This is a genomic window from Streptomyces sp. NPDC050619 (assembly GCF_040654815.1).
In the GTDB taxonomy this organism is placed as follows: Bacteria; Actinomycetota; Actinomycetes; order Streptomycetales; family Streptomycetaceae; genus Streptomyces.
Map to the genome: position 1 here is coordinate 1 of NZ_JBFAIR010000034.1, position 56394 is coordinate 56394.

Sequence of the window (56394 nt, forward strand, 5' to 3'; positions counted from 1 at the left end):
ACGATCGCGATCGTCGCGCTGCCGGACATGGCGCGGGCGCTGGACGCCTCGCTGAGCGATCTCCAGTGGGTGATGGACGGGTACGCGCTGGCGCTAGGTTCCCCACCGAACGCCAGGGCCTCCACAAAGGGAATTGGCGGATGATTACCTCGCCGTGGATTTCGGCCGATATTGTTCGGTCTCATTGGGACCTTGCGGGAATAGAACTCACCCTTCCTCCCCACGCGGCGGGCTGTGCTGTCGAGTTCCGTACCTTCGCGATTCGAATCCATACCCCCACGGCACCACCCATCAATTCTGGAAACCAAGCCCTACGGAGGTATTCGGTCATGAGCGGGATTTCCCGCCGGGTGTTCATACGCCACGGTGCGGTCGCCGGTAGTGCGGCCCTCGCGCTGCCCGCGCTCGGCGGTTGGGCGGGTGAGGCGTTCGCCGCCGAGCCGACCGCCGCCGAGGCGGTCGCGGCTGCCGAACTGGTCAAAGTGAGCCCGGACGACGCGCGGTACGCCAGCCTTGTCGCCGGGGCCAACGGCCGCTGGGTCGGCACCCCGGACTACGTCCTCGTCGCGAGCACCACGGACCAGGTCGTCCAAGCCGTGCGCGAGACCCTCGCCAAGGGCCTGCGCTTCGCCGTCCGCAGCGGCGGGCACTGCTACGAGGACTTCACCAGCCACGCCGGCGTCCGCGTGCTCATCGACATCTCGGCGATGAACGCCATCGGTTACGACAGCGCACGCCGTGCCTTCGCCGTGCAGCCGGGCGCCAAGCTGGGCAGCGTCTACGAGACGCTCTACAACAACTGGGGTGTCACCCTCCCCGGCGGAACCTGCCCGTCGGTGGCCGTCGGCGGTCACATACCGGGCGGCGGATACGGCCCGCTGGCCCGTTCCCACGGCGTCACCGTCGATCACCTGTACGCCATCGAGATCGTCACCGTCGACAGCGCCGGCACCGTCAAGAAGACCATCGCCACCCGCGAGTCCAACGACCCCAACCGCGAACTGTGGTGGGCCCACACCGGCGCGGGCGGCGGCAACTACGGCATCGTCACCGGCTACTGGTTCCGCTCCGCGGACGCGACCGGATCCACCCCGGCCGAGCTCCTGCCCAAGGCGCCCAAGGAGCTGATCATCTCGGAGGTCGTCTTCTCCTGGACCGGCATGACGGAGGCCGCCTTCAGCCGCCTGCTGCGCAACTTCACGCAGTGGCACGAGACCAACTCCGCCGCCACCTCCCCGTACGCCAAGCTGTTCAGCGCACTCAAGCCGCGCCACCGCTCGGCCGGTGAGTTCCTGATGACCACACAGATCGACGCGGGGCTCAGCAACGCCGACAAGCTGCTCGACGACTACCTCGCCGCGATCGTCGCCGGCACCGGCCTCACATACCGGGTCGACACCCGCAAGCGGGTCGCCTGGCTGTACAACGTGCTCAACTGGCCGGGCCTCGGCGGTTCCGGCTTCGAGGGCAAGGGCCGCTTCAAGGCCAAGTCCGCCTACCTGCGCAAGACGCTCCCCGACGCCCAGATCAAGGCCTTCTGGAAGCACCTGACCCGCACCGACTACGACAACCCGGCCGCCCTCGTCGAGATCGCCGGCTACGGCGGCGCCGCCAACGTGCCGTCCGCCACGGCCACGGCGACCGCGCAGCGCGACTCCGTCATCAAGATGCTCTTCGTCAACCTCTGGGCCACCGAGGCCGAGGACGCGAAGAACCTCCGATGGAACCGCGAGTTCTACCGCGACGTGTTCGCCGCGACCGGCGGCGTACCGCGCCCCGGCGGGGTCAACGACGGCGCGTTCATCAACTACGCCGACTCCGATCTCGCGGATCCGGCCCTGAACACCTCGGGCATCGCCTGGAGCACCCTGTACTTCAAGGACGGCTACCCCAGGCTGCGGGCGGCCAAGACCAAGTGGGACCCCAAGAACCTGTTCACCCACGCCCTGGGCATTCGCCCGGCCTGACCGGCACGAAGAGCGCCGCCCCCTCCCCTGTGCCCGGGGGAGGGGGCGGCGCTCTTCAGCGTCGGCGATCAGATACCGAGACCGGAGCCGCCGCTCGCGTCGATGTTCTGGCCGGTGACCCAGCGGCTGTCGTTCGAGGCCAGGAAGGCGACGACGTCGGCGACGTCGTCGGGCTGGCCGACGCGGTCGAAGACGGAGAACTTGGCCGCGTGGGCCTTGGCCGCCGGGTCCGCCATCCACGGGTGGATGTCCGTCTCGATGGTGCCCGGGGAGACCGCGTTGACGGTGATCCCGCGGGAGCCGAGGGTCTGCGCCAGGGTCAGCGTCAGGACCTCGACGGCACCCTTGGAGGCGGCGTAGGAGGTCATACCGGGGAAGGCGACCTTGGTGACGCCGGAGGAGATGTTGATGATCCGGCCGCCGTCGCGCAGGCGGTCCAGGCCCTTCTGAATGATGAAGAAGGGCGCCTTGGCGTTGATGGCGAAGACCTTGTCGTAGTCGGCCTCGGTGACCTCGTGGATCAGGCCGGGACCGGCGATGCCGGCGTTGTTGACCAGGATGTCCAGGCCATCGGCGTGCTGGTCGAACGCCGCCCACAGCGCGTCGGCGTCGCCGGGCAGACCCAGCTCGGTGCCGAAGGAGAAGGCGCTGCCGCCGGCGGCCTCGATCGCGGCGACGGTCTCCTTGGCCGCCGTCTCGTTGGAGGCGTAGTGCACGCCGACCCGGGCGCCCTCCTTGGCCAGCCGCAGAGCGATGGCGCGCCCGATGCCCCGGCTGCCGCCGGTCACCAGTGCAGTCTTGTTCGTGAGGGCAGTCATGAAGGAACTCCCAATTCTCTTTTTCGACCGAGGCGACCGCTGAAGATAGGGCCGCAAATGTGATGGTGCTCCTGCGTTCCCACTGCACGCCCACTGGCCGTTAACTGCCCGGTTTCGCAGCTGAATTCGGCATTTACGCTCGGAGCCATGACGACGAAACCCATCCTTGTCCTCGGCGGTACCGGAAAGACGGGACGCCGCGTCGCACGCGGGCTCACCGAGCTCGGCATTCCGGCCCGCGCGGCCTCCCGGTCCGCGACGGGCGGACAGCGCTTCGACTGGAACGACGACACGACCTGGGCCCCGGCTCTCGACGGTGTGTCCGGCGTGTACGTCGTCCAGTTCGACGGCGGCCCCGCGGGACTCACCCGCGCCTTCGCCGAGCGGGCGGTCGACGCCGGTGCCGAACGCCTCGTGCTGCTCTCGGCGCGCGGCGTCGACACCCCCGGCTACTACGGCGAGGACACCGCCGCCAGCGAGGGCTTCCTGGACAGCGAGGCGGCCGTCCGGGACTCCGGCGTCGCGTGGACCGTCCTGCGCCCCGGCTGGTTCGCCCAGAACTTCGACGAGGGCTTCTTCAACGACTCCGTCCTCGCCGGTGAGGTGCGGCTGCCGGCCGGCGACGGCGCGGCCAGCTGGATCGACGTCGAGGACATCGCGGACGTCGCCGTCGCCGCGCTCACCGGGGACGGCCACGCGGGGCGCACCTACGAACTGTCCGGGCCCGCCCCGGTCACCATGGCCGAGGCCCTCGGCCTGATCGAGCAGGCCACCGGCCGCAAGGCCCGCTACACGCCCCTGACCGCAGCCGAGTTCGTCGCGGAACTCGTCGCCGACGGCGTGCCGAAGGCGGAGGCGGAGCTGTGGACAGCCGCCCTGCACCCGGTCGAGCGGGGCTTCGAGCAGAAGGTCTCCGACGGCGTGCGCGAGGCCCTCGGCCGCGAGGCGCGGTCCTTCGCCGAGTTCGTCACATCCGCCGCGGCCCAGGGGGCCTGGACGAAAGGACCGGCATGAGCATCGTCGAGGACGGGCCGCTGAGCCCCCCGGAAGCCGCGACCATGCGGGCACGGGCGGCGGAACTGGCCGCGCTGCGCGAGCAGGTGCTGGCAGGACCCAGCGCCCAGGCCACACAGGCCCAGAAGAACAAGGGCAAACTGACCGTCCGCGAGCGGCTCGAACTCCTCTTCGACAAGGGCTCGTTCACGGAGACGGAGACGTTCCGCCGCCATCGCGCCACCGGCTTCGGCCTGGAGGCGAAGAAGCCCCACAGTGACGGAGTCGTCACCGGCTGGGGCACGGTCGACGGCCGTACGGTCTTCGCGTACGCCCACGACTTCCGCATGTTCGGCGGCGCGCTCGGCGAGGCGCACGCCCAGAAGATCCACAAGCTGATGGACCTCGCCGAGAGCGCCGGGGCGCCGATCGTCGGCCTGTGCGACGGCGCGGGGGCCCGCATACAGGAAGGCGTCACCGCCCTCGCCGGCTACGGCGGGATCTTCCAGCGCAACGTCCGCAACTCGGGCGTCATACCGCAGATCAGCGTCATCATGGGCCCGTGCGCGGGCGGCGCCGCGTACTCGCCGGCCCTGACGGACTTCGTCTTCATGGTGCGCGGCACCTCCCAGATGTTCATCACCGGCCCCGACGTGGTCCAGGCGGTCACCGGCGAGCAGATCACCCAGGACGCCCTGGGCGGTGCCGATGTGCACGCCGCGACCTCGGGCGTGGCGCACTTCGCGTACGACGACGAGGAACAGTGCCTGGAGGACGTACGCCACCTGCTGTCCTACCTGCCGGCCAACAACCGCGAACTGCCGCCCGCCGAGCCGGCGGACGATCACGTGGACCGGCGCACTGAGGCGCTGCTCGACCTGGTGCCGGCCGACCCGAACCGCGCGTACGACATGCACAAGGTCATCGAGGAGATCGTCGACCACGGTGACTTCTTCGAGGTGCACGGGCGGTGGGCACCCAACATCGTCTGCGCGCTGGCCCGCCTCGGCGGACGCGTGGTCGGCATCGTGGCCAACCAGCCCCAGACGCTGGCCGGTGTGCTCGACATCGAGGCCTCCGAGAAGGCCGCACGCTTCGTGCAGATGTGCGACGCGTTCAACATCCCGCTGGTCAGCCTGGTCGACGTGCCCGGCTTCCTGCCCGGGGTCGACCAGGAGCACGGCGGAGTCATCCGGCACGGCGCCAAACTGCTGTACGCCTACTGCAACGCGACCGTGCCGCGGATCTCCCTGGTGCTGCGCAAGGCGTACGGCGGCGCCTACATCGTCATGGACTCACGCTCCATCGGCACGGACATCGCGCTCGCCTGGCCCACCAACGAGATCGCGGTGATGGGCGCCGAGGGCGCCGCGGGCGTCGTCTTCCGCCGCGAGATCGCCGCGTCCGACGACCCCGAGGCGACGCGCCGGGCGCGCATCGAGGAGTACCGCACAGAACTGATGCACCCGTACTACGCCGCCGAGCGTGGCCTGGTCGACGACGTCATCGACCCCGCCGACACGCGTGCGGCACTCATCAACGCCCTCACTGTTCTGCGCGAAAAGCACGCCCCGCTGCCCACCCGCAAACACGGCAACCAGCCTCAGTGACTTCAGCTCAGTGACTTCAGCTCCGTGACTTCAAGGAGGGCCCCATGACAGTACGAGAGCTCAGCACCTCGGCGGACACGACCGAAGTCCTGGCCGCCCAGGCATGGCGCATCACCAGTGGCTCGCCGGGCGTGGAAGAACTCGCGGCTGTCGCGGCGGTGTTGTCGGCGGTCATGTCCGCACGGGCCGCCGAGGCCCGGCGCACGGCAGAGGAGGAAGCGGAGCGCTGCCGTACGGCCGCGCCCTGGATGCCCTCGGCGGCCCGCCGCAGGGCGGCCACCTCATGGACCGCGAGCCCGCCGCCGAGCTGGAAGAACGCGGCGTAACAGCCCGACACCCGTCCTTCGCTGATGTGGAGAGCTCAACCATGTCCCGTCCCAGCCGTGAATGGCACCTTGTCGCCCGTCCCGAGGGCGAGGCGAAGCCGTCCGATTTCTCCTGCGTGACCGTCACCGTGCCCGATCCGGGCCCCGGCCAGGTCGTCGTGCGCAATGAGTTTCTCTCCGTCGACCCCGTCATGCGGTGGCGGATGAACGCCGGCGAGCCCTACATCCCGAACGTCCCGCAATTCAGGCTGGGCGAGGTCATGACGGGTTCCGCGATCGGCACCGTGGTCGCCTCGGGGGAAGCGAACGTCCCGGCCGGGGCGACCGTCGTCCACTCCCTGGGCTGGCGCGAGTACGCCCTGCTGGAGGGCAGTGCCGTCCGGGTCGTCGACACCGAACGCGTACCGGCCCAGGCCTACTTGGGCGTCCTGGGCACCACCGGCCTGACCGCGTGGGCCGCCCTGACGGACGTGGCCCCGGTCCGGGACGGCGACGTCGTGTTCGTCTCCGGAGCGGCCGGGGCGGTCGGTTCCGTGGCCGGACAGCTCGCCCGGAAGCTGGGTGCCGCCAAGGTGATCGGCTCCGCGGGCGGACCGGAGAAGGCCAAGGCCCTGACCGAGCGGTACGGCTTCGACGCCGCCATCGACTACCGCGCGGGCGGCATCGCCGACACACTCGTCCAGGCCGCCCCGGAAGGGATCGACGTCTATATCGACAACGTCGGCGGCGATCACCTCGACGCGGCCCTGTCCGCGATGAGCCGGCACGGCCGGATCGCCCTCATCGGCGCGGTGTCCGGCTACAACACCGCCGAACTGCCGCCGGGCCCCGCGAATCTCCCCCTGGCCATCGGCAAGCGCGTCACTCTGCGCGGTATGAACGTGGGCGACCACGCCCACCTGGCGGCGGACTTCGCCCAGCGGGCCGTCGCCTGGCTGCGGGACGGATCGCTCGTCGCCGACGAAACCGTCGTCGACGGCATCGACCAGGCCGCCGAGGCCTTCCTGGCCATGATGCGCGGCGCCAACACCGGCAAGATGCTCATCCGCCTCACCCACGACTGACGACTCCGGCCACACCCCACAGACGCCGACCGGCAGGGACTCATCCCCCGTCGTCCTTGCCGGTCGGCCCTCTCTTCCAGCACGACGCGTTCGCGTATGACACGCATCTCGTCGCGCACAAACGCCGTGAGCCGGCGGACGACAGACGACCGCGAACACGCTGGGCCTGGGCACCTTGCCGGTCATCCGGGCAGTCCGGTCATCCGGCCAGTCCGTCAGGACATCGCCACCCGCACGAACCGTCCCGCCACCCGTAGATCCCCTTCGATCCGGGCGGCCGTCTCCCGCAGCTCCGGCAGCACGTCCCGGACGCATTCCTCCGCCGTGCGGCGGGCCGCGTGCAGGGCCACGTTCGCGGCGGCGACCACCTGGCCCGTACGGTCGCGGACCGGGACCGCGATCGAGCGCAGGCCCCGCTCCAACTCCTCGTCGACCAGGGCGTACCCCCGCGCCCGCACCTCCTCCAGGGACGGCGAACCCGTAGCCGGTGCCGCGTCGGCCAGCAGCACGCGGCCCAGTGACGTCGCCGCCGCCGGCAATCGCGTACCGACCGTGATGTCCACGCTCATCACACGGCCCGCCGCCGCCCGCGCCGTGTACTGGATCTCCGCACGGGAGGGCGACAGGACCGCCAGCGACGCCGACTCCTGGACCCGCGCGGCCAGATCGGCCAGGTGCGGGCCGGCGATCCGGGGGAGGGAGGCGCGGGAGAGGGGCGGGAAGCCCAGGGACAGTACGCGCGGGGTGAGGACGAACGTACGGTGCGGGCCCGCGGACACCAGCCCCAGGTGCTCGTACGTGATCAGCGCCCTGCGTGCGGTCGCCCGTGCCAGGCCCGTCGCCTGCGCCACCTCCGTCAGGGTCAGCGAGGCCCTGCCCTCGCCGAACGCCGTCAGTACGGTCAGGCCGCGGGCGAGGGACTCGACGAACCCTCGTCCCAACTCCTGCTTGGACGCCCCTGTCCACGCCGCCAGCCCCGACGGGGCCCCCGCCCCCGCCTCGGCCGGCGCCTCGCGCAGCTCGCGCTCCATGTCCGCCACCGCCGCGCGCAGCCTCGGCAGCAGCGCGTCGCGCAGGCCCGCCGCGGTGTGCCGGCTCGTGTGGCTCACCACGCTCGCCACGCAGGCGACCCGACCGGTACGGGGATCCCGTACGGGTACGGAGACGGCGACCAGCCCCGGTTCGATCAACTGGTCGTCCAGCGCCCAGCCGTCCTCCCGCGCCCGCGCCGCCCGCCGCTCGAACTCCTCGTCCGCGCCGGTGTGTTCGCGCGGCGGTACGGCCAAAAAGCCGCGGTCCTGAGGGTCCGCCGCCCGGCGCGTGCGCCAGTCCTGCCAGTCCTGCGGTGTCCACTCCGTGGCGAACAGCGGGCCCGGGGCGGTGCGTTCGGCCGGCAGCAGGTCGCCGATGCGGAAGCTCAGGGACATCGCGCGGCGGCGGGTGGCCTGGTGGATGAAGCGGATGCCGTCGCGGTCGCCGACCGCCAGCGACACCGACTCGTCCAGCTCGTCGGCGAGGGCGTCCGCGCGGGCGTCGAGCAACGCCGGCAGCCGCAGGGCGGCGAGATAGGCGTTGCCCAGTTCCATCAGGCGGGGGGCGAGGACCACGTCCCGGCCGTCGAGACGGACGTATCCCATGTGCGCGAGGGTGGAGGTGATCCGGTCGACCGTGGCGCGGGCGAGGCCGGTGGCCCGTTCCAGCCCGCTCGGGCTCAGCGTCCCGTCGGCCTCGGTCAGCCGCCGCAGCACGGCGATGCCCCGCACCAACGGGGCGACCGCCTCGGCCGGCACGGCGGGGGAGTCGGCCGACTCCGGGGCGTCGGCGTCCAGGGTCGTCTCAGCGGGCATCGGTTCTCCGGTACGGCAGTCAGGGCAGGCCTACGGTAATCCGTGCCCGGCGCCTCTCACCCCCGCGTAACCCGCACCCGATACTCCCCCGACAGATCCGCCCCCGCCACCGTCACGCGGATGCGGTGGCGCCGGTCCCGGAAGTCCTCGCCGGGGGCGAACGGTGCGTCGGAGAGTTCGGCGTGGACGTTCGGGCTGCGGGTGCAGCCGCCGCTGTCCTGGCGGGAGTCGTACACCGTCACCGGACCCCGGCCGGTGTCCACGCCCGCGTCCACCTTGTAGATCAGCACGCCCGGCCGGCACACGGTCTCGTCGTTGCCCTCGCGGGTGCGCAGTTCGACGGCGTATCCGGTCCGCCGGCCGACCGGGACGAAGACCAGCTTCGGGCCGCCGGACCGGGCCAGCGGAGTCAGCGTGTACTCCGTCGTCCCGGGCGTCGTCACGCAGTTCACCTGCTGGGTGTCCAGCCAGCCGAGCTTCCACTTGTGCCAGCCGAGGAGGTCGTTGTCGGCCCCCCAGTCCTCGCTCATGATGTCCCAGTGGCCGACCGCGCCCCCGCCCTCCTGCGTGTAGAGGTCGGGCAGGCCGAAGACATGGCCGTTCTCGTGCGGGAGGACCCGGTAGCCGGTGCGGGCGTACGAGCCGGAGCCGTCGTCCTGGCGGGAGTAGACGAAGGAGGCGTTGGCGACCGGGACACCGTCGGCGACCGGGGCCTCCAGGTTGCCGGCGAACGTCACCGACAGGACCGTCTCCAGCGCGGACGGCCCCGCGTTCGGCGTCATCAGCACGTTGAGGAAGTCGTACGACCCGAAGTCCACCAGGGGATCGGCGGTGGCCACGATGTCCTGGACCAGTTTCCGGTAGCCGGGGTCGAAGGGGGCGCCGCGCTCTATGCCGTACTCCTCGAACGGCTCGGGCATGCGCAGCCAGTCGGGGACCGGGGTCTCGGGGCGGTAGTCGAGACGGCCGTAGGAACTGGTGCGGAACCAGTCCCGGGTCTGCGGGAAGAACTCGCGGAAGCGGTCGGCCGCGCTGCCCTCGCCTGGCGCGTCGGAGAAGTCGACCATCAGGGTGAGGGCGCGGACGGTGCCGGTGGAGCGGGAGTAGCCGCCGGGGGTCGGGAGGCCCTCGGACATCTGGACGGTGGGGCCGCCGCTGATCATGCAGGGGCTGTGGGTGGCGGAGCGGGCGGGGGCGATCGGGCCCGCCCCGGCCGTCGTGTGACCCGCCGCGAGGTGTCCGGTGCCGGCCGAGGTGCTGCCCGCGAGGGTCAGCGCGGTCACGGACGCGAGGGCGGCCACGCGGCGCGGGCGTATCCGACGGCTCGGCAGCATGCAAGGCCCCTTCGGTCCACGGCAGCCGCCCGTCCGAAGGCTGCGCCCTTTCGATCACCCTGTGACGAGCGATGCGCGTACGCGCGCTGGAGGAGACCGAACGTGGGTTTCTCGCTCACCCAGACCACGTGACCCAGCTCACAGGAAATCTCCCAAGGGCCGGGAAATAACCGGGGACCTCTTCCCCGTTTAACCAGGCGTCCGAGCGAAACGGGGAGCCCTTCCCCGGATCGCCCACCACAGACCTCAGGAGTGCACCGTGTCGACCGTGACGTCTCCGAACCCCGTGCAGCGCAAGGTGACCCGGCCGCGTGCCGACGCCCTGCGCAACCGGGAGCGGATCGTCACCGCCGCCCGGGAGATGTTGACCGAGTTCGGCCCCGATGTGCCGCTCGACGAGATCGCCCGCCGGGCCGGCGTGGGCAACGCCACGGTGTACCGCAACTTCCCGGACCGTGAGGCGCTGGTCCGTGAGGTCGTCTGCTCGACCATGGACCGTACTGCGGAGGCGGCCGAGCGGGCGCTCGCCGAGACCGGTGACGCCTTCGAGGCGCTGGCGCGCTTCGTGCACTTCGTCGCCGACGAGCGGATCAGCGCGCTGTGCCCGATGTTCGACAGCGCCTTCGACCGGCACCACCAAGACCTGGTGGCTGCGCGCGAGCGGATGGAGGGCATCATCGGTGCGCTCATGGACCGCGCCAAGGCGGCCGGACAGCTCCGCGGCGACGTGGGTATCGGCGACGTGATGGTCGTCGCGGCCCAGCTCAGCCGGCCCCCGGCCGGCACCGGATGCGTCAGCGCCGACCGCTTCATCCACCGACACCTTCAGCTGTTCCTGGACGGACTGCGGGCGCCAGCCCGCTCGCCCCTGCCGGGTGCGGCCGCGACCATGGAGGACCTGCGGCAGCCCTGACCGATTAGTCCTGACCGATTAGTTCAGCACTACACGCCAGTCATCACAGGGACTCAGTCGCCCCACAGGCTCGGTCACCACATCGACTTCGGCCGTCACCGTCGACGAGCCGTTCCCTTTAGGCAGCCCTTTTCCACCACGTTGGGCAGCCTTTTCCACCACGACGTCCCTCATTTCCCTTTTTTCCGTCACGAAGTCCCGGAGCGGGTACTCCCATGTCTGAATCAGCACATGCCAATCGCTGGAAAGCGCTGACGTTCATCGCGCTCGCCCAGCTGATGGTCGTCCTCGACGCGACCATCGTGAACATCGCCCTTCCGTCCGCACAGCAGGACCTGGGCATATCCGACGGCAACCGGCAATGGGTCATCACGGCCTACGCCCTCGCCTTCGGCGGTCTGCTGCTCTTCGGCGGCCGTATCGCGGACCTGTGGGGCCGCAAGCGCACCTTCGTCGCCGGCCTGATCGGCTTCGCCGCCGCGTCCGCCCTCGGCGGCGCGGCCACGAACGAGGCGATGATGCTCGGCGCCCGCGCCCTCCAGGGTGCGTTCGGCGCACTGCTCGCGCCCGCCGCGCTCTCCCTGCTCGCCGTGATGTTCACGGAACCCAAGGAGCGCGCCAAGGCGTTCGGCATCTACGGTGCGATCGCCGGTGGCGGCGGCGCCGTGGGCTTCATCCTCGGCGGCCTGCTCACCGAGTACCTCGACTGGCGCTGGACGTTCTTCGTGAACATCCCGTTCGCGGTCGTCGCGGCCGCGGGCGCGTACTTCGTCATCCGTGAGCCGTCCGGCAGCCGCAACCGTTCGCCGCTCGACATCCCGGGCGTCGTCCTGTCCGTCCTCGGTCTGGTCACGCTCGTCTACGCCTTCACCCGGGCCGAGTCCGACGGCTGGGGCGACACCACGACCGTCGGCCTGTTCGTCGCGTCGGTCGTGCTGCTCGCCGCGTTCGCCCTCGTCGAGTCCAGGGTCAAGGCACCGCTGCTGCCGCTGCGCGTCATCACCGAGCGCAACCGCGGAGGCGTCTACCTCTCCCTCGGCCTCGCGATCATCGCGATGTTCGGCCTGTTCCTCTTCCTGACCTACTACCTCCAGCTCGTGCTGGGCTACTCGCCGGTCAAGACCGGCCTCGCCTTCCTGCCGATGATCGGCGGCATGATGGTGGGCTCCACGCAGATCGGCACCCGCCTGATGACCCGGGTTCCGCCGCGCCTGCTGATGGCTCCGGGCTTCCTGGTCGCCGCGGTCGGCATGCTCTTCCTCACCCAGCTGGAGCTCGGCACCTCGTACGCCAGTGTCATCCTGCCGGGAATGGTGCTGCTCGGCCTCGGCATGGGTACGGCGTTCATGCCGGCCATGTCCCTGTCCACGCACGGTGTGGAGCCGCGTGACTCCGGTGTCGCCTCCGCGATGGTCAACACCTCGCAGCAGGTGGGCGGCGCGATCGGTACGGCCCTGCTGAACACGATCGCCGCCTCGGCGACGACCGCGTACATCAAGGACCACATCGGCGGCGCCGGTTCCCAGGCCCAGCAGCAGCTGGTCCAGCTGGAGGGCCAGGTGCACGGGTACACCAACGCCATCTGGTTCGCCGTCGGCATCCTGGTCCTCGCCGCGGTGATCGCCGCGACGTTCATCAACACCGGCAAGCCGGGCTCCACCACGGTGACCGGCTCCGGCGAAGGCGCCGAGGACGAACTGCCGATCCCGGTGATCGCGCACTGACGGCGGCCTCACGGTCGTACCCCTTCGGGCCATCTGTACGTACGGGGAAGGGGACGCCCCGTACGTACGCTCCACCGGACCTGCCCTGGCTGCGCTCAGCGGAGCCAGGGCAGGTCCGCACCCGCTTCGTTCGGCTGGAGTCCCTCGGCGACGATCTGCATGATCTCGCCGAGGGACTTCTTCTGTTCCGGGGTGAGCCGGTCGAACATGGCGTTCCGTACGGCTGACACGTGTCCCGGCGCGGCCTGTCTCAGCACGTCCAGGCCCGGGTCGGTCAGCACCGCGAGCTGGCCCCGTTTGTCGGAGGGGCAGGCCTCGCGCCGCACCCAGCCGTTCTTCTCCAGGCGGGCGACGGCGTGGGAGAGGCGGGAGCGGGTGATCTTCGCGTGCATCGCCAGTTCGGTCATCCGCAGCCGCCGCTGCGGGGCCTCGGCGAGCTTGACGAGCAGGCCGTAGTAGATGTGCGGCATGCCCGCGTCACGCTGGAGCTGGCGGTCCAGGTGGTCGTCGAGGAGCGTGACAGCGTGGATGTAGTAGCGCCAGATCCGCTGTTCCTCTTCGGTGAGCCAGCGGGGCTCTTCAGCGGGTGCGAAGGTAGATGCCGTGTTCATGTTTTCCACTGTACGAGAACTCTCTTTGAATATTAAACAAGTCGGCGTAAGCTGTGGAGAGTAATAGCTTGATGTTTCAAGTTCATTGAGTGCCTGTCCTTCCGTAGGGAGTTGCCGTCATGTCCGCCGCCACCGAGGAGCGGATGCCCGCTCTCTACCTCAGTCATGGCGCCCCGCCCCTGGCGGACGACCCCATCTGGCCCGGGGAACTCGCCGCCTGGTCGGCCGACCTGCCGCGCCCCAAGGCGATCCTCATGGTCTCCGCCCACTGGGAGGAGGCCCCGCTCGCCCTCGGTGCCACCGAGCAGGTCCCCCTCGTCTACGACTTCTGGGGCTTCCCGGAGCACTACTACCAGGTGCGGTACGCGGCCCCCGGTGCCCCGCGACTCGCCGAGTCCGTACGCAAGCTGCTGCGGGCGGCCGGCACGCCGGTGCAGGACATCCCGGACCGAGGTCTGGACCACGGAGCGTACGTCCCGCTGGTGGAGATGTTCCCCCAGGCCGACATCCCCGTTCTCCAGGTTTCCATGCCGACCCTCGATCCGGTGCGGCTCATGGAGATCGGCCGCAAGCTCGCGCCGCTGCGCGACGAGGGTGTGCTGATCGTCGGCTCCGGCTTCTTCACCCACAACCTGGCCGCGCTGCGGCACGCGGGCCCGAGCGTGCCGACCTGGTCCTCGGAGTTCGACGACTGGGGCCGCCGGGCGCTGGAGGCCCGCGACTGGGACGCCCTGCTGGACTTCCTCCACAAGGCCCCGGCCGGCCGGTACGCCCACCCGCGCACCGAGCACTTCGCCCCGCTGTTCGTGACCATGGGCGCGGCGGACGCCGGCGGCGAGCTGGACGCGCAGAAGTCCGTGATCGACGGGTTCTGGATGAAGATGGCGAAGCGGTCGGTGCAGTTCGGCTGACGATGGCTGTGACGCTCCGGGTCGGCTACAGCTCCTTCTCGTACCAGGCCACGTCCCAGTAGCGGCCGAACTTCCGGCCGACCTCGCGGTACGTGCCGACGTACCGGAACCCGAAGCGCTCGTGCAGCCGCGTGGACGCCTCGTTGGGCTGGGCTATGCCCGCGTAGGCGCGATGCAGGTCCTCGCCGGCCAAAGCCTCGAAGAGGGCCTTGTAGAGGATTGTGCCGATGCCGCGGCGGCCCGCGTCCGGAGCGACGTAGACGGTGACCTCCACGGAGGTCCCGTAGGCGGGCTTCGCGCGGTAAGGGCTGGATGTGGCGTAGCCCAGAATTTCCTGTGAGCTCGCGTCCACGGCAACTTTTAGGCGGTGCGGGCCGTCTTCAGGGTGGGAGAGCAACCAAGGGCGGCGCTCTTCCGGAGTGAACACCGCGGTATCGAAGGTGATGGGCGTCTCGCGTACGTAGTGGTTGTAGAGGTCGGTGAGGGCTTCGAGGTCACTCTCGACTCCGGGCCTGACCTGCACCTCTGTACCTTCCGACGACATCCTGCCTCCTCTGTGGCGGCACAGGGTACTGCATGATCAGAAAAATCGAGGGTCGGGTTGGGAATTCTGTCCGAATTCCAGTCGTTGTTCCCATCAGATGCCGGGCACCCGAGGAGAGTGCCGAGCGTTCAAAGGACCACCCGCTGACCCTCATCATCACAAGGGAGCACGCATGGCAACCCGTGCCGTCGCCCGTCGTCAGTCCGCCAACGGCCGGACCGACGCGGCAAGCAGTGTTCGCGCCCATGGCGGCGAGATCGCCGACCGCGACCTGGTCGGCATGTACCTCGACGAGATCGCGCGCACACCGCTGCTCGACGCCGCCAAGGAAGTCGAGCTGTCCCAGATCATCGAGGCGGGTGTGTTCGCGCAGCAGATCCTCGACGGGGACGAGCAGTCCAAGGCGGACGCCACCCGTGAGGAACTTGAGGCCCTGGTCGCCGCGAGCGAGCGGGCCAAGGACGTCTTCATCCGCTCCAACCTCCGTCTGGTCGTCGCCGTGGCCCGCCGCTACCCCCGCAGCGGCCTGCCCCTGCTCGACCTGATCCAGGAGGGCAACGCCGGCCTGGTGCGCGCGGTCGAGAAGTTCGACTACCGCAAGGGCTTCAAGTTCTCGACGTACGCCACCTGGTGGATCCGTCAGGCGATCACCCGCTCGATAGCGGACCAGTCCCGGACGATCCGTCTGCCCGTCCACCTCGTGGAGGAGCTGGGCCGGATACGCCGAGTGCAGCGCGAGTTCAACCGCGAGCACGGACGCGACCCGGAGCCCGCGGAGATCGCCACCGAGCTCGCCTCGACGCCGGAGCGCGTGATCGACGTGCTCGACTGGGCCCGCGACCCGGTCTCGCTGAACATGGCGGTGGACGACCAGGGCGAGACCCAGTTCGGCGACCTCCTGGAGGACACGTCGGCGGTGTCGCCCGAGCAGTCGGTGCTGACACTGCTGCGCAGCGAGGAGCTCGACGACCTCATAGGCCGCCTCGACCAGCGCACGGCCTCCATCATCAAGATGCGGTACGGCATCGATGACGGCCGGGAGCGCACGCTGACCGAGGTCGGCAAGGAGCACGGCCTGACGCGCGAGCGCATCCGCCAGATCGAGAAGCACGCACTGATGGAGCTCAAGAAGCTGGCCCGCTCCACGGGCTTCGACGCGGCGGCGTGACGCCCCTTGGTGTCACGTCCCTCGCGAGGCGCGCGCGACCCGGCGTACGCCGGGTGGCGTACGACTACGGGGGGTCGCGTACGCCGGGTGGCGGAAGACAGCGCAAACATGGCCATGTAACGCCGCTTCAACCCACGGAGCCCCGGGAACAAGACTTCAGGGCCCAAGAGTTCGAGTACCAAGAGTTCGAGTACTTCGAGTCGTCACACGAGTCACCAAGTCCGGGAGCGGTCCCGGACCCGCTGAGCCAAGTCCCGCCGCAACCCCCCCCGGCGCCGCGGGACTTTCCCCGAGCCGGACTTCGACGCCCCTCCCCCCGGGCGTCGGAGTCCGGCTCTTTTTCTGCCGCGTGGCCGGCGGGCACAGCGAAGAGGCGGGACACCCCGTACCTGAACTCCGGGGTGGCCCGCCGAACGGCAGATTCTTTCACACGGGCGCACCGACTCGGATCGTCGCCGAGGGACTCCAGCCGGCCGGCCGGATGCACCTCACTCGCCGCCCGCCCGAACCAGCCGACCCCCCAACTCCCTTACACACCGTGCGAGTTCCTCAGGTTCCTGGACGGTGAAGTCGAACCCCAGCAGCGCCAACCGCACCGCCAGCCACTCCATCGAATCCCCGACCGTGCCCCGCAACCGGCACCGCCCCCCGGCCAGCGGCTCCGGCACCCCGAGCCATGCCGGCGTCTTCGCCGCGACGACCTCGGCCGCGGCATCGAACGTCACCGTGAACCCGTACGTCTCCTGCCGCCCTCCGGACATCGACTGGCGCAGATACTCCGCCGCGCTCCCCGTCGGCAACTCCCGCGGGGCGAACCGGGCCCCGGTCGCGAACGGATCGCTCACCCGGTCGACCCGGAACGTACGCCAGTCGCCGCGATCGAGGTCGTACGCGACGAGGTACCACCGCCGCCCGGTCGACACCAGCCGGTACGGCTCGACCACCCGCCGCGACTCGGCCCCGTCCCTGGCCTGGTAGCCGAACCGCAGCCGCTCCCGCCCGGCCACCGCCGAGGCCATCACGGTCAGGGTCTCCGGCGCGATGCTCGCCCCGTCCCCGCTGGTCAGCGGCGTGGTCGCGGCCTGGAGCGTGGAGACGCGGTGGCGCAGCCGGGACGGCAGCACCTGTTCCAGCTTGGCCAGCGCTCGTACGGACGCCTCCTCCAGGCCCTCGACCGCGTGCCCGGCGCCGGCCCGCAGGCCGACGGCGATCGCCACCGCCTCCTCGTCGTCGAGCACGAGGGGCGGCATCGCCTTGCCCGCGACGAGCCGGTAGCCGCCGTCGGAGCCCTTGGTCGCCTGCACGGGGTAGCCGATCTCCCGCAGCCGGTCGATGTCCCGCCGGACCGTACGGCGGGACACCCCGAGTCGCTCGGAGAGCTCGCCGCCGGGCCACTCGCGGGGCGTCTGGAGGAGGGAGAGGAGCTGGAGGAGCCGGGCCGGAGTGTCCGTCGTCATGAGATCGAGGATGCCGTACCACTAGGACATGATCTGACCTACTTGGTTTCTAGCTTTACGGCATGACCTCCACCGAACCTCTCGCGGGCAGCTCGGCCGGCCCGGCCCCGGCAGCGGACCGCCGCCGCTGGTACGCCCTCGCCATCGTGATGACCGCGGCCTTCATGGACCTCGTCGACGTCACGATCGTCAACATCGCCATCCCGTCGATCCAGCGGGACGCCGGCGCCTCCTTCAGCCAGATCCAGTGGATAACGGCCGGATACGCGCTCGCCTTCGCCGCCGGCCTGATCACCGGCGGACGTCTCGGCGACATCCACGGCCGCAAGCGGCTGTTCCTGATCGGCATCGGCGGCTTCACCGTCGCCTCCGCGCTGTGCGGCTTCGCCACGAACCCGGAGATGCTGGTCGCCTCCCGGATCCTCCAGGGCGGCATGGCGGCGCTGATGGTGCCGCAGGTCCTGTCGATCGTGCACGCCACCTTCCCGGCGCACGAGCGGGGCAAGGTCTTCGGGCTGTTCGGGGCGATCGTGGGGCTGGGCGCGGTCTCCGGTCCGCTGCTCGGCGCGCTGCTGACCGAGGGGAACCTGTTCGGTCTCGAGTGGCGGCCCATCTTCCTGATCAACCTGCCGGTCGGCATCGCGGGCCTGATCCTCGGCAGCCGTTTCATCACCGAGTCCAAGGCACCGAAGGCGCTGAAGCTGGACCTCGTCGGCGTCGCCCTCGTCACCCTCGGCATGCTGATGCTGATCTACCCGCTCACCCGCGGCGAGGAGCTGGGCTGGCCGCTGTGGGGATACGTGTCGATGGGCGGCTCGCTCGTCGTGTTCGGCGCCCTGGTGGCGTACGAGAGGCGCAAGGCGGCGCGCGACGGCTCCCCGCTGATCGAGGTGTCCCTGTTCACGGTGAAGAGCTTCGCCGCCGGCATCGCGGTGCAGACCGTCTTCGGGATCGCGCTGGGCATCTTCTTCCTGGTGTGGACGCTGTACATGCAGACCGGTCTGGGCTGGAGCCTGCTGCGGGCCGGGCTGACCGGCGTCCCGTTCTCGATCGCCGTATCGGCGGCGGCCGGCCTGTCGGTGCAGTTGCTGGTCCCGCGCTTCGGCCGCAAGGTGCTCCAGGCCGGCGCGCTGGTGATGGCGGCGGGCGTCCTGCTCTACCTCTGGGAGTCCGAGCGCTACGGCCTCGGCATCGCCTCCTGGCAGATGGCGCTGCCGCTCGTCGTGATGGGCGCGGGGATGGGTCTGATCGTCGCCCCGCTGACGGACGCGGTGCTGTCCGAGGTGCCGCGCGAGCACTCGGGTTCGGCGTCCGGACTCATCAACACCGTGCAGCAGATGGGGAACGCGCTGGGACTGGGCCTGGTGTCGGTGGTCTTCTTCGGCGTGATCGGCGACGACCTGCGGCCCGAGCAGGTGAGCCCGGCCTTCGTGGACGCCTTCCAGCACGCGCTGGGCTGGGTGGCCGCCGTGCTGGGCGTCATCTTCCTGCTGATGTTCGCCCTGCCGAAGCGGCCGGCGCAGCACGTGGAAGGGGCCGAGACGGAGCTCCGGGTGGAGGCCAGGGAGTCCGAGCTCGTGTAGAGAACGACAGACCGAAAGTCCGTTCATGCCCGAATCACGTCCGAACCTGTTTACTTTCCGGAAATCCGAGCGTAGCCTCCGAGCGAAACCACAGGTTCGGGCATAGGTCGGAGGCGAACGGACATGTACGCACCGGAGCGGCAGCAGGAGATCCTCCGGCTCGCCCGTGACGGCGGCCGGGTCGATGTCGTGTCGCTGGCCGAGGAGTTCCAGGTGACGGCGGAGACGATCCGCCGGGACCTGAAGGCCCTCGACCGCGCCGGCCTGGTCCGCCGGGTGCACGGCGGTGCCATCCCGGCCGGACGCCTCGACTTCGAGCCGGACATCGCCGAACGCGAGTCCACGGCTGCCGACGAGAAGGACCGCATCGCCAAGGCGGCCCTCGCGGAACTGCCGACCGAGGGCACGATGATCCTCGACGCCGGTACGACGATCGCCCGCCTCGCCGGCGCCCTCCCGCTGGAGGCCTCGCTCACCGTCGTCACGCACAGCCTGCCGATCGCGGCCCGCCTCGCCGACCACCCCGGCATGCAGCTCCACCTCGTCGGGGGGCGCGTACGGCATCGTACGCGCGCCGCTGTGGACGCCTGGGCGCTGCGTGCGTACGGCGAGATCCGGGCCGACGTCCTGTTCATCGCGGCCAACGGCTTCTCGGCCGACCGCGGCCTGACCACGCCCGACCTCGCCGAGGCCGCGGTGAAGCGCGCGGCGATGGCCGCGGCCCGCCGCGTGGTGCTGCTCGCCGACTCCGCCAAGCACGGGCAGGAGCACTTCGCCCGCTTCGGCAGCCTGAGCGACGTGGACCTGCTGATCACCGACAGCGGGTTGAGCCCCGAAGACGCCATCGCGATCGAGCGCGGCGGCACGGAAGTAGTGCGCGCATGATCCTCACCGTCACCCCGAACCCGTCCCTCGACCGTACGTACGAGGTCCCCTCGCTGGAGCGCGGTGAAGTCATCCGCGCCACCGGCGAGCGCATGGACCCCGGCGGCAAGGGCGTGAACGTCTCGCGCGCCGTCTCGGCCGCCGGACAGCGCACGGTCGCGGTGCTGCCCCTGGGCGGTGCGCCGGGGGCGCTGGTCGCCAGTCTGCTCGACGCGCAGGGCATCGAGGTCGCGCCGGTCCCGGTCGCCGGAGCCACCCGCTCCAACATCGCGCTCGCGGAGTCGGACGGCGTGCTCACGAAGATCAACGCGCCGGGGCCCGAACTGTCCGCCGCCGAGCAGGAGTTGCTCCTGGAGACGGTGCGCAGGCAGTCGCTCGACGCCGACTGGATCGCCTGCTGCGGAAGCCTGCCGCGGGGGCTCGCGCCGTCGTGGTACGCCGAACTGGTCGCGCGGGCGCACGCCGCCGGCACGCGCATCGCGCTGGACACCTCGGGGCCCGCACTCCTCGCGGCGCTGCGCGAGCGGCCCGACGTGGTGAAGCCGAACGCCGAGGAGCTCGCCGAAGCCGTCGGACGCCCCCTGGCCACGGTGGGCGACGCGGTGAAGGCGGCCGAGGAGTTGCGCGAGATGGGCGCGCGCGCCGTACTCGCGAGCCTGGGCGCCGACGGGCAGTTGCTCGTGGACGGCGCGGGCGCCTGGTTCGCCGGCGCCCGCGTGGCCGCCGTACGCAGCAATGTGGGCGCGGGCGACTCCTCGCTCGCCGGTTTCCTGATCGCCGGCGGCAGCGGACCGAAGGCGCTCGCCTCGGCGGTCGCGCACGGCGCCGCGGCCGTACAGCTGCCCGGCAGCGTGATGCCGACGCCGCGCGACCTGGATCCGGCGGCGGTGACGGTCACGGCCGAGGTGCCGGTGGATCGCGTACTGAAGGAGCCGGTGTCATGACGTTCCCCACGCGCCCCCTCGGGCTGACTGGACCGGCCTCGAACAGGCCCACTGGACCGGCATTGATGCGGCGATACTCCCCCTTAGTCGCCGCGGCCGTAGGGAGGCAGGGCCACCTGAGCCGGCCCGCCGCCCGGAGGGGGCGGGGCTTCCCCCGTCCCGCCTCCTCCACCCCCACGAACCCCCACTGCACTTCCGTCCCCACCCGCGCCCGTTTCACTCCCCGGGCGATACGCGTGCGAAGGAGCCCGCGATGAGCGAGATGATCACCGCGGATCTGGTCGATCTCGACCTGTCCGCCGACAGCAAGGAAGCGGCGGCGCGTGCCCTCGCCGAGCGCATGGTCGCCCTGGGCCGGGTGACCGACCTGGAGGGCTTCCTCGCCGACGTGGCCGCCCGCGAGGCGCAGATGCCGACCGGCCTCGACGGCGGCATCGGCATCCCGCACTGCCGCAGCGAGCACGTCACCGAGCCGACGCTCGCCTTCGGGCGCAGCGCCGCCGGCATCGACTTCGGCGCGCCGGACGGCCCCGCCGACCTGATCTTCCTGATCGCCGCCCCGGCCGGCGCCGACGACGCCCACCTGACGATCCTGTCCTCGCTGGCCCGCCAGCTGATGAACACCGAGTTCACCGACGCTCTGCGGTCGGCGGGCGACGCGACGGCCGCGGCGGCGCTGATCCGCGGCGAGGAGCCCTCCGCCGCGGCCGGTGACTCCGCCGGTGGCTCCGAAGACTCCGTGGCGGCTTCGGCGGCGGCCTCCGCCGAAGCCGCCACGGACACCGACGACGACGGTGACGGCGACTTTGACGCGCCCCCCTTCCGCATCGTCGCCGTCACCTCCTGCCCGACCGGCATCGCCCACACGTACATGGCGGCCGAGGCGCTGGAGAACGCGGGCCGCGAGGCGGGCGTCGAACTCGTCGTCGAGACGCAGGGCTCGGCCGGCTTCACCCGGCTCGACCCGGCCGTCATCGCGGCGGCGGACGGCGTGATCTTCGCGCACGACGTGCCCGTACGGGAGAAGGACCGCTTCGCCGGGAAGCCGACGGTCGACGTCGGCGTCAAGGCCGGCATCAACAAGCCCGCCGAACTGATCGCCGACGTGCGCGGCAGGGCCGAGCGCGGCGAGAGCACCGCGCCCGCCACGGGCGGTACGCCCGTCGAGCGGGCCGGCGAGCCCGGCGAGGGCTACGGCACCAAGCTCCGCAAGTGGCTGATGACCGGTGTCAGTTACATGGTCCCGTTCGTCGCCGCGGGCGGTCTGCTGATCGCTCTCGGGTTCGCGATGGGCGGCTGGGAGATCGCCAACGCGCCCTCGGTCATGAAGCACTTCTCCTGGACCGAGGTCGACAGCTGGGGCGCCCTGCTGTTCCAGATCGGCGGGGTCGCCTTCGGCTTCCTCATCCCGGTCCTCGCCGGATACATCGCGTACGGCATGGCGGACCGCCCCGGTCTCGTCCCCGGCTTCGTCGGCGGAATGATCGCCTCCCAGATCGCCGCCGGCTTCCTGGGCGGCCTGGTCGCCGGTCTGCTGGCGGGTGGCGTCGTCCTCGCGATCCAGCGGATCAAGATCCCGCCGGTGCTGCGCGGCATCATGCCGGTGGTGGTGATCCCGCTGATCTCCTCGCTGATCGTCGGCTTCCTGATGTTCGTCGTGGTCGGCAAGCCCATCGCCGAGGCCCAGAAGGGCATGACGGACTGGCTCTCCGGCCTCTCCGGCTCCAACGCGGTCCTGCTCGGCATCCTGCTCGGCCTGATGATGTGCTTCGACCTCGGCGGCCCGGTCAACAAGGTCGCGTACGCCTTCGCCACGGCCGGTATCGCCGTCCAGGACCCCAGCGACTCCGCGATGAAGGTCATGGCCGCCGTGATGGCCGCCGGCATGGTCCCGCCGCTGGGCATGGCGCTGGCCACCACCATCCGCAAGAAGCTCTTCACCCCGACCGAGCGCGAGAACGGCAAGGCCGCCTGGGTCCTCGGTGCCTCCTTCATCTCCGAGGGCGCGATCCCGTTCGCCGCGGCGGACCCGCTGCGCGTCATCCCGGCCTCGATGGCGGGCGGCGCGGTCACCGGCGCCCTCTCGATGGCCTTCGGCGCCACCCTGCGCGCCCCGCACGGCGGCATCTTCGTGGTCCCGCTGATCGGCCACGCCTTCCTCTACCTGATCGCCATCGCGGTGGGCGTGTGCGTCACGACGGCCGTGGTCGTCGTACTGAAGAGCATGCGCAAGCCGGTACCGGGGGCCGTGACCGCCGAAGTGGCGGCGGACGGCTCGGCCGCGCCGTCGGCGGAGCGGAAGCAGCCGGTCGCGGCATAGCCCTTGGGGCTGCCGTGAGTTGTGCACGGCACCTGCGAGATACATCACGGTCCGGGACCAGAGTCCCGGACCGTGGTGTCTACTGGAGCGCATGCCTGAGCACGTCTCCGTCTACCAGCTGCTTGGTATGACCTTCCTCGTCCTGGTGACCGTGGCCTGGGGGATCGGTCTGGTCTACATGCTGCGCCGCGGCCGTCTGGAGGCGTCGCTGTGGCGTGCGGCGCAGACCCTGCCCGCGCCCGCGCACCAGCGGCAGGTCGGCCCGCAACGGGAGTTTGTCGAACTGACCCCGGCGGAGGAGGACGAGTTCGCGGGTCTGGTACGACGTCTCAGCGCCGACCGCTGAGACCACTGACCCGCGAAGACCACTGACCAGCGAAGACGACTGACCCGCTGAGGGCGAGGCGCGCTCCGCTCAGGAGACCTGCGCCGCCCGCCGCTCCATCGCCTCCCGGGCCGCTTCCTCGCTCACGTACACCTCGCACATGTGCCGGCCGTCCGGTGTCGCCGTGTGCTCGACCTCCCAGAGGGAGACCTCCTCGCCGTCGCGCAGCAGGAACGCGTGCTCGTAGAGCGAGAAGCACAGCCCGGCGCGGCCCGCCCGGCACGGGCGTCCGAAGGCCTGCGTGATCCGGTGCGCGAACGCCGTGGCCAGCAGCGCGGCCGTCTCTGTGTCCGGCCGGTCCGGGTTCTCCGCCCGGCGCAGCAGCCGGCGCGCGTGATCCGCCGAGTCGTCCGGCAGGTACGCGTGCCGCGGCAGCGGGACCGGCGACAGCTGCACCGTCACCGGCAGCTCGAAGTCCGGTGCGTCCGACGGCAGCGGCAGCCGCCCGGTGGCGGTGCGCAGCTCCTCCTCGTCGACGTACACCTCGTGCTGCGGGGCACTGCCCGGCGCGGTGTTGTGGACGAGCTCCCAGAGGGTGAGCGCCGAACCGTCGGCGAGCAGCCAGGTGTGCCGGTACGTCTCGCGGTGCAGCCCCGCGCTGTGATGCGCGGAGTGCAGCGAACTGTCGTACGCCAGCGCGCAGTCCAGTCGCCCTATCGTCTCGTCGGGCAGCTCGAAGGAGTTCAGGGCGCGGCCCAGGAGCCGCGCGAGGTGCTCCTCCGGAGACTCGGGCGACTCTGGTGGTTCGTACGCTGTGGTCTCGTACGGAACGCTCAAGGCTTCTCCCGGCGTTGCTGCATGTCACCTTGTGGGTGCATACCGTAGCCCCTCGTCGGACATCATGTCCGGGAACCGAGAAAACGTACGCCCGGAAAACGGGCGGGCCGCGGGGAAAGTTCCCACGCGACCCGAGGATCCGTCAAAAAACGCCGGTCAGAGGCTTCTTGTGGCGGCTTGCGAGACTCAGACGGCGCTGCCCGCCACCCATTCGTTCCACGCCAGATTCCAGCCGTTCAACCCGTTGTCAGGTGCCACCTGCTTGTCCGGGGAGTTCTTGACGATCACGACGTCCCCCATGAGCGAGTTGTCGTAGAACCACTTGGCGGGCGTGGCCCCCTTCGCCCCCTGCACGTCCTGAAGGCCCACGCAGCCGTGGCTGGTGCCCTCGCGGCCGAAGGGCGGATTGCTCTTGCTGTACCAGTAGTTGCCGTGGATGAAGGTCCCCGACGTGGTCAGCCGCATCGCGTGCGGCACGTCCGGGATGTCGTACTCGCCGCCGAGGCCGACCGTCTGGCTGTTCATGCGCGTCTGCGTGAACTTCTCGGAGATCACCATCTGCCCGTTGTACGTCGTGAACTTCGCGCTGCCGGCCGAGATCGGCACCGACTTGAGGGTCTTGCCGTCCCGCGCCACCGTCATGGTCTGCGTGTTCACGTCGACCGTGGAGACCTGCGAGCGCCCGATCGTGAAGGTGACGGTCTTCTTCTGCACCCCGTAGACGCCGTTCGCGCCCTCGACCCCGTCCAGGTCGATCTTCATGGTGACCTTGGAGCCGGCCTTCCAGTACTCCTCGGGCCGGAAGTCGAGCCGCTGCGAGCCGAACCAGTGCCCGACCACCTTCTGCCCGCTGCTGGAGCTGACCGTGATGTGCGACTGCACGGCCTTCTTCTCGCTGATCACCTTGTCGAAGTTGAACGACACCGGCATCCCGACACCGACCGTCGTCCCGTTGTCCGGCGTGTACGTCCCGATGAAGCTGTGCGCCGAAGTGACGGTGGTGAAGATGGAGTTGGCGGCCGCCGTACGGCCCTTCGCGTCCTTCGCGGTCGCCGAGATCTGGTACTTCGTGCCGCGCTCCAGCTGCTCCTTCGGCTGCCAGCTCGCGCCGTCGGCCGACACCGAGCCGGCCACGGCCTGCCCGCTCCCCGCCACCGTCATCCTCACGTCGGTCAGCTTGCCGTCGCTGACCTTCACCCCGGTGGTGTTGATCGACGCGTCGGTCGAACCGTCCTTGGCGGAGATGACGAGCTTCGCGGCGGAGGTCTGCGTGTTGGTGGAGTCCTTGCCGCCCTTGCTGTCATTGCTGGCATTGGCGTTGCCGCCGCAGGCGGTGAGGGTGAGGGCGCCGACGATCAATGCGGCACAGGCCCCGAGTGTGCGTCGCATTGCTTTGTTCGGCGTTGTCACAGGCTGCTCCCAGTTCATGTGGTGTGCGTGATCCACTCCAGTCCGTGGAGAAAATCCATACCGAAAGAGGGGTTCGGCGGCCGGTGAGGTTCCCGCCGGCCGCCGTGTACGCCATCACGTGACAGAACCGGGACAAACGCTGAGCGTGATCGCCGGGCGGCTACCGGCCCCCGTACAACTCCCCGTACAACTCCCCGTAGGACGGCCACACTCCGCCGGGCCCGTCCACCGACTCGGCGGCCCGCACCGCCCGTACGATCGCGCGCGTCACCAAGTCCGCGCCCGCCGCGAGGATCTCGTTCAGCGCGAGCGGGCTGCGGGCGTCGAGCGGGCGCTCCCCGGTCGCCAGCGCGAACACCGTGTCCCCGTCGTTGAGCAGATGCACCGGCCGCACCGCGCGCGCGATGCCGTCGTGCGCCGTGCCGGCCAGCTTCTGCGCCTGCGCCTTCGACAAGTCGGCGTCGGTGGCGACCACCGCGAGCGTGGTGTTCAGCGGGGGAGGCCCGCTCCGTTCCGCCGCCTCGGCGAGGCGCCGGCCCGCGGCCTCGTGGACGCGCGCCTCCGGGTAGTCCACGCGCCCCTGGAACAACTCCCCGTACAGGACGCCCGTTTCCGGATCCCTCGCCGAGCCCGCCGCGTTGGCCACCACCAGCGCGGCCACCGTGATCCCCGAGTCGAGGACGGTGCTCGCCGTGCCGACGCCGCCCTTGACCGGCCCGACCGCGGCGCCCGTACCCGCGCCCACGCACCCTTCCGGCACCAGTGCGCCGGGTTCGCTCGCCGCCGCCGCCTCGACCGCGGCACGCCCGGTGGCCGCGTCCGGCCGGGCCCGGAAGTCGCCGCCCCGCCCCAGATCGAAGAGGCAGGCGGTGGGCACCACCGGCACGACATGCGCCGGGTCGGCCCCGACCCGCACCCCGCGCCCCCGCTCCTCCAGCCAGGCCATCACCCCGGACGCCGCGTCGAGCCCGTACGCGCTGCCGCCGGTCAGCACGATCGCGTCGACCTTCTGCACGAGGTTGCGCGGGTCGAGGGCGTCGGTCTCCTTGGTGCCGGGTCCGCCGCCACGCACGTCCACGGCGGCGACGGCCCCGCCCTCCGGGGCGAGCACGACCGTGGTGCCGGTGAGCCAACCGTCGCCGGTGCGCGTCGCATGTCCCACCCGCACGCCGGGGACGTCTGTCAATGCGTCAACTGTCATGGCTTTCCTGGCTTTCATGGCCTTCCTGGCTGTCATGGGGACCAGTCTCGTCCAGCCACCGGCCGCCCTGGCCCCCGACATCAGCGGGCCCGACATCAGGCGGTGGCGTCCGCTGTCTCCCGTCTCTCCCTGGTGACCATGCGCGCCGTCAGCGCCGAGCCGACCGCGACCGCCAGCGCCGTCACGATGCCCGCCGCGAGCACCGCCCAGTCGCCCAGGAAGGTGCAGCCGATCACCAGCAGCGCCGTACTCGGCAGGACCAGTTGCTGGGCGATGCCCACCTTGAAGTGGCGCGAGTGCAGCACCCAGACGGTGAGCAGATACAGCGCCGTCGGCAGCGTCACCGCGGCCGACGCGGCCGGCGTGGAGATGTGCGCCTTGCCGACCGTCTGCTCGACCGCCACCTCCAGGCCGGCGCCGATCGCGGCGGCCGAGGCGAAGACCAGATAGTGACCGTAACCCCACAGGAACGCCTGCCTGTTGGAGCGCAGATGACCGTGGATGGGCACCACGAAGTAGATCCACCAGGCGGCGAAGATGATGAGCAGGCCGCCCGCGGCGATCGGCAGCACATCGTCCAGCGCGTCGTTCTCGTCGATGCCGGACTTCACGGCGATCGTGGCCGCGGCGATCGTCTCGCCGAGCACGATGATCGTGAACAGCCCGTACCGCTCGGCGATGTGGTGCGGATGCCAGGACGTGGGATGGTCCTTCTCGGCGAAGAGCGGCACGCACATCTCCAGCAGCGCCATCACCAGGAACACCCAGGGTCTGCCCCCCTCGGGCAGGACCAGCAGCCCCAGCCAGCCGATCTGGCAGAGCAGTACGCCGACGGCGTACCGCAGGGCCATCGTGCGCTCCGGGCCCTCGCTCGACAGCGCCACGCGCAGCCACTGCCCCGTCAGAGCGAGCCGCATGATCAGATAGCCCACCACGACGGCCAGGAAGTCGTGGTCCTCGAACGCCCGGGAGACTCCGGCCGCGAGGACCAGGACGCCGGCGATCTGGAGCAGGGTGACGACCCGGTAGAGGGCGTCGTCGTTGTCGTAAGCCGAGGCGAACCACGTGAAGTTCATCCACGCCCACCAGATGGCGAAGAACACCATCGCGTAGTTGAGGATCCCCTCGCCCGTGTGCGCCTCGGCCACGGCGTGCACCAGCTGTATGCCCGCCTGGGCGATCGCCACGACGAAGCACAGGTCGAAGAAGAGCTCCAGCGGCGAGGCGGTCCGGTGCGCCTCGTCGCGTGGGCGGGCGGCGAGACGACGAAGGGGCCCGCGGTTTCCGGGCGCGCCCGAGGGCGCCGGCGACGGTGTCGAACTGGGCATCATGAGCCCAAGCACAGCAGACGGAGCGCTGGATTTCTCGGCACTGGCCGCACGGGCGGACGCGAGCCCCCAGCCACCCCAGCTTCCGCAGTCCCCGCAGAAGCGTCAGGGCCGTACCCTGGACGCATGACCACCGCCCCCGACCCCGCGCCGCGCGAGCCGAAGCCCGCGTTGGTCTTCGACGATCCGCTGGACCAGCAGTCCTCGGACGACACCGACCGCGGGTGGGGCGAGCGGCCCGGCGTCGGCAGCGACAGCGCGGCCGACCTGAAGCGCTTCCTGGACGAGAAGCCGCCCCACCACATCTGAGCCCGCGCTACGGCTCGTCGTGGCCCGAGCCGCGCTGTCGCTGCTGCGCGAGCAGCGCGTCGCGGATCTCCTTGAGCACCTCCAGCTCGGTCACCTCGATGACCTCGTGCGTGCCCTCCTTCGCCTTCCTGCGGGCCTCCGCCCGGGCCAGGTACTTCGACATGGGCAGGACCATCAGGAAGTAGACGACGGCCGCGGTGATCAGGAAGGTGAGGGTGGCGCCGAGGACGGATCCCCACATGATCTGGACGCCGCTCGTCACCGTGCCGTCCGCCGCCACCCTGCACGGGTCCTTGAGACACGAGCTGTAGCTGTCGAGGTTCTTGGTCCCGATCGCGCCGACCAGCGGGTTGATCATGCCCTTCACCATCGAGTTGACGATGTTGGTGAAGGCCGCGCCGATGACCACCGCTACGGCCAGATCGACGACGTTCCCGCGCATCAGAAAGGCCTTGAAGCCCTCCCAGACGCTCGGCTTCTTCTCGCTCACCTTGGGGACTCTCCTCGCACGCACAGGTTGTGGAACAAACAGCTCCGCAACCTACGTGAGGACTGGGCAACTCCGTCCAACGGGGTAGCTCCATCGAGCGAGTTGAGAGGCGAGTTGAGAGGCGAGTTGACAGGAAAACGCGCACGATGCGCATCACGATGCCCATCACGCGGCTCAGCACAGCGTCACCGCCAGCCGTGCCGTCGCGCTCGCGCCGGCGAGGCGCGCCGCGGTGGAGCGCGGCACCGAGAGCACGACCAGCGCCCCGCCCTCGACAGCGCTGTCCAGCCTCTCGGGCACCTTCGTCACCCGGGCCCCGCGCGCGACCACCCGTGCGTCGCCGCCCAACCCGTCTTCCTGTGCGGCGATGACGTCCACCCGGTCGCCGGGCCGTAGCAGCCGGACCGTCGCCCCGTCGGCGATCCGCACGGGGGCACCCACGAACTGGACGGCACGGTGTTGCCGTACGGAGTCGGCCACGGGGTGGCCGCGGGTCCGCTCCGCGTCTTGAGGGCCCGTGTCCTGGGGCCCTGCCGCCACGAGCGCCGCCGCGGTGACGGCGAGACCGGCCGCCACGGCCCGCCTTCGGTGCCGTACGAGCCGTTGCAGCTGATACCGCCCGCCGCGTACGCGCACGGGAGCGAAGTGCGGGACCTCGCAGGTCGGGGGAGCGTCCGTGCCCAGCGGGCGCGGAAAGAGAGGAGAGGGGGAGGGGGAGGGAGCGAAGGACATGTGGACACCACCTGCGACCGGGAGACGGGAATCGGCTTGCGATGCCACGATGACGCTTCGCGCCGATTCCCGCTGAGGCCGGTGGGCTACTGGCGGGTTGTGGACAACTCCCTCACTCGAACGAGGAATTCCGCCGCCTTCTGCCGGGACGTTGGTCCCTACTACGGCAGCGCGAACCCCGGATCCATCCCGCCCAGCGCGTTCGTGCACAGGCAGTCCCGCTCCTCGTTCGAGGGCAGCGCGGCCACCGCGTCGAACAGCACGCCCCGCAGCCGGTCCACGTTCGCCGCGAACACCCGCAGCACCTCGTCGTGGGAGACGCCCTCGCCCGTCTCGGCGCCGGCGTCGAGATCCGTGACCAGGGTCAACGACGTGTAGCAGAGCTCCAGTTCACGGGCGAGCGCCGCCTCGGGATGGCCGGTCATGCCCACCGTCGACCAGCCCTGCGCCTGGTGCCACAACGATTCGGCACGGGTCGAGAAGCGCGGTCCCTCGATCACGACCAGCGTGCCGCCGTCGACCGGCTCCCAGTCCCGCCCCCGGGCCGCCTTCAGCGCGGCGGCCCGGCCGGCAGGGCAGTAGGGGTCGGCCAGCGACACATGCACCACGTTCGGCACCATGCCGTCCGGCAGCGGCAGCCCGTCGAAGTACGTCCCCGCCCGGGACTTCGTACGGTCGACCAGCTGATCCGGCACGAGCAGCGTGCCGGGCCCGTACTCGGGGCGCAGGCCGCCCACCGCGCACGGGCCGAGGACCTGGCGCACGCCGACGGACCGCAGCGCCCACAGGTTGGCCCGGTAGTTGATCCGGTGCGGCGGCAGATGGTGTCCGCGTCCGTGCCGGGGCAGGAAGGCGACCCGCCGGCCGGCCACCTCGCCGAGGAAGAGGGAGTCGCTGGGCGGCCCGTAGGGGGTGTCCACCTGGACCTCGGTCACGTCCTCGAGGAACGAGTAGAAGCCCGATCCGCCGATTACGCCGATCTCTGCGTTCTCCATGCCCAGCACAGTAACCGGCACCGCCCGCGATTGGCGGCCGGGTCCGGGAAACGCCGAGGACCCCGTCGTCGTACGAACTACGACAACAGGGTCCGGTGCGCGCCCCCTACCGCTTACGCGGCGGAGCTACTGCTACTGCTGGACGAGGTTCCCGACCCCGAGGCCTTCGAGCCCGACGCCTTCGAGCCTGACGTCTTCGAGTCCGACGACTTCGAGTCCGAGGACGAAGACGTGGAGGACGCGGAAGACGAAGAAGAGGAGTCCGAGGACGCCGACGACTTCGAGGACGAGGCGGGCGCGCTGCTCGACGAGGAGCTGCGGCTGTCATTGCGGTAGAAACCGGAGCCCTTGAAGACAATACCGACCGCGGAGAACACCTTCTTCAGGCGGCCAGCGCAGCTGGGGCACTCGGTGAGGGCGTCGTCGGTGAACTTCTGCACCGCTTCGAGGCCCTCGCCGCACTGGGTGCACTGGTACTGGTAGGTGGGCACTGTCTTCCTCCTGGCACTCTCACTCAATGAGTGCTAAACGACGGTCCATAGTGACGTATTCCTGAGGATCAGTCCACTGTCACTGGCACTCGGTGACCCACGCCACGTGCGACGGTGCGGCTGCGGGGCCGTGTCGCGAGCCGTGAGCGCAGTGCCAGCAGGGTCGCCAGGGCGAGCAGCGTGCCGCCCATCGGCACCAGAAACCCGGCGCCGTCCCGGAAGCCGTCCTCCAGTTGCCCGGCGATCGTGACAGCCGCCGCCTGGCCGAGCGCGACCGCGCCGGTCAGCCAGGTGAAGGCCTCGGTGCGGGCGCCGGCCGGGACCAGGCTCTCGACCAGGGTGTAGCCGGTGATCAGGGCGGGCGCGATGCACATGCCGACGAGCAGGCCGAGGCCCGCCAGGACGAGCACCGAGTGGGCGGCCCACAGGCCGGAGGCGGTCAGCGTGAGGGCGGCGTACGCGACGACGAGGCGTCGCCGCGGGCCCACCTTCCAGGCGACGGCGCCGCAGACCAGGCCGGAGAGCATGTTGCCGGCGGCGAAGGTGCCGTACAGGACGCCATTCAGGCCGGGCTCGCCGATGGACTCGGTGAACGCGGCCAGGGAGACCTGCATACCGCCGAAGACGGAACCGATGCCGAGGAACGTCACGATCAGCACCCGCACTCCGGGGATGCGCAGCGCGGACGTGTGCTCCACGCGCGCGTGCCCGTCGAGAGTGACCGGGGGTTGTGTGCTCTTCGCCGCGGCGAACAGCAGGCCGCCGAGCAGTGTCAGCGACGCCTCGGTCACCAGGCCCGCGGCCGGGTCCACGGCCGTGCACAGCGCGGTGGCCAGCAGAGGGCCGAGGACGAAGGTCAGCTCGTCCGTGACGGACTCGAAGGCCGCAGCGGTCGGCATCAGGGGCGAGTCCTGGAGCCGCGCGCTCCAGCGGGCGCGCATCATGGGGCCGATCTGGGGTTGCGAGGCGCCCGTGGGCACGGCGGCCAGGAGCAGCGCCCACAGGGGCGCGTGGGACAGGGCGAGTGCGGTGAGGGCCAGACCCGACAGCGAGTGCGCGATCACGCCCGGGATCAGTACGACGCGCTGCCCGTAGCGGTCCGCGAGCCGGCCGCTGTAGGGCGCGAACAGTGCCATGGAGACACCGGTGACGGCCGCGGCGGCGCCCGCTGCGGCGTACGAGCCGGTGGTGTGCTGCACGAGCAGCACGATGGAGACGGTGAGCATCCCGAACGGCTGGCGTGCCGCGAAGCCGGGGAGCACGAAGGTCCAGGCGCCGCGGGTACGCAGCAGTTGTCCGTACCCGGGGCGGGAGGTGACCGTGGATGCCACGGCCCGTGCCTTTCTGCCGCCTGGTAGCGCGGCCCCCCCTTGTCGGGGTGGCGGGCACCGAGAGCTGTCCTCTTGCGCGGACTGCGGTAGATGCCGACGTGCGCTGCGAGGAGCGTCCCGGCCGCCATACGGTCGCGCCAGCCCTGCTTCAGGCAGAGTTGGTTCGATCAGGTGGCCCCATCGTACAGGGGTGCGAAAGCAGGGATACGAAAGCGCCTTAATGGCCGCCTTCGTCAGCGACTTAACGGCCGCCTTCGTCGCCGTTCATGCCCAGCCACCCCGCCAGCTTGCCGCCGCGTCCCACCGCGCGCAGCCGGCGCTCGGCCGCGTCGCGGACGGGGTCCGTGGCGACCACGAGGAGCTCGTCGCCCCGCCGCAGCACTGTCGTCGGAAGCGGAACAAACGATTCCCCGCCGCGTACGACCAAGGTGACGGCGGCCCCGGCAGGCAGGCGCAGCTCGTTGATCTCGACGCCGTGCATCTTCGACCCCTCAGGGATGGCGAAGGACAGCAGGTGTCCGCTCAGTCGCTCCAGGGGTGCCGACTCGATGCCGAGGTCGGCGGCCTCGGGCCCCTCGCCCAGGTGCAGCTTGCGGGCGAGCCACGGCAGGGTCGGGCCCTGGACCAGGGTGTAGACGACGACCAGGACGAAGACGATGTTGAAGATGCGGCGGCTGGACTCGACACCCTCCACCATCGGGATGGTGGCCAGGATGATGGGGACGGCGCCGCGCAGCCCGGCCCAGGACATGAGCGTCTGCTCCTGCCAGGGCACCCGGAACGGCAGCAGACTCAGCACGACGCCGAGCGGACGCGCCACCATCGTCAGCACCAGCCCGATGGCGATCGCCGGCCAGATGTCGTCGCCCAGCTCGTGCGGGGTGACCAGCAGGCCGAGCAGGACGAACATGCCGATCTGGGCGAGCCAGCCCAGCCCGTCGGCGAACCCGCGCGTGGCCGGCCAGTGCGGCAGCCGCGCGTTGCCCATCACCATCGCGGCGAGGTAGACGGCGAGGAAGCCGCTGCCGTGCGCCAGCGCGCCCGCCGCGTACGCGGTGACGGCGATGGCCATGACGGCGATCGGGTAGAGGCCGGAGGCCGGCAGTGCCACGTGCCGCAGGCCCCAGGACCCCAGCCAGCCCACCGCGAGGCCGATGGCGGCGCCGATGGTCAGTTCCAGGGCGATCTCGCCGAGTAGCGCGTACCAGTGTTCGATCGGGCCCGCCGTGGAGAAGGAGACCACGAGGATGACCACGGGGGCGTCGTTGAAGCCGGACTCGGCCTCCAGCGTGCCCGTCACGCGCGCGGGGAGGGGAAGTTTGCGCAGCACCGAGAAGACGGCCGCCGCGTCCGTCGAGGACACCACCGCTCCGACGATGAGCGCCTGGCGCCACTCCAGGTCGATCAAGTAGTGCGCGGCCGTCGCCGTGACCCCGACGCTCACCGCGACCCCGACCAGCGCCAGCGTGGAGGCGGCCGGCAGGGCCGGCTTGATCTCCTTCCACTTCGTGCCCAGACCGCCCTCGGCCAGGATCACGACGAGGGCCGCGTATCCGATGACCTGGGTCAGTTCGGCGTTGTCGAAGCGGATGTCGCCGATGCCGTCCTGGCCCATGGCGATGCCGATCCCCAGGTAGACGAGCAGGCTGGGGAGCCCGCTGCGCGAGGAGATCCGGACCGCTGCCACAGCGACGAGCAGGACGAGCGAGCACAGGAGCAGGAGCTGGTTGAGGTCGTGGACAGTCAGCGGCCGTTCCCTTCCCTGGCCCACGCGCATCACGCGCGCGTGGGCTCATGTACATAGGACACGAAGTCGTGCTGCTCCGCATCCAAGTACTTCGTTACCTTACCTAACTCTTGACGATTTCTTGACGCTTTGCCGATCATGATCGAACGCCCGTGCGCGCGGGTTCCCGACTCCGCGTCAAGTGGCGCCGGGCCCTGCGCCTATGGTTGCTCCAGCGTTCAGTCAAAAGCACGGCCCGCCCGCCGCGAGCGTTAGGACAGCAAGGACAGCGATGCCCCCCAATACCACCGCCTCATCGGGTCAGCGGCCCGGCAAGTCCGGCAGGAAGAAGGGGCGCAAGGCCCGTCTGCTCGTCTTTGTCCTGGTGCTGGCCCTCATCGGAGGCGTCGCCTACGGGGCGTACTGGTCCATCAGCACCGTCCGTGCCTCGTTCCCGCAGACCAAGGGCTCCACCACCCTGGACGGCCTGTCGGGCCCCGTGGACGTCGAGCGCGACAGCTACGGCATCCCGCAGATCTACGCCTCCTCCGACACGGACCTGTTCATGGCGCAGGGCTACGTCCAGGCGCAGGACCGGTTCTACGAGATGGACGTGCGCCGTCACATGACCTCCGGGCGCCTGTCGGAGATGTTCGGCAAGAAACAGGTCGACAACGACGAGTTCCTGCGCACGCTGGGCTGGGACCGGGTCGCGAAGGAGGAGTACGACAAGACGCTGTCGGCCTCCACCAAGAAGTACCTCCAGGCCTACGCCAAGGGGGTCAACGCCTACCTCCAGGGCAAGAGCGGCAAGCAGATCTCCCTGGAGTACGCGGCCCTCGGCTTCAAGAACGACTACAAGCCCGCGAAGTGGACCCCCGTCGACTCCATCTCGTGGCTGAAGGCGATGGCCTGGGATCTGCGCGGCAACATGCAGGACGAAGTCGACCGCGCCCTGATGACCAGCCGCCTCGGCCCCCAGCAGATCGCCGACCTGTACCCGCAGTACCCGTACAGCCGCAACCAGACGATCGTCCAGCAGGGCCAGTACGACGAGCTGACCGGGACCTTCGAGGGCAACGACAGCGCGTCCGGCGGCACGTCCACGAGCGGCACGAGCGGCACCGTGGCGGGCACGTCGTCGTCCTCGGCCACGTCCGCCCTCCAGAGCCAGCTCTCGGGCCTCCAGAAGGTCCTGGACGACGTCCCGACGGCCGTCGGCGTGAACGGCAACGGCATCGGCTCCAACTCCTGGGTGGTGGCCGGGAGCCACACCATCAGCGGCAAGCCGCTCCTCGCCAACGATCCGCACCTGTCGGCCTCGCTGCCGTCCGTCTGGTACCAGATGGGCCTGCACTGCCGCACGGTCTCCAGCAAGTGCCCGTACGACGTCACCGGCTACACCTTCGCGGGCATGCCCGGCGTGGTCATCGGCCACAACCAGGACATCGCCTGGGGCATGACCAACTCCGGCGTCGACGTCACCGACCTCTACCTGGAGAAGCTCACCGGCGACGGCTACCTGTACGACGACAAGGTCAAGCCCTTCACCACGCGCGAGGAGACCATCAAGGTCGCCGGCGGCGCCTCCAAGAAGATCGTCGTCCGGCAGACCAGCGACGGGATGCCGCTGCTGTCCGATCGCAACGACGAACTGGTGAAGGTCGGCAAGAAGGCCACCGTCGACACCGCCGCACCCGACCGCGGCGACGGCTACGGCATCGCCCTGAAGTGGACCGCGCTGGACCCGGGCACCTCCATGGACGCCGTCTTCGCGATGGACAGGGCGACCGACTGGAGCGGCTTCCGCAAGGCCGCGTCCCTGTTCGACGTGCCCTCGCAGAACCTCGTCTACGCCGACACCAAGGACAACATCGGCTACACCCCGCCCGGAAAGATCCCCACGCGCGCGGAGGGCGACGACGGCAGGCTCCCGGCGCCGGGCTGGGACTCCAAGTACAAGTGGACCGGGTACATCGCGCAGGACCAGCTGCCCTACGAGTACAACCCGAAGCGGGGCTACATCGTCGCCGCCAACCAGGCCGTGATCGACAGCGACAAGTACCCCTACACGCTCACCACGGACTGGGGCTACGGCACCCGCAGCCAGCGGATCACCGACCTGATCGAGTCGAAGATCAAGGGCGGCGGCAAGATCTCCACCGACGACATGCGTCAGATGCAGCTGGACAACAGCAGCGAGATCGCCAAGCTGCTCGTGCCCAAGCTGCTGAAGATCGACGTCGACGACAAGGACGTCCGTCAGGCGCAGGAGCTCCTCGAGGGCTGGGACTACACCCAGGACGCCGACTCGGCCGCGGCCGCCTACTTCAACGCGGTGTGGCGCAACATCCTCAAGCTGGCCTTCGGCAACAAGCTGCCCAAGGAGCTGCGGGTCAAGGGCCAGTGCCTGTGGGTGGACCCGGTCAACACCACCGGACCCGCGGACGACACCGGCAAGGTGCGCGAGTGCGGCGAGCGCGACGCCGACCAGGCGCAGCCGGACGGCGGCGACCGCTGGTTCGAGGTCGTGCGCAACCTCATGAACGACGAGAACAGCGACTGGTGGAAGACGCCCAAGTCGGGCACCCGCCCCGCGGCGAACAACCGTGACCAGCTGTTCAAGCGCGCGATGATCGACGCCCGCTGGGAGCTGACCGCCAAGCTCGGCAAGGACATCGACACCTGGAACTGGGGCCGGCTGCACCGTCTGTTCCTGAAGAACCAGACCCTGGGCACCGACGGCCCCGGCTTCCTGAAGTACATGCTCAACCGCGGCCCGTGGAAGCTCAGCGGCGGCGAGGCGGCCGTCAACGCGACCGGCTGGAACGCGGCCGGCGGCTACGGCGTCGTCTGGGTGCCGTCGATGCGGATGGTGGTCAACCTCGGCGATCTCGACAAGTCGAAGTGGATCAACCTCTCCGGCGCCTCCGGGCACGCCTACAGCGCCCACTACACCGACCAGACGAACAAGTGGGCCAAGGGCGAGCTGCTGGACTGGTCCTTCTCGGACAAGGCGGTCGAGGACAGCACGAGCGACACCCTGGTACTGAAGCCGTGAGCCGCTGAGGGCGGTTCAGGAGCCGTGCCGGAAGCGGCGCACGCCCGACGGCGTCACCACCGCGTGCACCGGCCGGTCGTGCGCCTGCGCGGGCACACGCTCGACGACCTCCGTGTCGTAGAGCAGCACCACCAGCGAGGGGTGGGCGCCCGCGCGCTCCAGACGGGCGAGGACGCGGTCGTACGATCCTCCGCCGCGCCCCAGACGCATGCCGCGCGCGTCGACCGCCAGCCCGGGCAGCAGCACGACCTCGGCGGCGGTCACGGCGTCCGGGCCCAGGCGCTCCCCGCCGGGCTCGAACAGGGCCATCTTCTGGCCGTGTTGGACACGCGCGAGGGAGCCCTCGCCGGTGTACGTGCCCCAGTCCAGGTCGTTGTCGGGCAGCAACGTTGGGAGCAGGACGTGCACGCCCCGGGCGCGCAGCGCGTCCAGCAGCGCGAGCGTTCCCGGTTCGCTCCCCACGGAGACGTACGCCGCCACCGTGCGCGCATGCGCCAGTTCGGGCAGCTCCAGCGCCCGCCCGGCCAGCGCGGCGGCCGCTTCCCGCACGTCATCGGCCGTCAACCTGTTCCTCACCGAGAGGAACTCTCGCCGCAACATTCGCTTGTCAGGCTCGGCCGGACGTCCGAAGTGACTCAATGGTTGTACCCGTACCCTTTCAATACGCTCATATGAGAGCTAATTAACCGGAGCTACAGATTCCCTGCAAAGGCACCGGATAAGGTTGCGCGCATGACTCAGTCGCACCCTCGGATCAGCAAGGCTGTCATCCCCGCAGCAGGCCTGGGCACCCGGTTCCTGCCGGCCACCAAGGCCACTCCCAAGGAGATGCTGCCGGTCGTCGACAAGCCGGCGATCCAGTACGTGGTCGAGGAGGCCGCGTCCGCGGGCCTCGATGACGTCCTCATGATCACGGGACGCAACAAGCGCCCCCTGGAGGACCACTTCGACCGCAACTACGAGCTGGAATCGGCCCTTCAGAAGAAGGGCGACGCCGACCGGCTCGCGAAGGTGCAGGAGTCCAGCGACCTCGCCACCATGCACTACGTCCGCCAGGGCGACCCCAAGGGGCTGGGTCACGCCGTCCTGTGCGCCGCCCCGCACGTGGGCCACGAGCCCTTCGCCGTCCTCCTCGGCGACGACCTGATCGACCCGCGCGACCCGCTGCTCAAGCGGATGGTCGAGGTCCAGGAGCAGCGCGGCGGCAGCGTGATCGCGCTCATGGAGGTCGCGCCCGAGCAGATCCACCTCTACGGCTGCGCGGCCGTCGACCTCACCGACGACGCGGACGTCGTCCAGGTGACCGGCTTGGTCGAGAAGCCGGACGCGGCGGACGCCCCGTCCAACTACGCGATCATCGGCCGCTACGTCCTCGACCCGCACATCTTCGACATACTCCGCAAGACCGAGCCCGGCCGCGGCGGTGAGATCCAGCTCACCGACGCCCTCCAGCAGCTCGCCGACGACGAGAAGATCGGCGGCCCCGTGCACGGCGTCGTCTTCAAGGGCCGCCGCTATGACACCGGTGACCGCGGCGACTACCTGCGTGCCATTGTCAGACTCGCATGCGAACGTGAAGACCTGGGCCCGGACTTCCGGACCTGGCTTCGCAGTTACGTAGCCGAGGAGATGTAGCCACGTTGAGCAGCGCCGCGCCCCGCACCACCGGCCAGGACCACCTGTGGTCGGTGGGCGAGCACCTGGAGGACATCCTCGCGACCGTCCGCCCCCTCGAACCCATCGAGCTGCAACTCCTCGACGCCCAGGGCTGCGTCCTGGTCGAGGACGTCACGGTGCCTCTCTCCCTGCCGCCGTTCGACAACAGCTCCATGGACGGGTACGCGGTGCGGGTCGCGGATGTCGCGGGCGCGAGCGAGGAGTTCCCCGCCGTCCTGGACGTCGTCGGGGACGTCGCGGCGGGCCAGGCCGACCTCCTCCAGGTCGGCCCCGGCCAGGCCGCCCGCATCATGACCGGCGCCCCGCTGCCGCCCGGCGCCGAGACCGTCGTCCCCGTGGAGTGGACCGACGGCGGCCTCGGTGAGGGCCCGGTCACCGGGATGCGCGCCCGCGCCCTGGCCCCCGAGGGCGCCGAGGGACAGGTGCACGTGTACCGGCCGGCCGAGGCACGCGCGCACGTGCGCGCGAAGGGCAGCGACGTGAAGGCCGGGGACCGCGCCCTGGAAGCGGGCACCGTCCTCGGCCCGCCGCAGATCGCGCTGCTCGCCGCGATCGGCCGCGGCACCGTACGCGTGCGCCCGCGCCCGCGCGTGGTCGTCATGTCCACCGGCAGCGAACTCGTCCAGCCCGGCGAGGAACTCGGCAGCGGCCAGATCTACGACTCCAACAGCTTCGCCCTCACCGCCGCCGCCCGCGACGCCGGCGCCATCGCCTACCGCGTGGGCGCCGTCGCCGACGACGCCGAAACGCTCCGGTCCACCATCGAGGACCAGCTCGTCCGCGCCGACCTCATGGTCACCACGGGCGGCGTGAGCGTCGGGGCGTACGACGTCGTCAAGGAAGCGCTGTCGCACGTCGGCGACGAGGACGAGCCCGGCAGCGGCATCGAGTTCCGCAAGCTCGCCATGCAGCCCGGCAAGCCCCAGGGCTTCGGCTCCATCGGCCCCGATCACACCCCGCTGCTCGCGCTCCCGGGCAACCCGGTGTCGTCGTACGTCTCCTTCGAGCTGTTCGTACGCCCCGCCATCCGCACCCTGATGGGCCTCGACGACGTCCACCGGCCGACGACCAGAGCGACCCTGAGCGCGAGCAAGCCGCTGACCTCGCCGAAGGGCCGCCGGCAGTTCCTGCGCGGGACGTACGCCGACGGCACGGTGACCCCCGTCGGCGGCGCCGGATCCCACCTGGTCGCGGCCCTCGCGCACGCGGACGCGCTGATCGTCGTCCCCGAGGACGTGGAGTCCGTCGAGCCCCGGACCGAGGTCGAGGTCGTCCTGCTCGGCTGAGCGGTCCTGCTTGGCGGTACCGTGTCGCGCACAACAGGCCCGCGCGCCGCACCGCGGCGGGCCCGGACCGGGAGCGCCACACAGTATGAGTACGCAGGACGGACTGACGCACATCGACGAGGCGGGCGCCGCCCGCATGGTCGACGTATCCGGGAAGGACGTGACCGCACGCACCGCCCGCGCCAGCGGACGCGTCCTCGTCTCGCCCCGCGTGGTCGAGCTGCTGCGCGGAGAGGGCGTCCCCAAGGGCGACGCCCTGGCCACCGCGCGGATCGCGGGCATCATGGGAGCCAAACGCACGCCGGACCTGATCCCGCTGTGCCACCCCTTGTCGGTGTCCGGTGTGACACTGGACCTGTCGGTCGCGGACGACGCCGTGGAGATCTGGGCCACGGTGAAGACCACCGACCGCACGGGCGTCGAGATGGAGGCCCTCACCGCGGTCTCCGTCGCCGCGCTCACCGTGATCGACATGGTCAAGGCGGTCGACAAGGGAGCGGTCATCACGGACGTTCGGGTGGAGGAGAAGACGGGCGGCAAGTCCGGTGACTGGAGCCGGTCATGACGTATCGCGCTCTTGTGGTCACCGCTTCCAACCGGGCCGCCTCCGGGATCTACGAGGACAAGGGCGGCCCGCTGATCGCCGACGGCCTGAAGCGGTTCGGGTTCGTCGTGGACGGCCCGCAGGTCGTGCCCGACGGCGACCCGGTGGAGGCCGCCCTGCGCGCCGCCGTCGACGTGGCGTACGACGTCGTCCTCACCACCGGCGGCACCGGCATCTCGCCCACCGACCGCACGCCCGAGGCGACCCGCGAGGTGATCGACTACGAGGTGCCGGGCATCGCGGAGGCCATCCGCGCGTTCGGACGGGAGAAGGTGCCGACGGCGGCGCTCTCCCGGGGCCTGGCCGGAGTGGCGGGGCGGACACTGATCGTCAATCTGCCGGGCTCCTCCGGCGGCGTGAAGGACGGACTGGCCGTTCTGGAGCCCCTGTTGGCGCACGCCGTCGACCAGATCCGCGGCGGAGATCACTCCAGACCCGCCGCCGGCAGTGGGGGTGCGAGCTGAACAGCCCATCCTGGCCCGTCGTGCTGGCGGACGGCGATGTCGTCCTCCGGCCGATAAAGATGCGCGACCAGCGGGCTTGGCGCGAGGTCAACCGGCGCAACCGGGACTGGCTGCGGCCCTGGGAGGCGACCATTCCGCCGCCCACGCCGAGTGGACCGATAGCGCACCGGCCGACCTACCGCCAGATGGTCCGCCATCTGCGGGCCGAGGCGAACGCGGGCCGGATGCTGCCGTTCGTCATCGAGTACCAGGGGCGGCTGGTCGGGCAGCTGACGGTCGCCGGAATCACCTGGGGCTCGATGTGCTCGGGCCATGTCGGCTACTGGGTGGACGAATCGGTGGCCGGCCGCGGCGTGATGCCGACGGCCGTGGCACTCGTCGTGGACCACTGTTTCCGAACCGTCGGTCTGCACCGCATCGAGGTCTGCATTCGCCCCGAGAACGGACCCAGCCGCCGGGTGGTGGAGAAACTCGGATTCCGCGAGGAGGGGCTGCGCCCGCGCTATCTCCACATCGACGGCGCCTGGCGCGACCACCTAGTCTTCGCACTCACCGCGGAAGAGGTGCCCGACGGGTTGCTGAGGCGCTGGCAGCGGGCACGATCCAGGAACACCTCTCCCGGCCCCTCCTCGGCACCGCACAACGCACCGGGAAATTGAATAAACGTTCGAAAATGATCGGTGGATGACCATCTCGGAGCAATGAATTCTCGACCTGGGCGGCCTGTTGATCGCATCGGTCACAAAAAAAGCTCGAAATATCAGCCAGATCGTGCGACACACCGGCGCAATTGGCAGATGGCCTCACGCAAACCCCTCTACCGTGTGAGGCGTGAGCAGCAGCGGCCTCATCTACGCAGTCATTGTCGGGGCCTGGGCCGCCTACTTGGTGCCGATGTGGCTCCGTAGGCAGGACGAGCTGAATGAGGCCCGTCCGACGGAACGCTTCAGCACTGCCATCCGGTTGTTGTCCGGACGGGCGGGGATGGAGCGCCGATACGCCAAGGACCTGCGGGCGCGCTCCACCGAAGAGGGGGAGTCCAGCGCCGCCGACCCGGGCACGGTCACCGATTCGGTGGACGTCCGGGCCTTCGCCATGCCTCCGAGCCGGCCACGGGCACAGGCGTCGGTTCAACCGCAGAGTTCGGGGCGCGCGGTCCCGGCGCGCGAGCCGGCGCGTGATGCGGTGCGCGAACCCGTGCGGGAATCGGCGCGCGACTCCGGGCGGGATGCGGTACGGGACCCCGCCGCGCGTGCGTCTGGACGGGGCTCGGCGCGTGGGTCGGCACGTGAAGAGACGGACGCTTCGGCGCTCGAATCGGGTGCCGGTGCCGGTAGCGCACCGGCGCGGAAGCGGGTGCCGGCCCCTCGGCGCAACCCCTCGGCGGAGGCGGCCGCGGCGCGCGCTCAGCGCTCGAAGGTGCTCGCGCGCCGTCGGCGCACCACAGTCATGCTCTTCCTCGCCTTCACGCTCGGCGCGATCGTCGCCGCGGTCGGCGGGCTCACGTTCCTGTGGGCGCCTGGCGTGCCCGCCGTCATGCTCAGCGTGTACATCGCGTACCTGCGCTCCCAGGAGCGCCGGCGCTTCGCCTACCAGATGGACCGGCGCCGGGCCGAGGCCGCCGCGCAGCGACTGCGCGAACGCGCACGCCAGCCGCGCCGGCGCGCCTCCGTCGACGCGAGCGTGGACGGCGAGGAGCCGGAAGAAGTCCCGGAGCCGCTGACGGACCCCGGGCTGTCGGCGCTCGCCGCCGACCGGCGTGCGCTGGTCGAGCAGACCGACCACGCCGAGTGGGTCGACCAGCAGCGCGAGCGGGAGCACCGGCCAGGACACGGGGACAGCTGGGACCCGGTACCGGTACCGCTGCCGACGTACGTGACCGCGCCGGTCGCCCCGCGCGCCACCGCCGACGTGGACCTGGGAGCGCCGGACGCGTGGAGCTCGGCACGGTCCAGCGCCGTCGCACCGGAGCAGGAGGCGCCGCCTGTCGCACGGGACGGAGGATCGGAGGAGCAGTCCGCCGACGCGGACGCCGACGCCGATCCGGGGGCCGAGGGCCGCACCGACGCCCGCCGCGCCGCCTCCGCCCGCCGCGCCCGCGAGCGCGGCCGCACACCGCTCTTCGACCAGTACGAGGACGGCGACCGGCCACGGGCCGCCAACGAGTGACCCGGGCCGGGGCCGGCCTCCGCCGAGGCCCCCGGAGTGCGGCCCCTGACCAGCCGGGAACGGATTTCCAGGCACCCGGACGGGGATGCTAGAGTTTCCTTCGTTGCAAGGGCCTGTGGCGCAGTCCGGTAGCGCACCTCGTTCGCATCGAGGGGGCCAGGGGTTCGAATCCCCTCAGGTCCACCGCAGCTCAGAGCCCCAGTCGGAGAGATCCGACTGGGGCTCTTCGGTGTTCGTACAGCAACTAGCCAAATATTCAGTGGCGGACGGCTCCTGCGCCGGTTCACCATGCTCGTATGGTCTCAGGTGAGCACGCCAGTGAACCATCGGGAACTCGGTGGACGCGGTCAACCGTCTTTCCCGACATGTGGGTTGATCCGGACGACGACCCGCGCGAGAGCGATGTCGAGATCGTCGACGAGCGCAGCACGCTGCTCGAGGGCCTGCGGCACTACCGCCTCACCCTGGAAATGAAATGTGCGGGCCTGGACGCCGAACAGATGGCCCGGCGCTCCGTACCGCCGTCCACGATGTCCCTGCTCGGGCTGGTGCGGCACTTGGCCGAGGGGGAACGGCACCTTCGCCGGGTGATGGCCGGCGAGGACACGCCGAGGCTGTACCGCACCGACGAGGACCGCGACGCCGAGTGGAACGGCGCGATCGCCGACCCGGCGGTCGTGGAGGACGCCTGGCGGCAGTGGCGGGCAGAGGTGGAACTCACCGACCGCTTCATAGCCGACGTCACCGACCTCGGGACCCTGAACGCAGGCTTCTCCGACTTCGGCCCCGAACCCGGCGGACAGGTGCAGCTTCGCGACGTCCTGGCGGCGCAGATCGGGGAGTACGCGCGACACTGCGGCCACGCCGACCTCCTGCGCGAGCGGATCGACGGCCGAGTGGGCCAATGACCTGACGGCCCAGGGCAACGGCCGCCTGGATCACCGTGGAGAGCACGGCCAGGAGTGCGCAGGCCGCCGTCGCCGCGCCCAGGGCCGGCCAGGGGAAGTGGATCGGGGCCTGTACGGACAACAGGTGCAGGGCGCTCCACATGCCGAGCAGGTTGAGGGCGGTGACGAGCAGGCCCAGCACCGTGCCGACCGCCACCACCGTCAGGGCCTCCGCGGCGACCAGGCGCAGGAGTTGGCCGCCGGTGGCCCCCGCCAGCCGTAGTGCCGTCAGGTCGCGTGCGCGGTCGGAGGTTGCCATGACCAGGGTGTTGGCGAGGGAGATGGCGGTGTAGAGGAGGGCTATGCCGAGGATCAGGAGGAGGCCTGGCCGGGTTGCCCTGTCGGGGTGGGGTGTGACGGCAGTGATCCACTCCGCCCTGGTGAGGATCTGTCCACCGCCAGGTCCGCCAGGTCCACCAGGTCCACCAGGTCCACCAGGTCCACCAGGTCCACCAGGTCCCGCCCGTCGTATGCCCGCCTCCACTGCCCTCGCGTCCGCCCCCGGCCTCACCCGCACGTCGACTCGGTCCACGGGGGCGTGCGGGGCGTTGGCCGGGGTGATGTACGCGCCGTTGTCGCCGGTGCCGGTGGACATCACCGCGGCGATGCGGAGGGATCTGCGGGTGCCGTCGCCGAGCCAGACCGTCACGTGGTCGCCGACCGTGTGGCGGGCCCATTCCTCGTTGACGATGATCGAGTCGTCGTCGAGGTCGGTGACGCGGCCCGACGAAAGGGGCAGGCGAACGGTCGCGGCCAGTTGTTCCGGATCGGCCGCCCGGGCCTCGGACTTGATGAGGGCCACGTCGTCCTCCAGGACGTACACGGCGCTCGCCGCGCTCGCCGAGACCTCGGCGCCGGGCACCGCGCGCAGCCGCCGGACGGCTGCCGGGTCGAGGCCGTCGGGAGACGACACCACGAAGTCGGCGACGGTCCGCTGTCGTATCTCCGTCGCCTTCGCTCCGCTCAGGGTCGCGGTGGCGCCCAGCAGTGAGCCCGTCAGGGCGATCAGGACCAGGACGGGGGCCGCTACGGCGGCCGTGCGGCGGATGTCGGTGGTGGTGTTCTCGCGGATCAGCATGGCGTAGGCGCCCGGCAGGCGGCCGGCCGGGAGCCGGGTGAGCAGGCGGGTCAGGGGGCGCACCAGGGCCGGGGACAGCAGGGCGACCGCGGTGATCAGGAGCATGGGGCGGCTGATGTACGTCTTGCGGTGGAGGAGGTCGCCCGGGTCGGTCAGCAGCGCCAGGGTCAGGGTCGCCGCCGCGGTCAGGAGCAGGGCCGTACCGCTCAGCAGGCGGCCCCACGTGATCGTGCCGGTGTCGGCGGACGCCTCGCGCAGGGCTTGGACGGGGGCGGTTCGGCCGGCCCGCCAGGACGCGGCCGTCACTCCGCACAGGGCCACCAGCAGACCCGTCCAGAAGGACACGTGGTACGGCCAGACGTGGTCCGTGATGGTGAACCAGGGCGGTGCCAGGCCCTCGGTCACGACCCGGGCGGCCAGGTGCGGGGCGGCGTACGCGCCGGCTGCGCAGCCCGCCGCCGACGCGAGCACGCCGACGAGCAGGGCCTCCAGGGCCACCGTGCGGCGGATCTGGGCCGGGGTGGCGCCCGCGGTGCGCAACAGGCCGAACTCCTGGCGCCGCTGGGCGACCGCGAAGGCGAACGTGGACGCCACGACGAACACCGATACGAACCCGGCGACCCCGCCGGCCGTGCCGAACAGGGCGTTCAGCGCGGTCAGCGCCTCGCGGTCCCGGTCCGGGCCGGCGTCCGCGAGTCGCCGCGCGTCGCCGGTGAGGACGCTCAGGCCCGGGGCTGTCCGCCGTACCGCATCCGCATCCGCGTCCACGGCCAACTGGGTGCTCACCGGTGACAGATGGGCCGCGCGGGTGTCCGTGTAGAAGAGGGCGTTCTCGAAGCCGAGGCCGGGGACCGTCCCGACCACGCGTACGGTGCCCGAGGCGGTGTGCAGGCGTCTGCCTACGGTCGTCCAGTCGCCGGTGGCGACGACCTCGTCGGCGGCCCTCGGGGCGCGGCCCGCGTTCAGCTCGTACGGGGCGAACGCGGCCGTCGACCATGGGTGGCCCACCAGGTCGGCGGGGCCGCCCGGGGCCCGTACGGCGAAGGTGCGGTCCTCGACGACCGTGCCGAGGGTGCGCAGCGCGGCGATGGTCCGGGGCGGGACGGGGCGGGGGTGCGCCAGCTTCTGGGTGCGGTCGCCGATGGGGGTGGGCACGTGCAGGGTGTCCTGCCCCTTGACCACGACCGGCGCCGCCGCGAACCGCTCCGGCCGCCGCTCGGGGGCGTCGAGGGAGGAGGCCAGGGCCAGTCCCATCACGGTGAGCAGCGCGACACCGAGGGACAGGGCCACGAAGGTGCCGGTGAAGGTGATCCAGCGGGTGCGCAGGGTGTGGAGGGCGAGGCTCAGCACGGCACGGCCTCCAGCGTCGTCAGGTGCGCGGCGATCTCGCCGGCCGAGGCCCTGACGCGTCCGCCCAGTTCCCCGCTCACCCGCCCGTCCACGAGAAAGACCACGCGGTCGGCATACGAAGTGGCCACCGGATCGTGGGTCACCATCACGACCGTCCGGTCCTCGGCGTCGACCATGGTGCGCAGCAACGACAGCACCTCACGCCCCGTCCGCGAATCCAGCGCCCCCGTCGGCTCGTCCCCGAACAGCACCTCGGGGCGGGTGATCAGAGCGCGGGCCAGGGCGACGCGTTGCTGCTGGCCGCCGGACAGCTGGGCGGGGCGGAGCCCGGTCCGGTCGCCCAGGCCGACCCGGTGCAGCGCGGCACGGACCTCGGCCTTCGGAGGGCGCCGGCCGGCCAGGCGCAGGGGCAGGGCGACGTTCTGCGCGGCGGTCAGGGAGGGCAGCAGGTTGAACGCCTGGAACACGAAGCCGACGCGTTCCCGGCGCAGCAGGGTCAGCCTGCGCTCACTCAACGCCGTCAGCTCCGTGTCGCCGAGGCACACCGTGCCCGAGGTGGGCCGGTCCAGGCCGGCGGCGCATTGCAGCAACGTCGACTTGCCCGAGCCGGACGGGCCCATGACGGCGGTGAAGGTGCCGGTGGGGAACGCGAGCGAGATGTCGTCGAGTGCGGTCACGCCGCTGTCGCCCGCCCCGTACCTCCTGCTCACGGCCCGCAGTTCGATCGCGTTGGGTCTCATCTCCGCGTCTCCTCCCACTGGTTCGATGTCACTGGGATCACCAAACCGCGCGACCGGCCCTGAAGCAGTGCGGCAGGGACGAGACTTGGGGTAGGGCCAGGCATACCTCCGGGCCTCCGCCTGAGCCCATGGTCACGCCCCGGCCCGGCTTCTACGGTGATCCCCATGAGCATGTGGCGGGCCCTCAGCGGCCGTGGGTACTTGGCGTCTGTGTGGCCCTGGCGTGCGGTCGCCTACCTCACGAGCGGCGCGCTGCTCGGAGCCGTCGTCCTCGTGGCGGTCGTCTGCGGGCTCGTGGCCGGCGGCGTGCTCGCCGTCGTACTCGTCGGGCTGCCGCTGCTGGTGCTCACCGCGCTGGCCGGGATCCCTGTGGCCGCCGTGGAGCGGTGGCGGCTGCGGATGGTCGGGGTGGTGACAGGGACCGGCGGCGACGGTCACCGCGTGCCCGACCGGCCGGGCCTGCGCTCCTGGCTGGTGACGCGGCTGAGGGAGGCGGTGACCTGGCGGGAGTTGGCGTACGCCGTGCTGTTCGGGCTGGTGCTCTGGCCGCTCGATGCGCTGGCCGTCGTCCTCGCGGCCGGGGTTCCGCTGGCCATGGTCGCGGTGCCGGTGCTGGTCGCCGCCGACGGTGAGGCGAAGGTGGCCAAGCTGTGGACCGTCGACACCTGGGCGGGGGCGTTCGGGTCCGCCGCGCTCGGGCTTGTCCTGCTGGTGGGCGGCGCCTACGTGCTGGGGGTCCTCGCCGGTGCGCGTGCCGAGTTGGCTCGGGCCCTGCTCACCACCAAGGACGGCGTCACCGAACTCGCGCGTTCCCGGGTGCGGTTGGTGGACGCCTTCGAGGCGGAGCGGCGGCGTATCGAACGCGATCTGCACGACGGGGCCCAGCAGCGCCTGGTCGCGCTCAGCATGACCCTCGGCCTGGCCCGCCTGGACGCCCCGCCCGACGGTCCACTCGCCGAGCAGCTCGCCAAGGCACACGAAGAGGCCGGGCAGGCGCTCGCGGAGCTGCGCGAGCTCATCCACGGCATCCACCCCAAGGTCCTCGCCGACTACGGCCTCGAAGCCGCCGTCGCCGACGCGGCAGACCGCAGCCCGGTGCCGGTGGACGTGGACCTGCACCTCCCCGACCGGCTGCCCCAACCCGTCGAATCCGCCGCGTACTTCGTCGTGTCCGAGGCCCTCGCGAACGTGGCCAGGCACAGCGGGGCGAGCCGCGCCGTAGTCAGCGGCGGGCACGCGGACGGACGGCTGACACTCCACATCCGCGACGACGGACGCGGCGGCGCCGACAGCGCGCACGGCACCGGACTGACCGGTCTCGCCGACCGGGTGTCGGTGCTCGATGGCAGACTCGGCCTGACCAGCCCGCCGGGCGGACCGACCTTGCTGCGAGTGGAGATTCCTTGCCGACCGACAGACCGAGCGACAGCCCCCTCCGCATAGCCCTCGCCGAGGACAGCGTGCTGCTGCGCGAGGGACTCATCGGTCTGCTCACCCGCTTCGGTTGCGACGTGGTCGCCGCCGTCGGCGACGCGGACGCCCTCCTCGCCGCCGTCGCCGAGCACGAGCCCGACATCGTCGTCACGGACGTACGCATGCCGCCCGGCTTCCAGGACGAGGGGCTGCACGCGGCCGTGCGGCTGCGGGAGGAGCGGCCCGGGCTGCCGGTGCTGGTGCTCAGCCAGTACGTGCAGCGGGCGTACGCCGCCGAGCTCCTCGACTCCGGCGACGGCAGCGGCGTCGGCTACCTGCTCAAGGACCGGGTGGGCCAGGTGGAGCAGTTCGTGGACGCGCTGCGGGACGTCGCGGGCGGCGGCACGGTCGTCGACCCCGAAGTCGTACGGCAGTTGCTGCGCCGCCGGCGGGATCCGCTCGCGCGGCTCACCCCGCGCGAGCGGGAGGTGCTGGCGCTGATCGCGGAGGGGAAGTCGAACGGCGCGATCGCGCGGGCGCTGGTGGTGTCGGAGGCGGCCGTCGGCAAGCACATCGGCAGCATCCTCACCAAGCTGGACCTGCCGCCGGCGGACGACGTCCATCGCCGGGTGCTGGCGGTGCTCGCCTTTCTGCGCGCCTGAGTTCACAGCTGCGCGCCTGAGTTCACAGCTGCTTCGCGAAGCACCGGCTCGTCTCGTGGAACCGGTAATAACCGAACTTGCCGCAGGGCTCATAGCCGCTGGAGGTGTACAGGGCTATCGCCTCCGGCTGCTCCAGGCCGGTCTCCAGGACCATGCGTCTGCGGCCGGCCGCGCGGGCGTCCTCCTCCAGGGCGGCCAGCATGCGGCGGGCCAGGCCCCGGCCGCGCATCGCGTCTATGACGTACATCCGCTTGAGCTCGGCGTCCCCGTCCTGGTTGCCCTCGCCGTTGTCGTCCTGGGTGCGCCAGCCGCCCGTGGCGACGGGGGCGTCGCTCTCGTCGTACGCGATCAGGTACACGCCGTGCGGCGGCTCGAAGTCGGTCGGATCCAGGGGCGTGGCGTCGCCGCCGTCGCCGTAGCGGACGTGGTACTCGGCCTGGACCTGGTCGTTGAGCTTGACGGCGTCGGGGTGGTCGAAGGAGACGCGACGTATATCCATGCCGACCACCGTATATCAACTCATTTCGAAGCTGGACCTGTTCCAGTGTGCCGGTATCGTGCCCGGGTGCTCACTGTGACCTCTGTCAATGTCAACGGGTTGCGTGCCGCCGCGAAGAAGGGCTTCGTGGAGTGGCTCGCCGACACCTCCGCCGATGTGCTCTGCCTCCAGGAGGTGCGCGCGGAACCGCACCAGCTGCCCGAGCACGTCCGCACCCCCGACGGCTGGCACGTGGTGCACGCACCCGCCGCCGCCAAGGGCCGGGCCGGCGTCTCCCTCTACACCCGCCGCGAACCCGACCGGGTACGGGTCGGCTTCGGCTCGTCGGAGTTCGACGGCAGCGGGCGCTACGTCGAGGCCGACCTGCCCGGCGTCACGGTCGCCTCCCTCTACCTGCCCTCCGGCGAGGTCGGCACCGTCCGGCAGGACGAGAAGATCCGCTTCATGGGCGAGTTCCTCGCCCACCTCAAGGACCTGCGCGAACGCGCCGCCGCCGACGGCCGCGAGGTCCTCGTCTGCGGCGACTGGAACATCGCCCACCAGCAGGCCGACCTCAAGAACTGGCGGGGAAACCAGAAGAACTCCGGGTTCCTGCCTCAGGAGCGGGAGTGGCTGGGGCAGGTCTTCGATCCGGCGGGCGGCGGGTACGTCGATGTCGTACGGGCGCTGCATCCGGAGGTGGAGGGGCCGTACTCGTGGTGGTCGTATCGGGGGCGGGCTTTCGACAACGATTCAGGTTGGAGGATCGACCTGGCCGTGGCGACCCCGGGGCTCGCGACGCGCGCCGTCAAGGCGGTCGTGGAGCGAGCGGCCAGCCATGACGAGCGCTGGTCGGACCATGCTCCGGTGACGGTGGTCTTCGAGATGTGACGAGGACGGCGCGAGGCGTTCCGGGAATGTCTCGCGCCCCCGCGCCGTCCTCCTGCCTGAAGTCAGTTGTTTTGTCGTGTGCCGAGTCGTTCACCGAGTGTGAAGGTCAGGCGTGAGGTGTCCGGTGCCAGCCGGGCGGGGCCACCACCGCATCGGCCCTTGGCCACGGTGACGCGGGTGCCGCTTTCGAGGAGAAGTTCCCGGGAGACGGTCGCGTCCGTGCCCAAGGCCTCGTAGTAGCGGTCGACCGTGTACTCCTCGAGCCAGTCGGACCGCATCGCTGCGGGGGCTGCGCACATCTCACCGCGCGCCGTTGCGCGGCACGCGTAGTCGCCGTATGGATAGCCCTTCCGTACGCCGAAGTACATGCGCCCCTCACAGCCTGAACAGTGCGCAATGCCAGTGAGCAATGCACTTGTCCGGCTCCTTGGGGCCCGCGTGCCATTGGAACGCGCCAGAAGGGCGTTTTTGCAGCGTGCGGAACTCCTCGTCGGACAGCAATGGCGGGCCGATGAGCACGGGGGCGCCGGAGGCATCGCGGACTGTCTGCCCTCCGTGCGTCCGATGACCCACCAATGACGGGCTGCGCAGCACTTTCGACAGAGTGCCCGAGGTCCAGCGGAATCGTTCAAAGTTACGTCCGTGGCGACGCCCGCCCATGGGACGTCCTTGGAGCTGGGCGTGGCGATCACGTGGCACGGGCACGCCCGCTTCGTTGAGTTTTTGTGCGATGGCGAGCAGCGACAGTCCTGCACGTACGTCTTCCACGATCATGCGGACCAGCGCGGCGGTCTCGGGGTCGGGGGCCAGGCACCAACCGCTGCCCGAGGGGTGTGGTGCCTTTCGGTAGCCGAAGGGGACCAGCCCGCCTCCGTAGCGACCGGCCGCGCGCAGCGCTTCGTGAGAGCTGGTGAGCCGGGCGGAGATAGTACGGGCTTCTTGCTCGGCATCGTGGGCCAGGTCCATGCACCGCCGGATGATGGATCCGTCCGCCTGCGGTGTCACTACGAGCGGTTGGTCGGCTTCCGGCATTACGAAGACGAGTGTCCGGGCGTACTGCCGTCCCCAGGTGATCAGTTCGGCCATGTGCGCCACCGACCGCACGGCGCGATCTACGTGTGACCATACGACAGCCTCATAGTCGTGAGGTCGATACAGCCAGAAGGACAGGGACGGCCTCTCGAACGGGGACGTCCCACGAGCCGAGACGCCGAGGTCCGACGCCTCGGCGACCAGGGTGAAGCCGAGCCTTTCTACGGCGAGTTGGATGGCAGAGCGCTGTCGATTCGGCGAGGTGGTCGCACTGGTGAGGCAGCTGAGCCGCAGGGCGGCGAGGGCCCTCGGCCGTCCTGCGGAGGGTGCGTGAGATGGGGTGGACAGAGCTGGTTGGGGGCTACGCTGGGGCACGTCGACGCTCCTTGCAGTGTCGGCCATACCCCGGGGCTGGTAGGACAGCCGCCGGGGCCTTTTCGATCTCACTCTCGGAGTGCGAACGCGATTCCGTCGGCAGTTGCCTGCAATGTGCCTCGATGGAGTGAAAGTCCATGGAACGGATGACAGTTGAGGAACTCTCGTTCCACACCTTGCGGCAGGGCCCCGGCATTCAGGCGGGTTGTCCCGGTCTACGGTGATCGGCAGGGCAGGAGAGGGGCCGTCTCCGCGGCGGACCCTGATTGTCACCACTGCCGTATACGGTATGGGCGTGCGCATCATTCGAAATCTTGTTCAAGGGAGAGGTGTAGCCATGGAGCCCTGGTTCAAGGGCATCGGACCCGTCACGTTGTTCATCGAAGATCTGGTAGAGAGAAGAAGTTCTACGAGGACATCTTGGGCCTGGCGGCGGTCTTCGAGGACGCCGACTCGGTCGTTTTCGACTTCGGCAACACCTTCGTGAACCTGTTGAAGTCCTCCCAGGCCAGTGAGCTGGTCGAGCCCTCGAAGGTCGCGGAGCCCGAGGCCGGAGCGCGCTTTCAGATCACGATCGAGGTGGAGGATGTGGACGCAGTGTGCGAGAAACTCGCGGGACGCGGGGTGAAGCTCCTCGACGGTCCCCAGGACCGGCGCTGGGGCATCCGGACCGCCTCCTTCGCCGACCCGTCGGGCCACGTCTGGGAGATCGCCAAGTAATGTCCAACACCGAGATGATGACGCTGCTGGGCTTCCTGAACGACAAGCGCAAGCACGTCCTGGGCACCCTCGAGGGTCTCGATGACGAAGCGCTTCGGCGCCCGGTGCTACCGTCCGGCTGGACCTGCCTGGGCCTCGTGCACCATCTCGCCCTGGACGACGAGAAGTTCTGGTTCCGCGCCGTCGCGGCGGGCGAGCGGGTCGCCATCGATGAGATCCTGGGCTCCGAGGACGACGCTTGGAAGCTTGCGCCGGAGAAGTCGGCACAGGAGATTTTCGCCTTGTACCGCAAAGAGAGCGAGCTCTCCGACGCGATCCTCGCCGGCGCCGACCTGGACGCGCCCACGCCCTGGTGGCCGGACTTCTTCGACGGCTGGCGCTACGACAGCCTCCGCGAAGTCGTCCTGCACGTGATCACAGAGACCGCGACCCACGCCGGGCACCTCGACGCCGTCCGGGAGCTCATCGACGGAAAACAGCGGCTCGTCATCACCTGACCGCCCCCCGGCTCCCGGGCGAGCTGCCTTGAAGTCGTGTGCGCAGGGAGGGAGTTCGGCCCCCGGCCCCGGCATTCAGGCGGGTTGTCCCGGTGCACAGTGACCGGCAGGGCAGGAGGGCGGGAAGCGAGCGGACACGGCCCCTTGTGGACCATGGAAGTGTCGAAGCTTCACGATCTGCAAGGATGCCGTGTCCGTTCCTCCATCATCTCCCACGTCCGCTGCCATACCGTCAGCGGCCCCGCATCCGGGGCCAGACCGAGCCCGGGACGAGGACGTCGCCCTGCTGCTGGCCGAGTTCGCCCGCATCCCCGATCCCCGTGCCGAGCGCGGGCGCCGCTTCCCGCTGCCGTCTCTCCTGGCGTTGTCCGTGTGCGCGCTGACTCCGGCGGGCCACGACTCGCTCACCGCGGCGGCCGAGTGGTGAAGGCGCGCCACCGACGCCGAACTCTCCGCGTTCCAGTCCCGTACGACCTGGTCACGGGCGGCTACCGCGTGCCAAGCGAGAAGACTCTCCGGCGGGTGCTGGGCCTGCTCGATCCGGCTCGCCTGAGCACCGCCGCCTTCGCCTACCTGCGCCCCCTGCTGCCTGAGCCCGGACAGACCAGCAGCCACCGCCGTGCCACGCCGGACGGGCTCGACGAGCGCGAACACGGTTGCCGCCATGAGACCGCGGGCCGAGAGTGCCCCACCCCGCGTCGCCGGGCGATCGCGGTCGACGGCACATGCCTGCGCGGGCGCCCGCCGCCCCCCGACGGCAGCCGCGTCTTCGTCCTCTCGGCCGTCACTCACGGCGACGGCATCACCCTCGCCTCCCGCGAGATCGCCGCCAAGACCAACGAAATCCCCGAGTTCGCCCCGCTCCTCGACCAGATCGACGACACCGACTTGGCTACGCGATCGTCACCGTGGATGCCCTGCACGCACAACGGCATCACGCCACCTACCTGGTCGAACAGCGCGGCGCCCACTACCTGTTCACGATCAAGGGGAACCAGAAGAAGCTCGCCCGCCAGTTGCACACCCTGCCCTGGAAGGACATCCCCGTCGTCCACCGCGACGACTCCACCGGCCACGGCCGCAGCGAACGCCGACTCATCCAGGTCGCCACCGTCAACAACCTGTTGTTCCCCCAGGCCCGCGAAGTCCTGCGCATCCAGCGCAGGCGGCGTGTGGCCGGGCAGAAAACACCGTGCACTGGTGCCGCGATGTCACCTTCGGCGAGGACACCAGCCAGGTCCGCCGCCACCGCACCCCTGCCGTCCTGGCCGTCCTGCGCGACCTGATCCGTTCCGCCCTCAAGCTCGCCGGCCGGGCCAACATCGCCGCCGCCCGACGCGCCCACGCCGACCGGCACCGCGTCCTCGCGCTCTACGGACTCACATGATCACGAACCTGGACATCCAACCTGAACGCCGGGGCCCTGCACCTTGCGGCCGAACCGACTGCGTGCTCATGAAGGTGGCGTCTCGCCTCTGGCTTCCCAATGACGTTTCCAAGAGGCGCTGGTGACAGGAGGTATGACTTGGTAGCACCGTCGGTCCCGGATCAGGGGTCACAGGACATTGACGCGTCGCCGGGCGAGGGCGAGGACGGCTTGGACGTGGCGTTTGCCCTCGGCTCTCTTGCGGTCGTAGAACCGGCGCGAATGGGGGTCGCTGCGGATGTTGACGAGTGCGAGGAAGTTATTCACTTCTTTGATTAGCGCGATCATTTCTCTGCTCTGCTCGGCCCAGTAATGACCGGTCGTCTCCGCTCTGTCATTTATGGACTCGAAATGTTCATTTAGTCGCTCATGGATGCTAGCGAAAGCGCGACCGAGGCGATCATCGCTCTCGTAAAGTCGTAGGAACGCATAGGAAACGTTCGTGTCCGCGTACCTCCGTGAGAGGTCGGCAAGCATCAACTCTGTTGGATCAGCCACTTCTTGCCCCCATATTCTCTGCCTGTATTAGACGGCTACCTCAATTGCTAATGAGCATTGAGGGTGCGCCTTCCCTTTTTTCTGTGTAGCCAGGTTAAGGTGCGATGGGAGGTGACGGGATGAGAATCCAGGAAGAGGCTACGGGGAGTCGCCCTCCAACCACTCATCCCAGCTCCCATCCCCTCTGCCGTCGACCCACGCCCGCTCGGCTCTGCCTGGGGCGACGGCAGACGGGATGGGAGCTCCCCCGCGCACGCCACACTCGGTCGGCACTCGCGAACGGCGCCCCGTCCATCCCGGATGCAGGAGCTCCCTCGCCGGAGGCATCGTCTTGACCGTGGTTGCGTTCGTGCGGTGATCGCCCTTCATTGCCCGGCTTATTCCACTCGTGGGCGTGCGTAGGCGCAGCGCCCGCAGCGCGGGCCGGAGGCAGAGCGCGGAGGGCGGCGGAGCCGTGAGCGCGCCCCGGCGGAGCGGAGCGCAGCCGGGCTTGGTGGATGCAGGGAAACTCTGTCCGCGAGGCGTTCTCGCCGGAAGCGTTCTGCTCTACCGGTTGATCTTTTGGCTTGGAGGCAGATGAACGGCTCCGGGCCGGGCGTGCTTGCTGATGTCTACGACCGCTTCCTGAGCCGCCGGTCCAGCGCCAACGACAGCTCCGCGTCCACCACGCTCCGCGCCAGCGGACGTAGTCGCTGGAGGTCCTCCTCGGAGGCGTGCCGTAGCACCAGTTCCGCGAACAACTCCGCCAGTGTGTCCGCGTGTTCGCGGACGCGTCGGCCCGTCTCCAGGACGTCCGCGAGTGGGATGCCCTCGTGGACCAGGGCCGAGGAGA

51 protein-coding genes, 1 tRNA gene and 2 pseudogenes (1 of these 54 only partly in view) are annotated in these 56394 nt (G+C 70.4%); 30 read left to right on the forward strand and 24 right to left on the reverse strand.

Annotation, left to right across the window (positions count from 1 at the left end; genetic code table 11):
- The first annotated feature begins 329 nt into the window (after positions 1-329).
- Positions 330-1967: an FAD-binding protein gene (locus tag AB0I77_RS40005; protein WP_363287741.1), complete on the forward strand. Its 1638-nt coding sequence runs from the start codon at positions 330-332 to the stop codon at positions 1965-1967.
- 68 nt (positions 1968-2035) lie between these two features.
- On the opposite strand, the gene AB0I77_RS40010 is transcribed toward AB0I77_RS40005, so the two are convergent.
- Positions 2036-2785: an SDR family oxidoreductase gene (locus AB0I77_RS40010; protein WP_363287742.1), complete on the reverse strand. Its 750-nt coding sequence runs from the start codon at positions 2783-2785 to the stop codon at positions 2036-2038.
- Positions 2786-2932: 147 nt separating this feature from the next.
- On the opposite strand from AB0I77_RS40010, the gene AB0I77_RS40015 reads away from it, so the two are divergent.
- The 4 genes from AB0I77_RS40015 to AB0I77_RS40030 are packed head-to-tail and all read left to right on the forward strand — an operon-like array spanning position 2933 to position 6778.
- The gene (locus AB0I77_RS40015; protein ID WP_363287743.1) at positions 2933-3799 is read left to right on the forward strand and encodes an NAD(P)H-binding protein; all 867 of its coding nucleotides are present in this window, start codon (positions 2933-2935) and stop codon (positions 3797-3799) included.
- Complete coding sequence (locus tag AB0I77_RS40020) at positions 3796-5388, forward strand: acyl-CoA carboxylase subunit beta (RefSeq protein ID WP_363287744.1); 1593 nt, start codon at positions 3796-3798, stop codon at positions 5386-5388. The genes AB0I77_RS40015 and AB0I77_RS40020 overlap by 4 nt, the downstream gene beginning before the upstream one ends.
- A gap of 44 nt (positions 5389-5432) precedes the next feature.
- Positions 5433-5714: a hypothetical protein gene (locus AB0I77_RS40025; protein WP_363287745.1), complete on the forward strand. Its 282-nt coding sequence runs from the start codon at positions 5433-5435 to the stop codon at positions 5712-5714.
- A gap of 41 nt (positions 5715-5755) precedes the next feature.
- Complete coding sequence (locus AB0I77_RS40030) at positions 5756-6778, forward strand: NADP-dependent oxidoreductase (protein ID WP_363287746.1); 1023 nt, start codon at positions 5756-5758, stop codon at positions 6776-6778.
- A gap of 215 nt (positions 6779-6993) precedes the next feature.
- Here AB0I77_RS40030 and AB0I77_RS40035 read toward each other — a convergent pair whose 3' ends face one another.
- Both AB0I77_RS40035 and AB0I77_RS40040 read right to left on the reverse strand, forming a co-directional pair.
- Entirely contained in the window at positions 6994-8625 is a 1632-nt protein-coding gene (locus AB0I77_RS40035) for an IclR family transcriptional regulator C-terminal domain-containing protein (RefSeq protein WP_363287747.1), read from the reverse strand.
- Between the two features lie 56 nt (positions 8626-8681).
- Positions 8682-9959, reverse strand: a complete 1278-nt coding sequence (locus AB0I77_RS40040; protein ID WP_363287748.1) for a M6 family metalloprotease domain-containing protein — start codon at positions 9957-9959, stop codon at positions 8682-8684.
- Positions 9960-10227: 268 nt separating this feature from the next.
- Here AB0I77_RS40040 and AB0I77_RS40045 point away from each other — a divergent pair, with 268 nt between their 5' ends.
- Both AB0I77_RS40045 and AB0I77_RS40050 read left to right on the forward strand, forming a co-directional pair.
- Positions 10228-10872 carry a helix-turn-helix domain-containing protein gene (locus AB0I77_RS40045; protein WP_363287749.1) on the forward strand — a complete coding sequence of 215 codons (645 nt, stop codon included), beginning with the start codon at positions 10228-10230 and terminating at the stop codon, positions 10870-10872.
- A gap of 215 nt (positions 10873-11087) precedes the next feature.
- Positions 11088-12596, forward strand: a complete 1509-nt coding sequence (locus tag AB0I77_RS40050; RefSeq protein WP_363287750.1) for an MFS transporter — start codon at positions 11088-11090, stop codon at positions 12594-12596.
- A gap of 95 nt (positions 12597-12691) precedes the next feature.
- Here the strand turns inward: AB0I77_RS40050 and AB0I77_RS40055 are convergent, their stop codons facing one another.
- The gene (locus tag AB0I77_RS40055) at positions 12692-13207 is read right to left on the reverse strand and encodes a MarR family transcriptional regulator (protein WP_363287751.1); all 516 of its coding nucleotides are present in this window, start codon (positions 13205-13207) and stop codon (positions 12692-12694) included.
- A gap of 119 nt (positions 13208-13326) precedes the next feature.
- Here AB0I77_RS40055 and AB0I77_RS40060 point away from each other — a divergent pair, with 119 nt between their 5' ends.
- The gene (locus AB0I77_RS40060; RefSeq protein WP_363287752.1) at positions 13327-14118 is read left to right on the forward strand and encodes a class III extradiol ring-cleavage dioxygenase; all 792 of its coding nucleotides are present in this window, start codon (positions 13327-13329) and stop codon (positions 14116-14118) included.
- Positions 14119-14143: 25 nt separating this feature from the next.
- Here AB0I77_RS40060 and AB0I77_RS40065 read toward each other — a convergent pair whose 3' ends face one another.
- Entirely contained in the window at positions 14144-14662 is a 519-nt protein-coding gene (locus AB0I77_RS40065; protein ID WP_363287753.1) for an N-acetyltransferase family protein, read from the reverse strand.
- A 172-nt stretch (positions 14663-14834) separates the two neighbouring features.
- On the opposite strand from AB0I77_RS40065, the gene AB0I77_RS40070 reads away from it, so the two are divergent.
- A complete protein-coding gene (locus tag AB0I77_RS40070; protein ID WP_363287754.1) occupies positions 14835-15830 on the forward strand; it encodes a sigma-70 family RNA polymerase sigma factor in 996 nt (331 codons plus the stop codon).
- A gap of 488 nt (positions 15831-16318) precedes the next feature.
- Here AB0I77_RS40070 and AB0I77_RS40075 read toward each other — a convergent pair whose 3' ends face one another.
- Positions 16319-17287, reverse strand: coding sequence for a YafY family protein (locus tag AB0I77_RS40075; protein ID WP_363287755.1), 969 nt, complete (start codon positions 17285-17287; stop codon positions 16319-16321).
- 62 nt (positions 17288-17349) lie between these two features.
- Here AB0I77_RS40075 and AB0I77_RS40080 point away from each other — a divergent pair, with 62 nt between their 5' ends.
- From AB0I77_RS40080 to AB0I77_RS40100, 5 genes are all read left to right on the forward strand, one after another.
- Positions 17350-18870: an MFS transporter gene (locus AB0I77_RS40080; protein WP_363287756.1), complete on the forward strand. Its 1521-nt coding sequence runs from the start codon at positions 17350-17352 to the stop codon at positions 18868-18870.
- A gap of 123 nt (positions 18871-18993) precedes the next feature.
- Complete coding sequence (locus tag AB0I77_RS40085) at positions 18994-19755, forward strand: DeoR/GlpR family DNA-binding transcription regulator (RefSeq protein ID WP_363287757.1); 762 nt, start codon at positions 18994-18996, stop codon at positions 19753-19755.
- The gene (pfkB, locus tag AB0I77_RS40090; RefSeq protein WP_363287758.1) at positions 19752-20699 is read left to right on the forward strand and encodes a 1-phosphofructokinase; all 948 of its coding nucleotides are present in this window, start codon (positions 19752-19754) and stop codon (positions 20697-20699) included. The genes AB0I77_RS40085 and pfkB overlap by 4 nt, the downstream gene beginning before the upstream one ends.
- A 253-nt stretch (positions 20700-20952) precedes the next feature.
- Positions 20953-23019 carry a fructose-specific PTS transporter subunit EIIC gene (locus AB0I77_RS40095; protein ID WP_363287759.1) on the forward strand — a complete coding sequence of 689 codons (2067 nt, stop codon included), beginning with the start codon at positions 20953-20955 and terminating at the stop codon, positions 23017-23019.
- Positions 23020-23110: 91 nt separating this feature from the next.
- Positions 23111-23365 carry a hypothetical protein gene (locus AB0I77_RS40100; protein WP_363287760.1) on the forward strand — a complete coding sequence of 85 codons (255 nt, stop codon included), beginning with the start codon at positions 23111-23113 and terminating at the stop codon, positions 23363-23365.
- 69 nt (positions 23366-23434) lie between these two features.
- On the opposite strand, the gene AB0I77_RS40105 is transcribed toward AB0I77_RS40100, so the two are convergent.
- The 4 genes from AB0I77_RS40105 to AB0I77_RS40120 form a co-directional block, all read right to left on the reverse strand.
- Positions 23435-24181: a DUF6227 family protein gene (locus AB0I77_RS40105; RefSeq protein ID WP_363287761.1), complete on the reverse strand. Its 747-nt coding sequence runs from the start codon at positions 24179-24181 to the stop codon at positions 23435-23437.
- Between the two features lie 186 nt (positions 24182-24367).
- A complete protein-coding gene (locus tag AB0I77_RS40110; RefSeq protein ID WP_363287762.1) occupies positions 24368-25591 on the reverse strand; it encodes an Ig-like domain-containing protein in 1224 nt (407 codons plus the stop codon).
- Positions 25592-25751: 160 nt separating this feature from the next.
- Entirely contained in the window at positions 25752-26792 is a 1041-nt protein-coding gene (locus AB0I77_RS40115; protein ID WP_363287763.1) for a P1 family peptidase, read from the reverse strand.
- A gap of 95 nt (positions 26793-26887) precedes the next feature.
- Positions 26888-28123, reverse strand: a complete 1236-nt coding sequence (locus tag AB0I77_RS40120) for a low temperature requirement protein A (protein ID WP_363287764.1) — start codon at positions 28121-28123, stop codon at positions 26888-26890.
- A 123-nt stretch (positions 28124-28246) separates the two neighbouring features.
- On the opposite strand from AB0I77_RS40120, the gene AB0I77_RS40125 reads away from it, so the two are divergent.
- Positions 28247-28429, forward strand: a complete 183-nt coding sequence (locus AB0I77_RS40125; RefSeq protein WP_363287765.1) for a hypothetical protein — start codon at positions 28247-28249, stop codon at positions 28427-28429.
- Positions 28430-28436: 7 nt separating this feature from the next.
- On the opposite strand, the gene mscL is transcribed toward AB0I77_RS40125, so the two are convergent.
- The 6 genes from mscL to AB0I77_RS40155 all read right to left on the reverse strand — a co-directional run bounded on the left by mscL (position 28437) and on the right by AB0I77_RS40155 (position 34245).
- Positions 28437-28919 (reverse strand): large conductance mechanosensitive channel protein MscL, encoded by a 483-nt coding sequence (mscL, locus tag AB0I77_RS40130; RefSeq protein ID WP_363287766.1) that lies wholly within the window; start codon positions 28917-28919, stop codon positions 28437-28439.
- Positions 28920-29093: 174 nt separating this feature from the next.
- Positions 29094-29651 carry a hypothetical protein gene (locus AB0I77_RS40135; RefSeq protein ID WP_363287767.1) on the reverse strand — a complete coding sequence of 186 codons (558 nt, stop codon included), beginning with the start codon at positions 29649-29651 and terminating at the stop codon, positions 29094-29096.
- Between the two features lie 161 nt (positions 29652-29812).
- Positions 29813-30646: an S-methyl-5'-thioadenosine phosphorylase gene (locus AB0I77_RS40140; protein ID WP_363287768.1), complete on the reverse strand. Its 834-nt coding sequence runs from the start codon at positions 30644-30646 to the stop codon at positions 29813-29815.
- Between the two features lie 113 nt (positions 30647-30759).
- Entirely contained in the window at positions 30760-31137 is a 378-nt protein-coding gene (locus tag AB0I77_RS40145; protein ID WP_363287769.1) for an FmdB family zinc ribbon protein, read from the reverse strand.
- A gap of 68 nt (positions 31138-31205) precedes the next feature.
- Positions 31206-32468, reverse strand: a complete 1263-nt coding sequence (locus AB0I77_RS40150) for an MFS transporter (RefSeq protein ID WP_363287770.1) — start codon at positions 32466-32468, stop codon at positions 31206-31208.
- Positions 32469-32709: 241 nt separating this feature from the next.
- Positions 32710-34245 (reverse strand): potassium/proton antiporter, encoded by a 1536-nt coding sequence (locus AB0I77_RS40155; RefSeq protein WP_363287771.1) that lies wholly within the window; start codon positions 34243-34245, stop codon positions 32710-32712.
- Between the two features lie 241 nt (positions 34246-34486).
- Here AB0I77_RS40155 and AB0I77_RS40160 point away from each other — a divergent pair, with 241 nt between their 5' ends.
- A complete protein-coding gene (locus AB0I77_RS40160) occupies positions 34487-37255 on the forward strand; it encodes a penicillin acylase family protein (protein ID WP_363287772.1) in 2769 nt (922 codons plus the stop codon).
- Positions 37256-37270: 15 nt separating this feature from the next.
- Here the strand turns inward: AB0I77_RS40160 and AB0I77_RS40165 are convergent, their stop codons facing one another.
- Entirely contained in the window at positions 37271-37855 is a 585-nt protein-coding gene (locus AB0I77_RS40165; RefSeq protein ID WP_363287773.1) for a 5-formyltetrahydrofolate cyclo-ligase, read from the reverse strand.
- Positions 37856-37987: 132 nt separating this feature from the next.
- Between AB0I77_RS40165 and galU the strand changes: the two genes are divergently transcribed.
- From galU to AB0I77_RS40205, 8 genes are all read left to right on the forward strand, one after another.
- Complete coding sequence (gene galU / locus AB0I77_RS40170; RefSeq protein WP_363287774.1) at positions 37988-38890, forward strand: UTP--glucose-1-phosphate uridylyltransferase GalU; 903 nt, start codon at positions 37988-37990, stop codon at positions 38888-38890.
- A gap of 5 nt (positions 38891-38895) precedes the next feature.
- The gene (glp, locus tag AB0I77_RS40175; RefSeq protein ID WP_363287775.1) at positions 38896-40218 is read left to right on the forward strand and encodes a gephyrin-like molybdotransferase Glp; all 1323 of its coding nucleotides are present in this window, start codon (positions 38896-38898) and stop codon (positions 40216-40218) included.
- Between the two features lie 85 nt (positions 40219-40303).
- Positions 40304-40783: a cyclic pyranopterin monophosphate synthase MoaC gene (gene moaC / locus AB0I77_RS40180; RefSeq protein ID WP_363287776.1), complete on the forward strand. Its 480-nt coding sequence runs from the start codon at positions 40304-40306 to the stop codon at positions 40781-40783.
- Positions 40780-41286: a MogA/MoaB family molybdenum cofactor biosynthesis protein gene (locus tag AB0I77_RS40185; RefSeq protein ID WP_363287777.1), complete on the forward strand. Its 507-nt coding sequence runs from the start codon at positions 40780-40782 to the stop codon at positions 41284-41286. The genes moaC and AB0I77_RS40185 overlap by 4 nt, the downstream gene beginning before the upstream one ends.
- A gap of 20 nt (positions 41287-41306) precedes the next feature.
- Entirely contained in the window at positions 41307-41945 is a 639-nt protein-coding gene (locus tag AB0I77_RS40190; protein WP_363287778.1) for a GNAT family protein, read from the forward strand.
- Positions 41946-42117: 172 nt separating this feature from the next.
- Positions 42118-43455 (forward strand): gephyrin-like molybdotransferase receptor GlpR, encoded by a 1338-nt coding sequence (gene glpR, locus AB0I77_RS40195; RefSeq protein WP_363287779.1) that lies wholly within the window; start codon positions 42118-42120, stop codon positions 43453-43455.
- A gap of 109 nt (positions 43456-43564) precedes the next feature.
- A tRNA-Ala gene (locus AB0I77_RS40200) sits at positions 43565-43638 on the forward strand.
- Between the two features lie 182 nt (positions 43639-43820).
- Positions 43821-44363: a DinB family protein gene (locus AB0I77_RS40205; RefSeq protein ID WP_363287780.1), complete on the forward strand. Its 543-nt coding sequence runs from the start codon at positions 43821-43823 to the stop codon at positions 44361-44363.
- Here the strand turns inward: AB0I77_RS40205 and AB0I77_RS40210 are convergent.
- Positions 44359-46830: pseudogene (locus AB0I77_RS40210) on the reverse strand (FtsX-like permease family protein); the annotation flags it as partial. The gene AB0I77_RS40205 and the pseudogene AB0I77_RS40210 sit on opposite strands and share 5 nt — an antisense overlap.
- Positions 46824-47570 (reverse strand): ABC transporter ATP-binding protein, encoded by a 747-nt coding sequence (locus AB0I77_RS40215; protein ID WP_363287781.1) that lies wholly within the window; start codon positions 47568-47570, stop codon positions 46824-46826. The gene AB0I77_RS40215 and the pseudogene AB0I77_RS40210, both read right to left, overlap by 7 nt.
- Positions 47571-47741: 171 nt before the next feature.
- Between AB0I77_RS40215 and AB0I77_RS40220 the strand changes: the two genes are divergently transcribed.
- Both AB0I77_RS40220 and AB0I77_RS40225 read left to right on the forward strand, forming a co-directional pair.
- Positions 47742-49013 carry a sensor histidine kinase gene (locus AB0I77_RS40220; RefSeq protein WP_363287851.1) on the forward strand — a complete coding sequence of 424 codons (1272 nt, stop codon included), beginning with the start codon at positions 47742-47744 and terminating at the stop codon, positions 49011-49013.
- Positions 48974-49645: a response regulator transcription factor gene (locus AB0I77_RS40225; RefSeq protein WP_363287782.1), complete on the forward strand. Its 672-nt coding sequence runs from the start codon at positions 48974-48976 to the stop codon at positions 49643-49645. The genes AB0I77_RS40220 and AB0I77_RS40225 overlap by 40 nt, the downstream gene beginning before the upstream one ends.
- Positions 49646-49667: 22 nt before the next feature.
- Here the strand turns inward: AB0I77_RS40225 and AB0I77_RS40230 are convergent, their stop codons facing one another.
- Positions 49668-50144, reverse strand: a complete 477-nt coding sequence (locus tag AB0I77_RS40230) for a GNAT family N-acetyltransferase (RefSeq protein ID WP_363287783.1) — start codon at positions 50142-50144, stop codon at positions 49668-49670.
- A 66-nt stretch (positions 50145-50210) separates the two neighbouring features.
- Here AB0I77_RS40230 and AB0I77_RS40235 point away from each other — a divergent pair, with 66 nt between their 5' ends.
- The gene (locus tag AB0I77_RS40235) at positions 50211-51014 is read left to right on the forward strand and encodes an exodeoxyribonuclease III (RefSeq protein WP_363287784.1); all 804 of its coding nucleotides are present in this window, start codon (positions 50211-50213) and stop codon (positions 51012-51014) included.
- Between the two features lie 62 nt (positions 51015-51076).
- Here the strand turns inward: AB0I77_RS40235 and AB0I77_RS40240 are convergent, their stop codons facing one another.
- Together AB0I77_RS40240 and AB0I77_RS40245 are read right to left on the reverse strand one after the other, a co-directional pair.
- Positions 51077-51382: a hypothetical protein gene (locus AB0I77_RS40240; RefSeq protein WP_363287785.1), complete on the reverse strand. Its 306-nt coding sequence runs from the start codon at positions 51380-51382 to the stop codon at positions 51077-51079.
- A 7-nt stretch (positions 51383-51389) separates the two neighbouring features.
- Complete coding sequence (locus AB0I77_RS40245) at positions 51390-52727, reverse strand: recombinase family protein (RefSeq protein ID WP_363287786.1); 1338 nt, start codon at positions 52725-52727, stop codon at positions 51390-51392.
- A 114-nt stretch (positions 52728-52841) separates the two neighbouring features.
- Between AB0I77_RS40245 and AB0I77_RS40250 the strand changes: the two genes are divergently transcribed.
- The 3 genes and pseudogenes from AB0I77_RS40250 (at position 52842) to AB0I77_RS40260 (ending at position 55025) form a co-directional block, all read left to right on the forward strand.
- Entirely contained in the window at positions 52842-53141 is a 300-nt protein-coding gene (locus AB0I77_RS40250; RefSeq protein WP_363287787.1) for a VOC family protein, read from the forward strand.
- Positions 53141-53638, forward strand: a complete 498-nt coding sequence (locus tag AB0I77_RS40255; RefSeq protein ID WP_363287788.1) for a DinB family protein — start codon at positions 53141-53143, stop codon at positions 53636-53638. Before AB0I77_RS40250 ends, AB0I77_RS40255 begins: the two co-directional genes overlap by 1 nt.
- Before the next feature lie 190 nt (positions 53639-53828).
- Positions 53829-55025, forward strand: a pseudogene (locus AB0I77_RS40260) (ISAs1 family transposase).
- 168 nt (positions 55026-55193) lie between these two features.
- On the opposite strand, the gene AB0I77_RS40265 reads toward AB0I77_RS40260, so the two are convergent.
- Together AB0I77_RS40265 and AB0I77_RS40270 are read right to left on the reverse strand one after the other, a co-directional pair.
- Positions 55194-55331, reverse strand: coding sequence for a hypothetical protein (locus AB0I77_RS40265; protein WP_363287854.1), 138 nt, complete (start codon positions 55329-55331; stop codon positions 55194-55196).
- 842 nt (positions 55332-56173) lie between these two features.
- Positions 56174-56394: the 3' portion of a MerR family transcriptional regulator gene (locus AB0I77_RS40270; protein ID WP_363287852.1), read on the reverse strand. Its footprint extends 400 nt past the window's final position; the window shows 221 of its 621 coding nt (coding positions 401-621); the start codon falls outside the window, past its right edge — the gene reads right to left on this strand; the stop codon is at positions 56174-56176.

Excerpts from the sequence above, each read along its gene's own strand:
- AB0I77_RS40005 (WP_363287741.1), top strand. The coding sequence starts at position 330 with ATGAGCGGGATTTCCCGCCGGGTGTTCATACGCCACGGTGCGGTCGCC.
- AB0I77_RS40010 (WP_363287742.1), bottom strand. The coding sequence starts at position 2,785 with ATGACTGCCCTCACGAACAAGACTGCACTGGTGACCGGCGGCAGCCGG.
- AB0I77_RS40015 (WP_363287743.1), top strand. The coding sequence starts at position 2,933 with ATGACGACGAAACCCATCCTTGTCCTCGGCGGTACCGGAAAGACGGGA.
- AB0I77_RS40020 (WP_363287744.1), top strand. The coding sequence starts at position 3,796 with ATGAGCATCGTCGAGGACGGGCCGCTGAGCCCCCCGGAAGCCGCGACC.
- AB0I77_RS40025 (WP_363287745.1), top strand. The coding sequence starts at position 5,433 with ATGACAGTACGAGAGCTCAGCACCTCGGCGGACACGACCGAAGTCCTG.
- AB0I77_RS40030 (WP_363287746.1), top strand. The coding sequence starts at position 5,756 with ATGTCCCGTCCCAGCCGTGAATGGCACCTTGTCGCCCGTCCCGAGGGC.
- AB0I77_RS40035 (WP_363287747.1), bottom strand. The coding sequence starts at position 8,625 with ATGCCCGCTGAGACGACCCTGGACGCCGACGCCCCGGAGTCGGCCGAC.
- AB0I77_RS40040 (WP_363287748.1), bottom strand. The coding sequence starts at position 9,959 with ATGCTGCCGAGCCGTCGGATACGCCCGCGCCGCGTGGCCGCCCTCGCG.
- AB0I77_RS40050 (WP_363287750.1), top strand. The coding sequence starts at position 11,088 with ATGTCTGAATCAGCACATGCCAATCGCTGGAAAGCGCTGACGTTCATC.
- AB0I77_RS40055 (WP_363287751.1), bottom strand. The coding sequence starts at position 13,207 with ATGAACACGGCATCTACCTTCGCACCCGCTGAAGAGCCCCGCTGGCTC.
- AB0I77_RS40060 (WP_363287752.1), top strand. The coding sequence starts at position 13,327 with ATGTCCGCCGCCACCGAGGAGCGGATGCCCGCTCTCTACCTCAGTCAT.
- AB0I77_RS40065 (WP_363287753.1), bottom strand. The coding sequence starts at position 14,662 with ATGTCGTCGGAAGGTACAGAGGTGCAGGTCAGGCCCGGAGTCGAGAGT.
- AB0I77_RS40070 (WP_363287754.1), top strand. The coding sequence starts at position 14,835 with ATGGCAACCCGTGCCGTCGCCCGTCGTCAGTCCGCCAACGGCCGGACC.
- AB0I77_RS40075 (WP_363287755.1), bottom strand. The coding sequence starts at position 17,287 with ATGACGACGGACACTCCGGCCCGGCTCCTCCAGCTCCTCTCCCTCCTC.
- AB0I77_RS40080 (WP_363287756.1), top strand. The coding sequence starts at position 17,350 with ATGACCTCCACCGAACCTCTCGCGGGCAGCTCGGCCGGCCCGGCCCCG.
- AB0I77_RS40085 (WP_363287757.1), top strand. The coding sequence starts at position 18,994 with ATGTACGCACCGGAGCGGCAGCAGGAGATCCTCCGGCTCGCCCGTGAC.
- pfkB (WP_363287758.1), top strand. The coding sequence starts at position 19,752 with ATGATCCTCACCGTCACCCCGAACCCGTCCCTCGACCGTACGTACGAG.
- AB0I77_RS40095 (WP_363287759.1), top strand. The coding sequence starts at position 20,953 with ATGAGCGAGATGATCACCGCGGATCTGGTCGATCTCGACCTGTCCGCC.
- AB0I77_RS40100 (WP_363287760.1), top strand. The coding sequence starts at position 23,111 with ATGCCTGAGCACGTCTCCGTCTACCAGCTGCTTGGTATGACCTTCCTC.
- AB0I77_RS40115 (WP_363287763.1), bottom strand. The coding sequence starts at position 26,792 with ATGACAGTTGACGCATTGACAGACGTCCCCGGCGTGCGGGTGGGACAT.
- AB0I77_RS40120 (WP_363287764.1), bottom strand. The coding sequence starts at position 28,123 with ATGATGCCCAGTTCGACACCGTCGCCGGCGCCCTCGGGCGCGCCCGGA.
- AB0I77_RS40125 (WP_363287765.1), top strand. The coding sequence starts at position 28,247 with ATGACCACCGCCCCCGACCCCGCGCCGCGCGAGCCGAAGCCCGCGTTG.
- AB0I77_RS40135 (WP_363287767.1), bottom strand. The coding sequence starts at position 29,651 with ATGTCCTTCGCTCCCTCCCCCTCCCCCTCTCCTCTCTTTCCGCGCCCG.
- AB0I77_RS40140 (WP_363287768.1), bottom strand. The coding sequence starts at position 30,646 with ATGGAGAACGCAGAGATCGGCGTAATCGGCGGATCGGGCTTCTACTCG.
- AB0I77_RS40155 (WP_363287771.1), bottom strand. The coding sequence starts at position 34,245 with ATGCGCGTGGGCCAGGGAAGGGAACGGCCGCTGACTGTCCACGACCTC.
- AB0I77_RS40160 (WP_363287772.1), top strand. The coding sequence starts at position 34,487 with ATGCCCCCCAATACCACCGCCTCATCGGGTCAGCGGCCCGGCAAGTCC.
- AB0I77_RS40165 (WP_363287773.1), bottom strand. The coding sequence starts at position 37,855 with ATGTTGCGGCGAGAGTTCCTCTCGGTGAGGAACAGGTTGACGGCCGAT.
- galU (WP_363287774.1), top strand. The coding sequence starts at position 37,988 with ATGACTCAGTCGCACCCTCGGATCAGCAAGGCTGTCATCCCCGCAGCA.
- moaC (WP_363287776.1), top strand. The coding sequence starts at position 40,304 with ATGAGTACGCAGGACGGACTGACGCACATCGACGAGGCGGGCGCCGCC.
- AB0I77_RS40185 (WP_363287777.1), top strand. The coding sequence starts at position 40,780 with ATGACGTATCGCGCTCTTGTGGTCACCGCTTCCAACCGGGCCGCCTCC.
- AB0I77_RS40205 (WP_363287780.1), top strand. The coding sequence starts at position 43,821 with ATGTGGGTTGATCCGGACGACGACCCGCGCGAGAGCGATGTCGAGATC.
- AB0I77_RS40215 (WP_363287781.1), bottom strand. The coding sequence starts at position 47,570 with ATGAGACCCAACGCGATCGAACTGCGGGCCGTGAGCAGGAGGTACGGG.
- AB0I77_RS40220 (WP_363287851.1), top strand. The coding sequence starts at position 47,742 with ATGTGGCGGGCCCTCAGCGGCCGTGGGTACTTGGCGTCTGTGTGGCCC.
- AB0I77_RS40230 (WP_363287783.1), bottom strand. The coding sequence starts at position 50,144 with ATGGATATACGTCGCGTCTCCTTCGACCACCCCGACGCCGTCAAGCTC.
- AB0I77_RS40240 (WP_363287785.1), bottom strand. The coding sequence starts at position 51,382 with ATGTACTTCGGCGTACGGAAGGGCTATCCATACGGCGACTACGCGTGC.
- AB0I77_RS40245 (WP_363287786.1), bottom strand. The coding sequence starts at position 52,727 with ATGATGCGCACGCCCATACCGTATACGGCAGTGGTGACAATCAGGGTC.
- AB0I77_RS40255 (WP_363287788.1), top strand. The coding sequence starts at position 53,141 with ATGTCCAACACCGAGATGATGACGCTGCTGGGCTTCCTGAACGACAAG.